Origin of the sequence: Mycobacterium sp. 94-17 (genome assembly GCF_035617725.1) — a bacterium.
Lineage (GTDB): Bacteria > Actinomycetota > Actinomycetes > Mycobacteriales > Mycobacteriaceae > Mycobacterium.
The window spans coordinates 38219-95036 of the sequence record NZ_JAPIYN010000022.1; the positions used below are offsets into that span (position 1 = coordinate 38219).

Below are 56818 nucleotides of genomic sequence, written 5' to 3' on the forward strand. Positions count from 1 at the left end.
GGCCATGTCGCCCTCGGACAGGTAGGCGTCGGAGGCGCCGATGCTGACCGCCCCGGCCGCGGCCTGGGAGATCCCGGCACCCGAACCGCTGCCCTGGGTCGAAATGGTGACGTTCTGATACTTCGCGTGATAGGCGGGACCCCACTCGCTGAACAGCGGGTATAGCAGCGTGCTGCCCGTCTCCGACAGCTCCGTTGTGGACGTTGCCGGCCCGGCGGCGGCGCTGCCGGCGGTCGATCCGGCAGTCATCGAACCGCCTGTGGCAGCCGAACCGCAGGCGGCGACACCGAGGGCCAGCGGTGCAGCGATCATCAGGCCCCGCAGCGCGCCCATACTGTTCACCCAGCGAGACCCTTTCCGGCTACGACCCGTCGTTGCGGCCGACCCGATGGGTGCCCGCCGCTTTCGACGAGGCATCACGAGGCCGGAACGGTGCGAAATAGCGGACGGTCTCCTCGTTTTGCGGCGACAGGAACAATTGCTCGGTCGGCCCTTCCTCGACCAGTCTTCCCTCGAAAAAGAAGGCGGTGCGGTCGCCGGTACGGGCGGCCTGGGCGAGATCGTGCGTGACCATGATCACCGTCAGCCGATCAGCGAGTGATCGAATGAGTCCCTCGATCTTTTCGGTCGTGGTCGGGTCCAGTGCGGAGGTGGGCTCGTCGAGCAGCAGCACCTCTGGGTCGACCGCAAGCGCGCGGGCCAGGCACAACAACTGCTGCTGACCGCCGGAGAGCCGGAACGGTGAATCCCCCAGCCGGTCCTTGACCGCGTCCCAGAGGCCGACCTCCGTGAGCCGGGCTTCGGCGACGTTTTTCAATTTCCTGCGGTGCGCCATTTTATGTGCGCGCACGCCCGCAACCACGTTATCCATGATCGACATCGGGAACGGATTGGGACGCTGAAACAGCATGCCGACCCTGCGGCGAAACTCCATCAGGTCGCGGCCGTAGAAGATGCTGCGCCCGTCCATCAGGACGTCGCCGCTGTGCCGGAAGCCGGTGACCTTGTCGTTCATCCGGTTCAGGGTGCGCAGGAAGGTGGTCTTGCCCGAGCCGGTTGGTCCCAGCAGGGTCGTGACGGACCGGACGGGAAAGTCGAGACTTACCTGTTCGAGCACGGTTTTGCGGCCGAATCCCAGGGTCAGATTCATCGCAGACATGCCCGCACCATCGCCTTCGGCAGCGGGAGCCGGAATTGCCGCCCAGAGCTGTTGTTCACGACCCATCGCCAACCGATGCTACGTGCTCGCGTCCCGACAACCATCCCCGCTCATTCACCTCTCAGCAACCGTCAAGGGTTTGTATATTCGCGATTGGTTAACTTTTATTGCCGGGCGAAGTGGCCGGTCGGCGCAGATCGCGCCTCACTCGCCTCCGTGGCTGCTCGGCCGCAGGCGGAGGCGAGACCCGAGGCGTTCGCCGTCGTCATGATCGAAGGAGTTTCGTGAGATTCGCTCGATCCGGTTTCGCACTGAGCATGACAGCGGCGGTCGCACTAGCGCTCGCGGCATGCGGCAACAACTCCGGCACCTCGTCGGGATCGGGTGCCGGCTCGGCGCCGGTGGACTGCGGCGGCAAGAAAGTGCTGGAAGACAGCGGTTCGACCGCGCAGCAAAACGCCATCGAGCAGTTCGTCTACGCCTACGTTCGCGCCTGCCCGGGTTACACGCTGGATTACAACGCAAACGGATCCGGCGCCGGCGTGACCGAGTTCGTCAACAACCAGACCGACCTCGCCGGTTCCGATGTCGCGCTGGACCCTTCCACCGGTCAGAACGACCGGGCGGCGCAGCGCTGTGGTTCGCCGGCCTGGGATCTGCCCACAGTATTCGGTCCGATCGCGGTGACGTACCACCTCGCCGGGGTGAACGGGCTGAACCTGGATGGGCCCACGGTCGCAAAGATCTTCAACGGCACCATCACCAACTGGGACGACCCGGCGTTGAAAGCCCTGAACTCCGGCCTCAACCTGCCCTCCACGCCCATCGCGGTGATCTTCCGCAGTGACAAGTCCGGTACGACCGCCAACTTCCAGAAATACCTCGACGGCGCATCCGATGGCGCGTGGGGCAAGGGCACCAGCGAGGTGTTCACCGGTGGCGTCGGGCAGGGCGCCAGCGGGAACAACGGCACATCGGCATTGCTGCAGAACACCCCGGGGTCTATCACCTACAACGAGTGGTCGTTTGCGGTGGGCAAGCAGCTGACCATGGCTTCGATCATCACCTCGGCGGGCCCGGACGCGGTGCCGATCACCGTCGATTCCGTCGGGAAGACGATTGCCGGGGCTACCTTCAAAGGGCAGGGCAACGACCTGGTTCTGGACACCTCGTCGTTCTACAAGCCGACACAGCGCGGCGCATACCCGATTGTGTTGGCGACTTATGAGATTGTCTGCTCGAAGTACCCGGATGCGACCACCGGCACGGCGGTGAAAGCATTCATGCAGGCCGCGATCGGGCCTGGCCAGGCTGGCCTGGACCAGTACGGTTCCATCCCGCTGCCCGGCTCGTTCACGGCCAAGCTGTCGAACGCGGTCAATGCGATTTCCTGACCGACCATAGGACGAGGAAGGAGGCTCGACGGTGAGCGATAGCGGGCCGGCCGCGCGGGTCGGGTCTTGGTTCGGCCCCTACCGGCTGGTGCGGCTGCTTCGCCAGGGCGGCATGGGCGAGGTCTACGAGGCCGAGGACACCCGCAAGCGCCGCATGGTGGCGCTGAAACTGATCTCGCAGCAGTTCACCGGCAACGCGGAGTTCCGTGCGCGCCTGCAGCGCGAGGCCGACATCGCGGGTCGGCTTACCGAACCCCATGTGGTGCCGATCCACGATTACGGCGAGATCGAAGGGCGCTTCTACGTGGAGATGCGCCTCGTCGACGGCGTCGATCTCGGCACGCTGTTACGCCGGGAGGGGCCGCTGCAGGCGCCCCGGGCGATCGCAATCATTCGCCAGGTTGCCGCCGCGCTGGACGCGGCACATGCAGCCGGTGTGACGCACCGCGACGTCACGCCGGGAAACATCCTGGTCACCGGCGGCGACTTCGCCTACCTGGCTGACTTCGGCATCGCGCAGGCCGCGACAGATCCGGGGCTGACCCAGGTCGGGACCGCGATCGGGACGTACTACTACATGGCCCCGGAACGATTCACCGACGACGCGATCACCCACAGCGTCGACATCTATTCGCTCGCATGTGTGTTGAGCGAGTGCTTGACCGGCGCGCCGCCGTACCGGGCCGACACCATCGAACGCCTCGTCGCCGCGCATCTGACGAAGACGGCCCCGCCGCCCAGCCAATTGCGCCCCGGCGCGTTTCCGCCCGCCTTGGATCAGGTGATCGCCAAGGGCATGGCCAAACATCCCGCGGACCGTTATCGCACCGCCGGCGAACTCGCCGCCGCCGCCAATGACACGCTGACCACATCCGAGCAGCGGAAGGCCAGCACGATTCTGCGCGAGGGGGAGAACGCCGTCCAGCGCGTGGAGGCATCGTCTTCGGCGGCTCAGCGACCGGAGCAATCTCCCACCCCATGGGCTGGCGCCGAGACCATGGCCGGTCCCATGGCGTCGGGGACAGGTGGCACCGGTCGGGGCGTGCACACCGGCCACAACCCGTCGCTGATTCGCCCCGCCCCAACGACATACGGCCATGCCTATGGGGCCGGGGCGGGCTTCGCGACGCCCGATGCACTGAGCGACGGCAAACGAAAGCAGTGGTTCATCGTCGGCGCCATCGCTCTGGTTGCCCTCGTCGCTTTCGTCGTGGCGGTTGCCGGTTACCTGTCCACGGACTCCTCGGGGTCGTCAAAACAGGTGAGTGGCCAAAGTGTGTTGCCCTTCAACGGCATTGACTTCCGCCTCTCCCCGGGCGGCGTCGCGCTGGACAGTGCAGGCAACGTCTATGTCACCAGCGAAGGCATGTACGGCCGGGTGGTGAAGCTCACGGCCGGTTCGAACGCCACGACGGTGCTGCCGTTCCACGGGCTCTACCAGCCACAGGGACTGGCCGTCGACGGGGCGGGCACGGTGTACGTCGCCGATTTCAACAACCGGGTGGTCAGCATGGCTGCCGGCTCCAACGACCAGAAGGAGCTGCCGTTCCAGGGTCTGAACTACCCCGAGGGTGTCGCAGTCGACGGCCAGGGCGCCGTGTACGTTGCCGACCGCGGCAACAGCAGGGTGGTCAAGTTAGCGGCGGGATCCCAGACCCAGACGGTGCTTGGGTTCGACGGGCTCAAGAATCCCGACGGAGTGGCCGTCGATCCCGCGGGCAACGTCTACGTCGCCGACACCGACAACAACAGGGTCGTGAAGCTCGAGGCCAGTTCAAATACCCCGTCGGAGTTGCCGTTTCAAAATATCTCTGTGCCGTGGGGCATCGCCGTGGACAACAGCGGCACCGTCTACGTCACCGAGCACGACAAGAGTGACGTGGTCAAATTCCCGGCGGGCTCGAACGTGCCGACCGTCCTGCCGTTCACCGGACTCAACACTCCGTTGGCGGTGGCGGTCGACAAGGACCAGGGTGTCTACGTCGCCGACCGCGGCAACGACCGGGTGGTCAAGCTGACGCCGTGAGGCCTACGGCGCGGGCTGCGGGGCGCCCAGATACTCCTCGGTGTGCTGGCCGAGGGCGGGCGGAGGTTCGGTGGCCCAGCCGGCCGACGCGGCATCGAAGCTCGAATAGCGTGCCGGAGTGCGGATTACGGTGACCCGGTCCACGCCCTCACCGACCGGCAGGGCGAGGTCGTTCTCGGCGAACAGTGCGGTGCCGACCACCTGCTTCCAGGTGTAGGCGTGGCAGGCCATCAGGCCGCCCTCCTGCAGCAGCCGGACCCATTCGTCCGCGGTCTTGGTGGCCAGGGCCTGCTCCAGCTCCTCGGTGAGCTCGAAATAGTTGAGCGCCCGCGCGCGCTGGTCGGCGAACCGCTCGTCGTCGCGCATGTCGGGCCGGCCGATGATCTCGCACAGCTTGTCCCAGTGTTTGGGCACGTACGCGCTGATCACCAGGTAGCCGTCGGCGGCCTTGAAGGCGTCCGAGGGTTGGGTGGCGAACCCGACACCCTTGCGCCGCTTGGGTTTTAGCGCGGCGTCGGGCTTGGGGGCCTCGGTCGGCTTGTTCAGGTGGATGGTCAGCTGACTGGCCTGCAGGCTGACCGCGACGTCGTACATGGCGACCCGCACCACGTCGGCGACGCCGTGGCGCTCGCGGTTGAGCAGCGCCGCCAGCACCGCCTGGGCCAGCACGTGACCGCTGGCGGCGTCGACGAGCTGGAACGGGATGATCTGGGGTTTGCCGGTGGGCGTGGGCATTCCGCTGGTCATGCCCGACTCGGCGGCGACCATCAGGTCGACCCCGGGTCTGCTGCCCTCCGGGCCGTTGCCGCCGTAGGCGGACAGCCGCGCGTAGACGAGTTTGGAGTTGCGGGACTGCAGCTCGCCGGGGCCCAGGCCCATGCGTTCCATCACCCCGGGCCGAAACCCTTCCAGCACAACGTCGGCCGTATCGACCAGCCGCAGGATCTGCTGCTTGGCCTCGTCGCTGCGCAGGTCGGCCATCACCGACTTCTTGCCCCGGTTGTGGGGGAGGAACAGGGTGGCCAGTGGCGGGCGCCCGGGCAGGACCGCGGTGATGTGCCGGGCGGCCTCGCCGACAGGCGCCTCGATCTTGATCACTTCGGCGCCCAGGTCGGCCAGCACCTGACCGGCCAGCGGCCCGGCGATGTTTTGGGTGAAGTCGAGGACCCGGAATCCGTCAAGTGGCTTGGCGGGCTTGCTGTTGGGCACGGTGTTCGCCTTCCTTTACCCGGGCTTGTGCAGCACCGCGGTGCAGTAGTAATTCTGCGCGAAAGGCGCATCCGGGTCGCTCGACTGCAGCGGCAGGCCGTTGTTGGCCAGCAGCTGGTTCAGCGGGGTCCGGACCGGCTGCCAGCCCCGGTGTTGCAAGTAGGTCGCCACGTCGTTGCGCTCGCCGGGGAAGCCCAGTTCACCGAGGGCGATGTCGAAGCCGCCCTGCCGCCACTTCTCGCTCGCGGCGTTGAGCGCGTCGCCGCTGACCCCCGTGTTCGCGAAGACCTCGGCCACCAACTGGCTGCCGTCGGCGGACAGCGCGGTGATGTTGTCCAGCAACCGATCCTGAGCGTCGGGCGGCAGGAAACTGATCAGGCCTTCGGCCACCCAGGCGGCGGGCCGCGCGGTATCGAAGCCGGCCTGCCGCAGCGCCGACGGCCAGTCGTGGCGCAGGTCGATCGCGACGTTGCATACGTCGGCGGTGGGCTCGGCGCCGAGTGCGGTGATGGTGGCGCCCTTGAACTCGAGGACCTGCGGCTGATCGATCTCGAACACCGTGGTGCCCGGCGCCCACGGCAGCCGGTAGGCGCGCGCGTCCAGGCCGGAGGCCAGGATGACCACCTGGTCGATGACCGGGTCTTTCCGGGCGCCCGCCTCCGCGAAGAACGCGTCGATGTAGCGGGTGCGGGCGGCCATCATGTCGGTCATGCGTTGCATGCCCCACGCGGCGCCCGGCTCGTCGACCTCGGCGGAGCTCAGCTCGCCGGCCGCCCACCGGGTGAAGAAGTCCACGCCGACGGCGCGCACCAGCGGCTCGGCGAACCGATCGTCGATCAGTCCGTCGCGGGTGGCCCGCGCCCGTCCGGCGGCCACCATCGTGGCGGTCGCGCCCACGCTGGTCGCCAGGTCCCAGGTGTCGTCGTCGGTGCGCGCCATGGTTAGCCACCATAACTACCCGCGCCGCGCGTCGCGGCGCGAGGTGTGACACAGATCGGTCACGGCCCGGCGTTGCGGTCGCCCGGCCCGCGATGGCGTCGCTAGCCTCGCCTCTCATGACCACGCCGGTTGCCGTTCAGCACGGGTGCGCGAGCGTCGCGGCGCACGACATCGGCTGGCGGCGCGGCGCCGGGCGGGCACGGCGGCTGGCCTGGATCAGCCTGGCGGTGGTGCTCGTCGAGGGTCTCGTCGGGCTGTGGCAGGGATTGTCGGTGTCCTCGGTCGCCCTGACCGGATGGGCCCTGGGCGGCGCGTCCGAGGCGCTGGCCAGTGCAATGGTGGTGTGGCGTTTCAGCGGGGCCCGGGCATTTTCGCCGACCGCCGAGCGGCGCGCGCAACGCGGTGTGGCCGTGTCGTTCTGGCTGATCGCCCCGTACATCGCGGCGGAGTCGATCCGTGAGCTAGCCGGTGGACGGCACGCCGAGACGTCGCTGATCGGCATCGGGCTGACCGCCCTCGCGCTGGTGCTCATGCCGGTGCTGGGACGGGCCAACCACCGGTTGGGCAGCCGGCTGGGCTCGGGCGCGACCGAGGCCGAAGGGATCCAGAACTACATGTGCGCCGCGCAGGCCGCCGCGGTGCTGATCGGCCTGGCGATGACGGCGCTGTGGTCGGGAGCGTGGTGGATCGATCCCGTGGCGGGGCTGGCCATCGCCGGTGTCGCGGTCTGGCAGGGTGTGCGGTCCTGGCGCGGGGAAGATTGCGGCTGCTGAGTTCGGCGGTGCAGACTTCCTCATGGTCTCCGATGAGCCGGCCAAACCGCCGCTGGTGTTGCTGCACGGCCTGAGCGCCTCCGGCGGTGCTTGGCAGGACGTCATCCCACGGCTTATGCCGTATCACCAGGTGTATGCACCGACGCTGCCCGGCCACCGAGGCGGGCCGCCGGTGCGGCGACCCCCGGTGACATCCGTGAATCTCGTCGACTGGGCGCAGCGCTATCTCGACGAGCAGGGACTGCAACGTCCGCATGTGGCCGGCCATTCGCTGGGCGGCAGGTGACGGGCTGCGGGCAAAGACGATGTCGCACGTGCAAGCGGGCGCGGGAATGGCGCGCCTCATCCGGCCGGTCGTGCCGCTCATGTTGAGGTCACCGACGGTCCGTCGGCATTTCTTCCAGACCCCGGCGTCGCACGGCGATCGGGTCAGCGCGCGGCGCGGTGTGGAGATCGTCGACGACTTCCTCGGCTGCGGTATTACTCGCGAAATCTTCTCCACCGACGACCAGCGGATTACGCCGTTCGACGCCCTGCCGTGTCCCATCACCGTGGCGTGGGCGGAGAACGACGTTGCCATCCCCGCCGCCGACTACGCGGCCAACGCTCGTGAGCGCCTTCCGGGCGCGACGTTTGTGACGCTGGCCGATACCGGGCACGACCCGATGATGGACGACCCGGGCCTTGTCGGCGACACCATCCTGAGCGTGACTCGACCGAATCCCTAACGGATCGAGTCCAATCGGTAGCGGATCAGCCGAGAACTGTTGGTCACCACCGCAACCGACGACGCGTTGTGCAGGATCGCGGCGAGCACGGGGGACAGCGCGCCGCCCGCGCCGACAATCAGCCCCGCGGCGTTGACGGCGATCGACATGCCGTAGTTCTCCCGGATCACGTCGACCGCGCGGGCGCCCAGGTCCCGCACGTCGAGCAGGCGATGCAGGTCGTCGTTGGCCAGCGCCACGTCGGCGGTCTCGACGGCGACGTCGGTGCCGGCCAGGCCCATCGCGATCCCGATGTCGGCGGCGGCCAGCGCGGGCGCGTCGTTGATGCCGTCGCCGACCATGGCGACGGTGTAGCCCTCGTCCTGCAGGTCGCGCACCGCCGCGAGCTTGTCCTCCGGCATCACCTCGGCGCGCCACTCGTCGATCCCGAGCTCGCGGGCCACCACCTCGGCGATGTCGGGGTGATCGCCGGTGAGCATCACGATCCGTCGAATGCCGTTGGTGCGCAACTTCTTCAGCACGTCGGAAGCCTCGGGACGCACCTCGTCGCGCAGGCTGATCAGCCCCACCAGCCTGCCGTCGACCGCGAGCAGCAGCGGCGTCTCGGCCTGGCGGCGCAGCCGGTCCACCCACTCCGACGCCTTCTTGGACACCCGCACCTTCTCCGCCCGCAGCAGCCCGGGGCTGCCCAGCAGCAGGGTCCGGCCGTCGGCCCAGGTCCGCATGCCCAGGCCCACCAGAACCTCGCACTCCTCGTGCGGCGGGATGGTGATGTGGCGTTCCTCGGTGGACCGGATCACCGCCTCGGCCAACGGGTGCCGGGAGTGGATCTCCGAGCTGGCCGCATACGCCAGCACCTGCTCTGGCTGCCAATCCTTATGCAGCGCGATGATATTGGTTACAACCGGACGCCCGACCGTCAGCGTGCCGGTCTTGTCGAAGACGATCGCGTCCACTTGGCCCGCCTGCTCGAGGTGCGAGCCGCCCTTGATCAGGATGCCGCGGCGCGCGCCGTTGCCGATTGCCGCGCTGATCGCGGTCGGGGTGGCCAGGCCCACCGCGCACGGGCAGGCGATCAGCAGCATGGTCATCGCGCGGCGGACGTCACCGGTGACCGCCAGCGTGATCGCCGAGACGATGAACGAGGTGGGAACGAAACGGCGAGAGAAGTTTTCGCCGACCGTCTGGATCGGCGCCCGGTCGTGCTGGGCCTCTTCGACCCGGGTGATGATGCGCCCGATAGTGGTCTGGTTGCCGACCGCGCGGGCGCGCACCACCAGGCGTCCGCGCACCACCACCGAGCCCGCGTGCACGTGCGCGCCCACCGCCACGCTGACGGGCAGGTTCTCGCCGGTGATCGCGGACTGGTCGACGATCGCCTCGCCGTCCACCACCTCGCCGTCGACCGGGATGGCGACGTGGTCGTGCACCACCACCTCGTCGCCGATCTGCACGGTGTCGATCGGCACCTGAACTTCTGTGGCGTCGGGCAGCCGGATCCATGCCGTGTCCTGGCTGCCGCGCAGCAGTTCGGAGATGGCGCGGCGGGTCCGGCGCAACGTCAGATCCTGAAGGTACTCACCGATATTGAGCAACCACAGCACGGTGAGTGCGACGACGTTCTCGCGCAGCACCAGGCTCGCGACCGTCGCGGCGGAGACCAGCGCGTCGGTGCCGGCCCTGCCGGAACGTAACGAGCGCAGTGCGCCGCGCAGGAAGGGATAGCCGGTGAAGACGGTGACACCGGTGGCCAGCAGCCGGCCGCTGGGGCCCAACAGCGGCGGTCGCGCGAACACGTAGCGGCGCACCCCGAGCAGGGCGAGCGCTGCGCCGCCGACGACCATGCGCAGCACGTCGGTGTTGCGGATCTCCTCCGAATGCGGCGCGCGGGTCGGGATGAGTTCGGCGGCGACGTGCAGCGCCTCGCCGATGGCGGCGAGCACCGCGGAGCGGTCGCAGCGCCGGGGCGAGTACCAGACGACGACCGATCCGGTGCGCGGGTAGGCGTGCACCACGCGCACGCCCGCACACTTGGCGACGGCCTCTTCGACCGCCACGGCGCGTCGGGAGTCGGCGCGCACCCAGTCGACGGTAACCCGCATTCGCCCGGCGGCGTCCGAAATGACTTGCAGCGCAGGGTCTCCGGTTCGAGCCTCGGCTGCGGTGTCGAGGACTGCGGCGACGTTCATGTCGGAACGGTCAGTGCTCGTGGTCGTGGGTGTCGGCGATCGACGGGGTGGGCGCCTCCTCGCCGATGCGCTCGCGGGCCTCGGCCATGACGTCGGCAAGCTTGAGGCGCGCCGACTCGGCGGCTTCCTCGGCCTTGCGGGTGCCACGGAGTCCGAGCTCGGCCCCCTTGACCGCGGTCTCGTGCAGCGGGGCCTTGGCCACGGCTTTGCGCACCACCTCGTAGGCTGTCACGCCCACCAAGCCGGTGACCACCGTGCCTGCCGCCTTCGCCAGGAGCCCGTACACCGCCATTGCCCAACCTTTCCGCCGTCGTTCGACCCGTGCCTGCCCGACGTTAACATTGATATATTGCGATATCAATATGAGTTGGCCCCGGGGCCCGGTGATCGTGCGGCCGAGAGGCGGCGCACCTGAGAGCGCGCCTCAGAGGACCCGGGTGACCTTTTCGGTCTCGATCCTGCGCGGCTGCAGGGCCGGGTCGGGGTTGGCCACCTGCACCAGCGACGCCCCCACGGCGAGCACCGCCAGCAGGCCGTCCACCAGATCGTCGGGTCCGGGCCATGACGAGCTGGACAGCACCCGCTCGCCCGATGTCAAACCCCTTGCCGTGGAAGAGGTTTCGCACTGCGCCAGCACTTCGTCGACCGATCTTCCGTCCAGTGCCGGACCGGGGTTCGGCTCGGGAACGATCTGGTCGCCGTGCACCCGCACCGCGGTGGCGTAGTCCGTCACGCCGATCGGCAGGTTCGGCGCCGGACGGCCGAACGGGTCCAGCGACACCACCGCGACTTCGCCCCCCGTCGCGCTCACGGCGGCGTCGGCGTCGTCGAGGCGCTCGGCGGTGCACAAGGCGACGTCCGAAGCCGGGCCCGCGAGCACGGCCTCGGCGCCGATCCACCACACCCCGAACAGCACCGCGGCGGTCTGCCAGTGCGCGGGCAACAGGATCGCCACCCGGCTGCCCGGCCCGGCGCCCAGCTCGTCGCGTAGCAGGTTGGCCGTCTTGGCGGCCCAGTTCGCCAGCGTCACGCCGGACAGCTCGATGCGCTCGCCGGTCGCGTCGTCGTAGTAGGTGATGCGCGGGCCGACCGGATCGGCCCGCAGCATCGGGTCGAGGATGGCCCCGCTCAGCGTGATCAGTTGATGCACTCCGGCTTGTCGGAGCCGGCGGTCAGGATCGGCGACGGCGCGGGAACCTTGGGGTCGGCCGACACTGCGCCCGCGGTCGACACCCGGGCGGGCATGATCGTCTCCGTGCCGGACAGGCCCGAGCCCGGACCGCTGTAGTCGTTCGCCAGCACCACCCGAACCGCACCGGGCACGAGTGTGGTGTCGGCGACCACCGGCAGCCCGCCCAATTCCTTGGCGACCTCCTTGGCCCCCACGTCGTCGCTCTTGGCGGCGCGCACCTGGCTGGCCTTGACGTGCTGACCATCGCTGTTGCCCACCGTACCGGTGGCAAAGCCCTTGGCGCTCAACACGTCTGATACGGCCGCGGCCAGGCCGTTGATGTCGGTGTCGTTGACCACGTTGGCGGTGGTCTTCGCGGGCGTGTACGCGATCTCCTCGGTCTTGCCCTGGTCCTGATCGTGCAGCAGGCCTGCCACCCAGTCGGCGACCTGATGCGGGTCCAGGCGCACCACGCTCTGCATGCCGTCGTCGCTCCAGCCGGCGCCGTCGAGCACCGGGATGGTGGCGAAGGCGACGTTGCCGCCTGCCAGCTTCTGCATCTGCTGCACGAAGTCCATCACGTCCCATCCGGCGGAGATCACCACCGAGCGCTGGACGGCGGCCTCCAGCCGCTTGACGGTCGAGGGGCTGGACAGCGTCTGGCCGGAGATGACGCGATGGGCCAGCGAGGCCATCACCACCTGCTGGCGCACCACCCGGTCCAGGTCGCCGCGCGGCAGCTCGTGGCGCTGCCGCACGAAGCTCAGCGCCTCGGGACCGCTGAGCCGTTGCGGGCCAGCCGGGAAGTCGGCGCCCGAAAGTGGTTCGAACACCGGCTCCTTGAGGCAGACGTCGACGCCGCCGAGGGCGTCGGTGATCAGCGAGAAGCCCAGGAGGCCGATCTCGGCGTAGTGGTCGACGGTGACACCGGTGAGGTCGGCGACGGTCTTGATCAGCGCCTCGCGGCCGGCTTCGGTGCCCTGGGCCGCCGCCTCGGTCGCGGAGGCGCCCGCCTTGACCAGGGCGGTGCGCTTGGCCTCGCGGGTCTGGCCGTAGACGCCGTTGATCTTGGTCTTGCCCAGCCCTGGGGCGGCGACGTAGGAGTCGCGCGGGATCGAGATCGCGGTGGCTGACTTCCCGTTGTTGGGGATGCGGATGAGGATGATCGTGTCGGTGTTGGTGGCTTCCTCGTCGCCGGCCTTGAGCGTGTCCAGCTCTTCTTGCGTCAGCGGGTTGCCGTGCGCGTCGGTGCGGCTGTCCAGCCCGACCAGCAGGATGTCGATCGCGCCGTCGTCGCCGCCCTTGCCCAGCGAGGGCGCGGACATGTGGAAGATGCCGTCTTCGAAGGAACGCACGTTGCTCCACGCGATCCCGGTGCTGAGGACGACCGCGAGCGCGAGCGCGGTGGCAATCACATGAACCACACGTTGCACAGGCATCCCACTACATTACTTGCGACACAGCAGCTTCACGGGTAGCCGGCCCCCGCGCGCCCCGGGCATGGGTGCTGCGCTTTCGGGGCGTGCCAGACTCGAACCATGTCTGTCAGGATCGTGATCGCCGGCGCCGGTGGGCAGCTGGGCGGCTATCTGACCTCGCTCACGGCACGTCAGGGCCGTGATGCAGTCGCGCTGACGTCGTCGCAGTGGGACATCACCGACGCCTCGGCGGCCGAGGGGATCGTGCGGCCCGGTGACGTGGTGATCAACTGCGCGGCCTACACCGACGTCGACGGCGCCGAGACCGACGAGGCGCGCGCGTTCGCCGTCAACGAGGCCGGACCCGGGCACATCGCCCGCGCCTGCGCGCGGGCCCGCGCGCACCTCATTCACGTCTCCACCGACTACGTGTTCAACGGGGACTTCGGCGGCGCGCCGCCGCGGCCGTACGAGCCCACGGATCAGACCGCGCCGCAAAGCGTGTACGCGCGCAGCAAGGTCGCGGGGGAGCGGGCCGCGCTCGCGGCGCTGCCCGAGGCCGTCATCGTCCGCACGGCCTGGGTCTACACCGGCGGCGCCGGCAAGGACTTCGTCGCCGTCATGCGCAGGCTGGCGGCCGGGGACAAACCGGTGGACGTGGTCGCCGACCAGACCGGGTCCCCAACCTACGTCGGCGACCTGGCCGCCGCACTGCTGCAGATCGCCGACGACCGCGTGCCCGGCCCGATCCTGCACGCCGCCAACGACGGCGCCTGCACGCGGTTCGAACAGGCCCGCGCCGTCTTCGAGGAATGCGGCGCCGACCCGGAGCGGGTGCGGGCCGTCACCACCGCGCAGTTCCCCCGCCCCGCACCCCGGCCGGCCTACTCCGCGCTGGCCGCAGGCCAGTCCGTCGCGGCGGGGATGCGGCCCCTGCGGCCTTGGCGCCCTGCGCTTGTCGCGGCGCTCGCCGCCTCTCAAACCAACGCGGCCAGCGATGCCGCGGCCGATCGACCGTTACCCTCTACGCGTGGCTGACGTCCTGCCGGTCGTGACGGTGACCTACTCGCCGGGTCCGCACCTGGAGCGCTTCCTGGCCTCGCTGTCGCTGGCCACGGAGCGCGAGGTGTGCGTGCTGCTGGCTGACAACGGCTCCACCGACGGCACCCCGGAGGCGGCCGTCGAGCGATATCCCAACGTGCGGCTGTTCCACACCGGGGCGAACCTCGGCTACGGGACCGCGGTGAATCGCGCCGTCGCACAACTCGACCGCGACGCCGAGTGGGTGATCGTCGCCAACCCCGACGTGCAGTGGGGCCCGGGCAGCATCGACGAGCTGCTGGACGCCGCACCGCGCTGGCCGCGGGCCGGCGCGCTGGGCCCGCTGGTCCGCGATCCCGACGGGTCGGTGTACCCGTCGGCAAGGCACCTGCCCAGCCTGATCCGCGGCGGCATGCACGCGGTCGTCGGACCGTTCTGGAAGAGCAACCCGTGGTCGGCCGCGTACCGCCAGGAGCGGCTGGAGCCCAGCGAGCGGCCGGTCGGCTGGCTCTCGGGCTCGTGCCTGCTGGTGCGCCGGACGGCGTTCGGCGAGATCGGCGGGTTCGACGAGCGCTACTTCATGTATATGGAAGACGTCGACCTGGGCGACCGCCTCGGCAAGGCCGGCTGGCTGTCGGTCTACGTGCCCACGGCGGAGGTCCTGCACCACAAGGGCCACTCCACCGGCGGCGACCCGGCCAACCACCTGGCCGCACACCACAAGAGCACATATATGTTTCTGGCCGACCGGCATTCCGGCTGGCTGCGCGCTCCGCTGCGCTGGACCCTGCGCGCCTCGCTGGCGGTGCGGTCCCGCCTGATGGTGCGCAGCGCGATGCGCGCGTCCGGGCGGCGGAGACTGGTAGAAGGGCGACGCTGAGTGGGAATTGCAGAAGTCGACGTGGTGATCCTGGTCGGGGGCAAGGGCACCCGGCTGCGGCCGCTGACGCTGTCGGCGCCCAAGCCGATGCTGCCCACCGCGGGGCTGCCGTTCCTCACCCACCTGCTGTCGCGGGTCGCCGCGGCCGGGCTCGAGCACGTCATCCTGAGCACGTCGTATCAGGCCGCGGTGTTCGAGGCCGAGTTCGGTGACGGCTCCAAGCTGGGCCTGCAGATCGAGTACGTCACCGAGGAACGCCCGCTGGGCACCGGCGGCGGCATCGCCAACGTCGCAGGCCGGCTGCGGCACGACACCGCGATGGTGTTCAACGGCGACGTGCTCTCCGGCGCCGACCTGCACCAGATGCTCGACTTCCACGCGGCCCAGGAGTCCGACGTCACCCTGCACCTGGTCCGCGTGGGCGACCCGCGGGCCTTCGGCTGCGTGACCACCGAGGAGGGCCGGGTGACCGCCTTCCTGGAGAAGACGCAGGACCCGCCGACCGACCAGATCAACGCCGGGTGCTACATCTTCTCGCGCCCGATGATCGACCGCATTCCGCGCGGCCGCGAGGTCTCGGTGGAGCGCGAGGTGTTCCCCGCGCTGCTGTCCGATCGCGGCGTGAAGGTCTGCGGCTACGTCGACGCCAGCTACTGGCGTGACATGGGCACGCCCGAGGACTTCGTCCGAGGCTCGGCGGATCTGGTGCGCGGCATCGCCCCGTCGCCGGCACTGCACGGCCACCGCGGCGAGCAGCTGGTGCACGACGGCGCGGCGGTGTCACCGGGTGCGGTGCTGGTCGGCGGCACGGTCGTGGGACGCGGCGCCGAGATCGGCCCCGGTGTCCGACTGGACGGCGCGGTGATCTTCGACGGCGTCAAGGTCGAGGCCGGCAGCGTGATCGAGCGCTCGATCATCGGCTTCGGCGCGCGCATCGGCCCGCGGGCGCTGATCCGCGACGGCGTGATCGGCGACGGCGCCGACATCGGGGCGCGCTGCGAGTTGCTGCGCGGCGCCCGGGTCTGGCCCGGCGTGTCGATTCCCGACGGCGGGATTCGGTACTCGTCCGACGTGTAGGCGCTCGAGTGTGCCGGCGCTCGAGTGTGCGGCGCCGAGTTCGCCGAGCGTCACGCCAGCGTGACGCGCGGCGCCGGCGGCCACGCTAGCGTGACGGTCGCGAGCAGCCGGTGCCTTAGGCGCCCGTCGCCCGGGCGACCAGATAGGCCAGCGCGTGATCCGTCCCGTCGGGCAGGGCGCCGGTGGGCCACCACCGCAAGTCCTCGGACTCCTCGCTGATCGCGATCTGCGCGCCGGGTGGCGCGTGCGCGACGAACTGCAGATCCAGATGCCGCGTCGGCACGCCCAGCGAACAGGTCACCGGATGCACGTGCACCGCGACCAACCGCGGGTCCAGGCGCAGCCCGTCGATGCCGGACTCCTCGGTGGCCTCGCGCAGCGCCGCAGCGACGACGCTGTCGTCGTCATCGTCGCAATGGCCGCCCAGCTGCACCCACCGGCGCAGCCGGCGATGCAGGGTCAGCAGCACCCGCTCGCCGGAGTGGTCGAGCACCAGCGCCGACGCGGTGACGTGGCCGGGCACGCACTCGCGCAGGCACGCGTCGTCGCGGGCGAGCACGAAGGCCAGCACGGCGTGCCGCAACGAATCCTGCGCCGGGCCGGGGGCCTCCCAGTCGGACAGCACCGCGATCGCCGAGGACCGAACGCTCATCGGGACCCCCGCCGTCTCCGCCGCTCCCGCAACGACATCCAGGCCGCGCGGCAGTCCGCCACCGTTTCGGCAGGCAACCCGAGGCCGTCGATCAGCACGCGGCGGTCGACGATGTCGAGCGCCTTCTCGAGTTCGTCGGCCTTCAGCAGCAGGTCCACGTCGCAGGCGAGTTCGGCATCGGCGTGCGCCGGTGGGGGAATGGGCAGCTGCTCGGCTTCGCGCGGCTCCAGTTCCAGCACGCCCCCGCCGTAACTGCGGCCCATGATCTCGGCGAAGGCGAACGTCACGCTGTTGTGGAACGCCGCGGCCAGCGCTGCCGGCTCCATACCGCCGGCCAGACGCACCCGGTGCACGGTGTCGGTGCTGGTGGCCGCGGCGGCGTTGACGGTCAGCCGCGGCGCGCGGTGGACCTGGCGCAGCAGGAACAGGTCGGGCACCCACAGCGACGGCGTGGCCCACCAGGGCGTGCGGATCGAGCACTTGTAGCCGCGGTGCACCCCGGCGGCCTCGCCCGCGCGGATGTGGGCCCGCACCGCCGGATCGGCGGGTTCGTGCGGCGCGTCGAGCAGCCAGGTGCGGTGCCCCGCGACGAGATCGCTTGCCCGGCAATCGGCGTCGTAGATGAGCCCGGACAGCTGGGCGCTGCGCGAGACGAGCGGGACGCAGTGCGGCCGCAGGCCCAGTTCGCCGGCCTGGGTGTCGGTGAGGGTGAAGAAGGCGTTGCGCCCGGTCACGATGCCGACGTCGACCTCGGCGACCGACCCGAGCCGGGTCAGGGCGCCCGAACCCTTGAGGCCGCGCAACAGCCGGACCGCGGCCGGGTCCAGGAAGTATTTGGTCCACTTCTCGTCGTCGTGCAAGAGCGCGGGGGCCGATTCGACGTCCAGGTCGGCGCGGGCGAGGGCGGCGGCGTCGGGCAGGTGGACGGTGCGGATGCGCGCGGGACCGGCGCCCACCACACCGCAGAACAGCACGACCTCCTGCAGGATGCCGTCGAACACCAGGCGCTCGAAGGTCAGCAGGGTGATCTCGCGGAAACGGGTGAGCAGGAAGTCGCGCAGCTGGGCGGCGTAGCCGACCTGCAGCAGCTCGGCCGGAAGCACCAGCCCCACCCGTCCGCCGTCGCGCACCAGCACGGTGCTCGCCACCACGAACGGAACCCAGGCGTTGGTCAGCCGGGTGGGCCGCAAACCCGCGCTGCGCGTCAGGTCCAGTGCCGGATCGCGCTGGGGCGACGGCCAGTTGCCGAACCGGATGTAGGGCGGGTTGCCTGCGGCCCCGTCCCAGCCGCCGGGCTCGGCGGTGGCGAGCCAAGCGAACAGGCTCCCGTCGTCGACGGGAGCGAACCGTCGGGCTTTGGCCGCCTCGTCGGCGATCAGCTCGACGCCCCGGACCTGGTCGCTGAGCCCGGCGAGCTCGCGCAGGATCGCGCCGTCGCCGCAGGAGGGCTCGACGATCCTGGGGCCCGCCGCGCGCACCCAGGCGGCCAGGAAGCGGGCCACCGGGGCGGGGGTGTAGTAGCCGCCGCGGACCTTGGCGGCCGAGGCGACCGCCTTGCCCGCGAAGTTCATGCGCTCAGTATTACCTGCGGATCAGCAGCTCGCCGGGGTCTGCCGGATCGCGCGGCCCGGCCGGGTCCGCGGCATAGCCGATCGCGATGGCGCCCAACGGCGCCCAGTCGCCGGGCAGCCCGAGCTCGGCGCGCACCAGGTCGGCGGCGAAGATCGTCGACCCGATCCAGCAGCTGCCCAGCCCGCGCACCGCCAGGGCGACCAGCAGGGCTTGCACGGCCGCGCCGACCGCCACGGTGAACATGGTGTGCTCGGCGTCGGTGCGGGCGGCGTCGGGGTAGGAGTGGGCGCCGTCGGGCACCAGGAACGGGATGACGACTTCCGGCGCGTCGTAAAGGATCTGGCCGCGCGCCACCCGGCGGTCTATGGAGTCGGCGGGCCGGTCGTCGCCGGCGAGGTCGGCGCGCCACTTGTCCTTCATGCGGTCCAGCAGCCGGGTGCGGGTGGCCGGGGTGCGTAGCCAGACGAACCGGACCGGGCGGGTGTGGTGCGGGGCCGGTGCGGTCAGCGCTTCGGCGACGGCGGCCTCCACCAGATCCGCCGGCACCGGCTCGCCGCTGAACCGGCGTACCGATCGGCGCAGCAGCTGCGCCTGGCGGCGGCCCATCTCGACGGCCTCGGCGGTGCCGAGCCAGAACAGGTCGTCGGTGCCCGCCCGCAGCAACTGTCGCGCGGTCGAGCCGTCGTCGGTCACCGACAGGCCGCGCACCACCGCCACGGGCATCGCGGTCAGCTTGCCCTTGACCAGATCGGCGGCCGCGGCGATCTCGTCGGCGACCGCCACCTCGGTGACCAGCAGCTCGTTGCCGTGCTTGTCGACGGCCCCCGAATAGCCGTGCAGCACGGCCAGACCCGCCGCGCCCACGGCTGCGTCGGTCTGGCCGTTGCGCCAGGCGCGCCCCATCGTGTCGGTGACGACCACGGCGACCTCGACGCCGAGCCGGTCGCGCAGCGCCGCCCGCAGCGCTGCGGCGCTGCCGTCGGGATCGACCGGCAGCAGCGCCAGCTCGTCGCGCCCGACGTTGGATCCGTCCACGCCCGCGGCGGCCTGCACCAGCCCGATCCGGTTCTCGGTGATCAGGGTCCGGCCCTTGCGGGCGAGCACCCGGACGGCTTCGTCGTCGACCAGCTTGCGCCTCAGCCGGTCGCGCTCCTCGGGATCGCGCGGCGCCGGCACCAGGCGGCCCTCGCACTTGGACACCACCTTGCTGGTGACCACCACGACGTCGCCGTCGCGCAGCCATGGTGCCGCCGCGGCGACGGCCGCGCCCAGGTCGTCGCCGGGCCGGAACTCGGGCAGCCCGGCGACGGGCAGGATTTCGAGGGCGGCGGCGCTGCCGTGCTCGTGGCCGGTGGGACTCACAGCCTCACCCCCGCCAGCTCCAGCCCGGCACCGACCATCTCGGCCGTCGCCGTCGGGTCGGTCATCACCAGCGGCACCGGGCGCACCGCGACGCCGTCGATGTCCGCCGAGTCGCCCTCATGCACCAGCCAGCCGTCCAGGATGCCGGTGCCCCGGCGCGCGCCGTAGTGGCGGCCGACCGCCTCGGCGGTCGACTCGACGCCGATCACCGACAGGCAGGCATCGGCCATGCCGCGCAATGGCTTTCCACCGATGATCGGCGAGTAGCCGACGATCGGCGCGTGCGCGGCACGCAGCGCGCCACGCACGCCGGGGATGGCCAGGATGGCGCCGACGCTCACGACCGGGTTGGACGGCGCCAGCAGGATGACGTCGGCGTCCGCGATGGCCGCCGTGGCATCGGTTGTGGCGGTCGCCTTTTCGGCGCCGACGAAGGCGAAGCTGTGCGTGGGCACCTGGGCCCGGTAGCGCACCCACCACTCCTGGAAGTGGATGGCGCGCCGGCTGCCGTCGTCGGGATCGGTTATCACCACGTGGGTCTCGCACCGGTCGTCGCTGGCGGGCAGCAGCCGCGCGCCGGGCTGCCAGCGGTCGCACAGCGCGGTGGTGATCTGCGACAGGGGGTAGCCGGCGTTGAGCATCTGGGTGCGCACCAGGTGGGTGCCCAGGTCACGGTCGCCGAGTCCGAACCAGTCCGGCTGCACCCCGTAGCGCGCCAATTCCTCTTTCGCGTGCCAGGTTTCGTCGCGGTGCCCCCACCCTCGCTCCGGATCTACACCTCCACCTAAGGTGTACATGCAGGTGTCCAAATCGGGGCAGACCCGCAGTCCGTGAATCCAGGCGTCATCGCCAACGTTGACGATCGCCGTCAGCTCGTGACTGCCGGGCCCGGTGTCCGGGCGCCGTCGCGATTGAAACTGACCGAGCCCGAACAGCTGTTGAACCCCCAGCAGGAAGCGGGCGCCGCCAACCCCACCGACCAGAACGGTGACCTTCACAGTGCACGACAGTACTGCCCGCGGACGACGCCGCCGCGGGCCCGTTGGGGGTGGCTGAAAGTTGCGGTTTGCCACCGCTTGTGGGCCACCGGCGGGAAGGGCCGGCGGGCCCGCGTGATGGCCGCGTGATGGCCGCGCGATGGCACTGTGATCGACACGCCGACGGCTCAAGACAACAGAAACGCCGAAAATTGATCACGAGATGGTATGGAAATGCGCCGTAATGCTTGACCGGACAGGTTCACCCGTGTCTAATCACATCAGTGTCATTTCCCGGTTGGCCGGCCGACTCCGGTGTCGCAGACCGAGATTCGATCACTTGTTCGAATTGTCTGTACATCAGAACAGTGGGAAATCAATCACTCTCTCTCCATCAAGCTGAGGAGGCGGACGACCGTATGTCATACGAAACAATTCGAGGTGCCATGGCGAGCACGCCGCACACCGACATCGACCCGGCACTGGACCGCCCCGCTCGGCCGCATCTGACCGTGGTCCCTGATGCCCCAATCGCATTCGAGCCCGAGCCCTTTCCGGAGCCGGCCGCCGACCAGTGGCAGGACCGGGCGCTGTGCGCCCAGACCGACCCGGAGGCCTTCTTCCCGGAAAAGGGTGGCTCTACCCGCGAGGCCAAGAAGATCTGCCTGGGTTGCGAGGTGCGGCACGAGTGCCTCGAGTACGCCCTCGAGCACGATGAGCGCTTCGGCATCTGGGGCGGATTGTCCGAACGCGAACGCCGGCGCCTCAAGCGCGGCATCATCTGACGCACACCGATCGCAACGCACGCCGGGCGGTCAACGCTTGACGCGCAACGGAAGTCAGTCGTCGTCGATCGTCGGGTCGATGACCGACGGCTCAACATCGAGATAGATCGCGACCTGGGCCACCAGGATTTCGTGGAGCAGGTCGCCGAGTTCCAGGGTATCTTTGGCCCGCCGCTCAATTGGCTTGCGGAACAACACAATTCGTGCCCGCGTGGAGTTGCCGCGGACGTCGACGCCGGCCGGGATCAACCGCGCCAGCGGAATCGGCCCATCCGCGATCACCTCGGGCGGCCACTGCACACTCTCGGGATCCTTGGCCGAGATGCGCGGAATCTCGTCGACCGCCACGTCGAGGTCGGCCAGCCGCTCCTGCCAGCCCCGCTCGATGGGCTCGTAGGCCTCCAGCACCGCCATGTCGAACCGCTCGGCGCGGCTGCGCCACCCCGGAACGGTCGGCGGCAACAGCGGGCCGCGCATATCGCGGCCCCTACGGAAGAGTCGATGGGTCGCGGCTCGGCGTGAGGCCGATCCGTCGGAAAACCGATCTCTTCGCGGGGAGCTGCGCGAATCGCCCACGCGCCGATGGTAACGGTTGCACATCGAGGGCCGCGGCGTTGCGCGTGTCCGGCGCTTCGGCGGCGTTTGCGCGCGATAGCCTTTCGGCGTGAACGTTCCCCGTCGCTGTTGCCGGCCCGGGTGCCCGCACTACGCCGTGGCGACCCTGACGTTCGTCTATTCGGACTCGACGGCAGTCGTCGGTCCGTTGGCGACCGCGCGGGAACCGCATTCCTGGGATCTGTGCGTCAACCACGCCGGCCGGATCACCGCGCCCCGCGGGTGGGAGCTGGTGCGCCATGCCGGACCCCTTGTCTCTGAGCCCGCCCACCCCGACGAGGACGACCTGGTCGCCCTGGCCGATGCCGTGCGCGAGGGCGGCAAACATCGCGTGCCCTACGCCGCCGGCGCCGCGACGCCGGTGAGCGGCTTCGCCGATACGCACGTTGCGCACGGCGGGGCCCAGGCGACCGCGCCCAGCAGCCACCTGCTGGCACCGCCCGAGCATCGCTCGGGGCGGCGCCGCGGACATCTGCGGGTGTTGCCCGATCCCGCTGACTAGTGGTGCAGGTAGTTCGCACCGCGGCGGCTCCGGTTCTGAATGCCCGATAGGCTGACGGCCAAGAGTTCACGTCGTCAGGAGTTCCGCATGTCCCGGCCCGCCGCGACCGTCCACCGTGTCGTCAAGGCGTACGACGTGCGGGGGCTGGTCGGCGAAGAGCTCGACCCGCCGCTGGTCACCGATCTCGGCGCGGCCTTCGCCAAACTGATGCGCGCCGAAGGCGCCCGCCAGGTCGTGATCGGCCACGACATGCGCGACAGCTCGCCCACGCTGTCCGCCGCGTTCGCCGCCGGGGTGACCGGCCAGGGACTGGACGTGGTGCGCATCGGCCTGGCGTCCACCGACCAGCTCTACTTCGCCTCCGGGTTGCTGGACTGCCCCGGCGCGATGTTCACCGCGAGCCACAACCCGGCGGCCTACAACGGCATCAAGCTGTGCCGGGCGGGGGCCAAACCGGTCGGCGCCGAGACCGGGCTGCGCCTCGTCGCCGACGACGTGATCGCGGGCGTCGGCGACTACCACGGCGAACCCGGAACCGTGAGCGATCGCGACGTGCTGGCCGACTACGGGACGTTCCTGCGGTCGCTGGTGGACACCTCCGGGCTGCGCCCGCTGCGGGTGGCCGTGGACGCCGGCAACGGCATGGCCGGTCTGACCACCCCCGCCGCGCTCGGCCCGATCGACTCGATCACGTTGGAGCCGTTGTATTTCGAGCTGGACGGCTCGTTTCCCCATCACGAGGCCAACCCGCTCGACCCCGCCAACCTGGTGGACCTGCAGGCCCATGTGCGCAAGACCGGCGCCGACATCGGGCTGGCCTTCGACGGCGACGCCGATCGCTGCTTCGTGGTCGACGAGCGCGGCGACCTCGTGTCGCCGTCGACGGTGACCAGCCTGGTGGCCGCGCGCGAGCTGAGCCGGGAGATCGGCGCGACCATCATCCACAACGTGATCACCTCGCGTGCGGTGCCCGAACTGGTCGCCGAGCGCGGCGGCACACCGCTGCGGTCCCGGGTGGGCCACTCCTATATCAAGGCGTTGATGGCCGACACCGGCGCGATTTTCGGTGGCGAGCATTCGGCGCACTACTACTTCCGCGACTTCTGGGGCGCCGACTCCGGGATGCTGGCGGCACTGTACGTGCTGGCCGCCCTCGGCGAGCAGGACCGGCCGCTGTCGGAGATCACCGCGGACTACCAGCGCTACGAATCGTCCGGCGAGATCAACTTCACCGTCGCCGACGCCGGCCACTGCACTGAAGCGGTGCTCAAGTCGTTCGGCAGCCGGATCCACTCCCTCGACCACGTGGACGGCGTGACGGCGGACCTGGGCGACGGCAGCTGGTTCAACCTGCGCAGCTCCAACACCGAGCCGTTGCTGCGGCTGAACGTGGAGGCGCGCACGGCCGAGGACGTGGCCGCGGTGGTCGCCCAGATCAGCACGGAAATCAGCGCGGCCTCGGTCGCCGCGGCGGGCGTGAAGGCCGAGCCGTGAACGCCACCCGGGCAATCGATTTGGAGGACACCGAGGGCCTGCTGGCCGCCGACCGCGACGGCCTGCTGCGCGCCGCGTCGTCGGCAGGCGCCCAGGTGCGCGCGGTCGCGGCCGCGGTCGAGGAGGGCGCGCTGCAGGCGGTGCGCGCCGACGACCGTCCGCGCAGCGTCATCTGGGTGGCCGGGCGCGGTACCGCCGAGACGGCCGGGACGCTGTTGGCCGCCACGCTGGGGGCGACGGCCTCGCAGCCGTTCACGCTGACCGGCGAGGCGCCGCCGTGGGTGGGCCCGCTCGATGTGCTGATCATCGCCGGCGACGACCCCGGTGATCCCGCGCTCGTCGCCGCCGCCGCGACCGGCGTGCGTCGCGGCGCCCGGGTGGTGGTGGCGGTGCCGTACGAGGGCCCGCTGCGCGATTCCACCGCGGGGCGCGTGGCGGTGCTGTCGCCCCGGCTGCGGGTGCCCGACGAATTCGGCGTGTGCCGGTTTCTGGCCGCGGGGCTGGCCGTGCTGCACGCCGTCGACCCGCGGCCGAGCATCGACCTGGCGTTGCTGGCCGACGAGCTGGACGCCGAGGCGCTGCGCAACAGCGCCACCCGCGAGCTGTTCACCAACCCGGCCAAGACCTTGGCCGCGCGGATTGCCGAGAGCCAGGTGGCGCTGGCCGGCGACGGCGCCGCCACCCTGGCGCTGGCCCGGCACGGCAGCTCGGTGCTGCTGCGGATCGCGCATCAGGTCACCGTGGCGACCTCGCTGGCCGACGCCGTCGTCGCCCTGCGTTCGTTGGCCGGCGCCGGTTTCGGGGATCGCGACGCCGCCCTGTTCCACGACGAAGAGATCGACGGGCCGCGTCCGCAGCGGCTGCGGGTGCTGGCGCTCGCGCTGGCCGACGAGCGCACGGTGGTGGCCGCCCGGCTCGCCGGATTCGACGACGTCGACCTGGTTGCGGCCGGGGACGTGCCCGAGGGCCTGGACCTCGCCGCCGATGCGGCCGGTGCCGGGCGCCCGGAACAGCAACTGGCAGTATTGGCCGTCCGGCTGGAAATGGCGGCGGTTTATCTGCGACTGGTGCGGGGATAGATACACACAGTGGAACTGCTTCGCGGGGCCTTGAGAACGTACGCCTGGGGGTCGCGTACGGCCATCGCCGAATTCACCGATCGCCCGGTGCCGGCGGCGCATCCGGAGGCCGAGCTCTGGTTCGGGGCGCACCCGGGCGATCCGGCGTGGCTGGAGACGGACAGCGGCGAAGTCACGTTGCTCGAGGCGTTGGTCGACGACCCCGAGGGCCAACTCGGCCCGGCGTCGCGGTCGCGCTTCGGCGACGTCCTGCCCTTCCTGGTCAAGGTGCTGGCCGCCGACGAGCCGCTGTCCCTGCAGGCCCACCCGAGCGCCGCGCAGGCGGCCGAGGGCTACCTGCGCGAGGAGCGGGTCGGCATCCCGCTGAACTCGCCGGTGCGCAACTACCGAGACACGTCGCACAAGCCCGAGCTGCTGGTGGCGCTGCACCCGTTCGAGGCGCTGGCCGGATTCCGTCAGGCCTCGCGCACCGTCGAGCTGTTGCGGGCCCTGGCCGTCTCCGACCTCGACCCGTTCATCGAGCTGCTGAACGACCAGTCCGACGCCGACGGGCTACGCGCGCTGTTCACCACGTGGATCACCGCGCCGCAGCCCGACATCGACGTGCTGGTGACCGCCGTGCTGGACGGCGCCATCGCGTACCTCAGCTCGGGCGCGACCGAGTTCGCGGCCGAGGCCAAGACGGTGCTCGAGCTCGGCGAACGCTATCCCGGTGACGCCGGCGTGCTGGCGGCGCTGCTGCTCAACCGCGTCAGCCTGGCCCCGGGCGAGGCCATCTTCGTCTCCGCCGGCAACCTGCACACCTACCTGCGCGGGTTCGCGGTCGAGGTGATGGCCAACTCGGACAACGTGTTACGCGGCGGCCTGACCCCCAAGCACGTCGACGTGCCCGAGCTGCTGCGCGTGCTGGACTTCACGCCCACCACCGAGGAGCAGCTGCGGCCGCCGATCCGCCGCGAGGGGCTCGGGCTGATCTACGAGACGCCGACCGACGAGTTCGCGGTCGCGCTGCTTGCGCTCGACGCCGAATACGTCGGGCACGAGGTGGACGCGACGTGCAGCCACGACGGACCGCAGATCCTGTTGTGCAGCCAGGGCTGCACGACGGTGCACGGCAAGTCCGGCTCGCTGACGCTCAAGCGGGGGATGGCCGCCTGGGTGGCGGCCGACGACGCCCCGATCCGGCTGGTCGCGCACGAACCCACCAAGCTGTTCAGGGCGACGGTGGGGCTGTGAGCATCGCCCGCCGCTCGTTGCCGGCCTGACGCCGTCCGCGGAGCCATAGCCGCAGGTTGTGCGCCATCGCGCGGCCGATGATCCGCGGCGGCGGAACCATGTAGAGGCTGTCGAGCAGCGAGAAGCGCCGCAGGAACCATTCCGCGAGTACGGGTTCGGTCTCGGCGGCGCCCAGGAATTGGTCGAACAGCGCCCCCGACGGCCGCCACCACCAGGGGATGCGCCCCTTGGTGCCCGCGTGGTGGAAGGTGACGTCGCCGATCCCGTTCATCGTCCACACCGGGAAAGTGCTCTTGGCGGTCGCCCGGCTCAGCGCCGCGGCAACCTGGTCGTCGGGCAGTCGCAGCGCGCGGCGCAGATGCCCCGCCTGCAGCGAGGTCATCGTCATGCCCTGGCCGAAGGTGGGATTGAAGCTGGCCACCGCGTCGCCGAAGGGGAGGATTCCGGCCGGCAGCCGCTTCAGCTTATCGTAGCGGCGCCACTTGCTGGCCGGGAACGCGTGAAACGCGGGTTCGCCCAGCGGCTCGGCCCGGGTCAGCGCCGTGTTGACGTGGGCCGGTAGCAGCCGCTGTGCCAGCTCGAGCATCTCGGGAAAGGCCCGGGGCGGCTTGGCGTTTGCCACGCCGAAGGTGGTGAGCACCCAGCTGCCGTCCTCGTAGCAAAGCATGCCCAGTCCCAGCGACATGTCGTGCGAGGCACCCGCGACCACCACCTTCTCCGCGATCAGCCCTTCGGGGATGCGGAACCGCTGGGTGGCGTAGTGGATGCCGATGTCCATCTCCTGTTCGACCGGACGGGCGAATCCCCAGTCGGCCAGCCACACCGGCAGCCGGGTGCCGCGGCCCGCGGCGTCGACGACCAGGTCCGCTCCCACGAATTCCGGGTCCTCGCGCTCGGCTTCGGCCGGGTCGAGCAGCACCCCGGTCACCCGCTGTCGCCCGCGGTCGAACCGCGGCTCGGCCACCGAGCGCCGCGCCACGGTGACGTTGTCGAGGCCGCGCACCCGGTGGCGCAACTGCCATTCGAGGTGGGGCCGGCTGGGCACGTAAGCGGTGAACTCGTCGCGCAGGGTGTGCCCGGTGCCCAGAACGTGGCCCGCGGCACCCAGGTGAATGCAGTCGGGCCGGTTCTGCAGCTTGGGCACGCCGGCGGCCACCATGTCGTCCAGCAGGCCGGGAAAGAGGGACTCGAACTCGTTCGCGCCGCGCGCCATCAACATGTGCAGGTGCCGATCCTGTGGCACGGTCGCGCGGTTCGCCGGGCGATCCGGCAACTCGTCGCGTTCGTATACCGTCACCCGCGAATAAAATTCCGAAAGCACCCGCGCCGCGCAAAGTCCGGCGATGCTCCCCCCGATGACCACGGCATGATCCCTGGCCGTTGCTCTGCTATCCGGCATTTGCGGGGAGTACCCAGTACTGTGACGGACCAATGGCTCCCAGCGCTGGGAAAGGGCGAATGCATGGCCAATCGATGGCGGACCAAGTCGATCGAGCAATCAATCGCCGACACCGACGAGCCGGACACCAAGCTGCGCAAGGACCTGACCTGGCGGGACCTGGTGGTGTTCGGCGTGGCGGTGGTGATCGGCGCCGGCATCTTCACGGTCACCGCGTCGACCACCGGCGACATCACCGGGCCGGCCATCTGGGTGTCGTTCGTGATCGCGGCGGGCACCTGCGCGCTGGCCGCGCTGTGCTACGCGGAATTCGCCTCGATGCTGCCGGTGGCAGGCAGCGCCTACACCTTCTCTTATGCCACCTTCGGTGAGTTCCTGGCCTGGATCATCGGCTGGAACCTGCTGCTGGAACTGGCGATCGGGGCCGCCGTGGTGGCCAAGGGCTGGTCGAGCTATCTGGGCACGGTGTTCGGGTTCGCCGGCGGCACGGCGAAATTCGGCTCGACGCAGGTCGACTGGGGGTCGTTGGTGATCGTCGCGGGGGTGGCGACGCTGATCGCGCTGGGCACCAAACTGTCGTCGCGGTTCTCCGCGGTGGTCACCGCGATCAAGGTGTCGGTGGTGCTCTTCGTCGTGGTGGTCGGCGCCTTCTATATCAAGCGCACCAACTACTCGCCGTTCATCCCGCAGCCGGAAGCCGCCAGCACGGCCAGGGGCATCGACCAGTCCGTGCTCTCGCTGCTGACCGGCGCGGGCAGCAGCCACTACGGCTGGTACGGCGTGCTGGCCGGGGCGTCCATCGTATTTTTCGCGTTCATCGGGTTCGACATCGTCGCCACCATGGCCGAGGAGACCAAGAATCCGCAGCGCGACGTGCCGCGAGGGATCCTCGCGTCGCTGGGCATCGTCACCCTGCTCTACGTCGCCGTCGCCATCGTGCTGTCCGGCATGGTCTCCTACACCCAGCTCAAGACGGTCGGGAACCACGGGCAGGCGAACCTGGCCACCGCGTTCACCGCGAACGGCATCCACTGGGCGAGCAAGATCATCTCCATCGGCGCGCTGGCCGGGCTGACCACCGTGGTGATGGTGCTGATGCTCGGCCAGTGCCGGGTGCTGTTCGCGATGGCGCGCGACGGGCTGTTGCCGCGGTCGTTGGCCAAGACCGGCACGCGGGGCACCCCGGTGCGCATCACCGTGCTGGTCGCCCTGGTGGTGGCCGTGACCGCGTCGGTGTTTCCCATCACCAAGCTCGAGGAGATGGTGAACGTCGGAACCCTGTTCGCGTTCGTCCTGGTCTCGGCCGGCGTGATGGTCCTGCGCCGGACCCGGCCGGACCTGGAGCGCGGATTCAAGGCGCCGTGGGTGCCGGTCCTCCCGATCGCCTCGATCGCCGCGTGCCTGTGGCTGATGCTCAACCTCACCGCGCTCACCTGGGTCCGGTTCGGGGTGTGGCTGGTGGTGGGCACGGCGATCTACGCGGGTTACGGCTATTGGCACTCGGTGCAGGGCCGGCGCCGGGAGGAGGGGACCGCCGAGCGCGGTGACGTGGTCGAGGCGGGGCCGCACAGCGCGGTGCCCTAACCGTCGACCTTCTTTACAAAACTATGCCTTTTGTCTAGACAGAAGACGTAGACGTTGATAATGTCCAACCTCAACGTGGTGTGACACACAAGGAGGTTTGGCATATGACCACATTCGAATCGCAAGTCGGCCGGCAATCGGAGCCGGTGGCCTGGCGGGACAAGAAGCGTCGCCTGTGGCTGATGGGGCTGATAGCGCCGACGGCGTTGTTCGTGATGCTGCCGCTCATCTGGGGCCTGAACCGGCTCGGCTGGCCCGGCGCCGCCCAGGTGCCGCTGTGGATCGGCCCGATCCTGCTCTACGTGCTGCTGCCGGCGCTCGACCTGTTCTTCGGCCCGGACGGGCAGAACCCGCCCGACGAGGTGATGGAGCGACTGGAGAACGACAAGTACTACCGCTACTGCACCTACCTCTACATTCCGTTCCAATACCTCAGCGTGGTGTTGGGCGCCTACCTCTTCACCGCCTCCAACCTGCACTGGCTGGGCTTCGAGGGCGGGCTGAGCTGGGCGGGCAAACTCGGCCTTGCGCTCTCGGTCGGGGTGCTCGGCGGCGTGGGCATCAACACCGCGCACGAGATGGGGCACAAGAGGGAGTCGCTCGAGCGTTGGCTATCCAAGATCACCCTGGCGCAGACCTGCTACGGGCACTTCTACATCGAGCACAACCGCGGCCACCACGTGCGGGTGTCCACCCCGGAGGATCCGGCGTCGGCCCGCTTCGGCGAGACGTTCTGGGAGTTCTTGCCGCGCAGCGTGTTCGGTGCCCTGCGTTCGGCGGTCGGACTCGAGGCGCAGCGGATCCGCCGGCAGGGGCGCAGCCCGTGGAACCCGAAGACCTACCCGTCCAACGACGTCCTCAATGCCTGGTTCATGTCGGCGGTGCTGTTCGCCGCGCTGATCGCGGCCTTCGGGGTGAGCGTGATCCCGTTCCTGGTCATCCAGGCCGTCTTCGGCTTCAGCCTGCTCGAGGCCGTCAACTACCTCGAGCACTACGGGCTGCTCAGGCAGAAGACCGGCAGCGGCCGCTACGAGCGCTGCGCGCCGGTGCACAGCTGGAACTCCGATCACATCGTGACCAACCTGTTCCTCTATCACCTGCAGCGGCACAGCGACCACCACGCCAACCCCACCCGCCGCTACCAGACGCTGCGCAGTATGGCCGGTGCGCCCAACCTGCCCAGCGGATATGCGTCGATGATCTCGCTGACGTACGTCCCGCCGCTGTGGCGCAGGGTGATGGACCACCGGGTGCTCGAGCACTACGACGGCGACATCACCCGCGTCAATCTGCAGCCCCGCCTGCGCGAGAAGCTGCTGACCCGCTACGGCGCTCCCGAGGCGGCCCGGGCATGACCAGCTACCGCTGCCCCGGCTGCCACTACACCTACGACGAAGCGAAAGGCGAACCGCGGGAAGGCTTTCGGCCGGGCACGCCCTTCGGCGACATCCCCGACGACTGGTGCTGCCCCGACTGTGCGGTGCGCGAGAAGGTCGATTTCGAAAAGACGGACAACTGGACAGGAGTGAATCAATGAGTGACTACAAGCTCTTCATCTGCGTGCAGTGCGGATTCGAGTACGACGAGGCCAAGGGCTGGCCGGACGAGGGCATCGCCCCCGGCACCCGCTGGGACGACATCCCGGAGGACTGGAGCTGCCCGGACTGCGGCGCCGCGAAGACCGACTTCGAGATGGTGGAGATCGCCCGCTCGTGATCGACGCCGCGGAAGGGCCCGCCACGCTGGAAAGGACCGCTGCACACGCGCGAGCCGCTATTGTCGCGCCTGTGAAGCGGATGCCCTACGCCGAAGCGTCGCGGGCCCTGCTGCGTGACTCCGTGCTCGACGCGATGCGCGACCTGCTGGAAACCCGCGACTGGTCGGCGATCACGCTGTCCGACGTGGCCCGCGCCGCTGGCATCAGCCGGCAGACCATCTACAACGAGTTCGGCTCGCGGCAAGGCCTGGCGCAGGGTTACGCCCTGCGCCTGGCCGACCGGCTGGTCGACGCCGTCAACGCCGCGCTTCAGGCCAACGTCGGCAACATCTATCAGGCGTTCCTGCAGGGCTTCCGCGACCTGTTCACCGAGCTGTCGGCGGACCCGCTGGTGATCTCGCTGCTCACCGGCGTGGCCAAGCCGGACCTGTTGCAGATCATCACCACCGACAGTGCCCCCATCATCAACCGGGCCTCCGAACGGCTGACCACGGCGCTGACGCAGAGCTGGGTAGCCACCAGCGACGAGGATGCCGGCGTGCTGGCGCGGGCCATCGTGCGGCTGGCGCTGAGCTATGCGTCGATGCCGCCCGAGGCGGATCACGACGTGGCGGCGGATCTGGCGCGGTTGCTGACGCCGTTCGCCGAGCGTCACGGCGTCATCAACCTTCCCTGAGCCGTTCCCTGCTCCGAGGTGCGCGCCGGCCCGCGACTACAGTGGCGCAAGAACATACCTAAGCTAAATACCGCTTGGATCCGAGCGAGCCGACAAAGGAAGAACACACGTTATGACGACGACCGAGAACGCACTCACCCCCGACGTCCGAAACGGCATCGATTTCAAGGTCGCCGATCTGTCGTTGGCGGATTACGGTCGCCGGGACATCGAGCTCTCGGAGCAGGAGATGCCTGGTCTGATGTCGCTGCGCCGGGAGTACCACGACGTGCAGCCGCTCAAGGGCGCGCGGATCTCGGGCTCGCTGCACATGACCGTGCAGACCGCGGTGCTGATCGAGACCCTGGTGGCGCTGGGTGCGCAGGTGCGCTGGGCATCGTGCAACATCTTCTCCACCCAGGACCACGCCGCCGCGGCGGTCGTCGTCGGCCCGCACGGCACCCCGGAGGAGCCCAAGGGCGTTCCGGTGTACGCGTGGAAGGGCGAGACGCTCGAGGAGTACTGGTGGGCGGCCGAGCAGGTGCTGACCTGGCCGGACGAGCCGGCGAACATGATCCTGGACGACGGTGGGGATGCCACGATGCTGGTGCTGCGCGGCGCGCAGTACGAGAAGGCCGGCGTGGTGCCGCCCGACGAGGACGACGACTCGGCCGAGCACCGGGTGTTCTTGAACCTGCTGCGCAAGCGGTTCGAGACCGATAAGGAGAAGTGGACCAAGATCGCCGCGTCGATCAAGGGTGTGTCCGAGGAGACCACCACCGGGGTGCTGCGGCTCTACCAGTTCGCCGCGGCGGGGGATCTCGCTTTCCCGGCGATCAACGTCAACGACTCGGTGACCAAGAGCAAGTTCGACAACAAGTACGGCTGCCGGCACTCGCTGATCGACGGCATCAACCGCGGTACCGACGTGCTGATCGGCGGCAAGAAGGTGCTGATCTGCGGCTACGGCGACGTCGGTAAGGGTTCGGCGGAGTCGGTGGCCGGCCAGGGCGCCCGCGTCACGGTCACCGAGATCGACCCGATCAATGCGCTGCAGGCGCTGATGGAGGGCTTCGACGTCAAGACCGTCGAGGACGTCATCGGTGAGGCCGACATCATCATCACCACCACCGGCAACAAGGACATCATCACCCTCGAGCACATGAAGGCGATGAAGGACAAGGCGATCCTGGGCAACATCGGCCACTTCGACAACGAGATCCAGATCGCCCGGCTGGAGAAGTCCGGCGCGACCAAGACCAACATCCGCCCGCAGGTCGACCTGTGGACCTTCCCCGACACCGGCAAGTCGATCATCGTGCTCTCCGAGGGCCGGTTGCTGAACCTGGGCAACGCGACGGGGCACCCGTCGTTCGTGATGAGCAACAGCTTCTCCAACCAGGTCATCGCGCAGATCGAGCTGTGGACCAAGAACGACGAGTACGACAACGAGGTCTACCGGCTGCCCAAGCACCTCGACGAGAAGGTGGCCCGCATCCACGTCGAAGCGCTCGGCGGCCAGCTGACCAAGCTCACCAAGGAGCAGGCCGAATACATCGGCGTCGACGTCGACGGCCCCTACAAGGCCGACCACTACCGCTACTGAGCTGCTTGGTTTTCCCGAGCTGCTTGGTTTTCCCGCCGCTTGGTTTCCCGCCGAATGTCACGCCAGCGTGGCGCTCGTTGTTGAGCGTCACGCCAGCGTGACCTACCGCTAGGCTCGCGCCGTGCTCATCGCGATCGAGGGTGTCGACGGTGCCGGCAAGCGCACGCTGGCCACCGGGTTGCGGGCCGCGCTCGAGGCCGCCGGAAAGTCGGTGGCCGCGCTGGCGTTCCCGCGCTACGGGCAGTCGGTGACGGCCGACATCGCGGCCGAGGCGCTCCACGGCGAGCACGGCGACCTGGCGGCGTCGGTGTATGCGATGGCCACGCTGTTCGCCCTCGACCGCGCCGCCGCGATCGGCGAGATCGCCGCGCTCGACCGCGGCCACGACGTGGTGATCCTGGATCGGTACGTCGCCTCGAACGCGGCCTACAGCGCGGCGCGCCTGCACCAGGACTCCGCCGGCGAGGTGGTCGCGTGGGTGCGCGAGCTCGAGTATCGGCGGTTCGGGGTGCCCGCCCCGGACTGGCAACTGCTGCTCGACGTTCCCGCCGAGTTGGCCGGGCAGCGGGCCCGCAGCCGCGCCGACACCGAGCCGGGCCGCGCCCGCGACGTTTACGAACGCGACGACGGGCTGCAGCGCCGCACCGGTGCGGTGTACGCCGGACTGGCCGCGGCGGGGTGGGGTGGCCGCTGGCGCAGCGTCGACGCGAACGTCGATCCGGGGCGGTTGGCGGCGTCTCTGATGGACGAATAGCAACGTTTTGGGAACTATTTGCCCTTATCGAGAAAGAAACGCCCGTGTGGTGCGCCAATTTTGTCCCGATCTGGTGACACCATGGACGGCATGAGGCAAAGGATTCTGGTCGTCGATGACGACGCTTCGCTCGCCGAGATGCTCACCATCGTGCTTCGTGGGGAGGGTTTCGACACTGCGGTCATCGGTGACGGCACCCAGGCCCTGACTGCGGTGCGCGAACTGCGCCCCGATCTGGTGTTGTTGGACCTGATGCTGCCCGGCATGAACGGCATCGACGTGTGCCGGGTGCTGCGTGCGGACTCCGGCGTGCCGATCGTGATGCTGACCGCCAAAACCGACACCGTCGACGTGGTCCTGGGTCTCGAGTCGGGTGCCGACGACTACATCATGAAGCCGTTCAAGCCGAAGGAGCTGGTGGCCCGGGTGCGGGCGCGGCTGCGGCGCAACGACGACGAGCCGGCCGAGATGCTGTCCATCGCCGACGTGGAGATCGACGTGCCCGCGCACAAGGTCACCCGCAACGGCGAGCAGATCTCGCTGACACCGCTGGAATTCGACCTGCTGGTGGCGTTGGCGCGCAAACCGCGGCAGGTGTTTACTCGTGATGTGCTGCTCGAACAGGTGTGGGGCTATCGTCACCCGGCGGATACCCGGTTGGTGAATGTGCACGTCCAGCGTCTGCGGGCCAAGGTTGAGAAAGACCCTGAGAACCCGACCGTGGTGTTGACCGTTCGAGGAGTTGGGTACAAGGCCGGACCTCCGTGACCGGTAGGGACACGTGATCTGGGGCTCCCGGCGACGCACGCGGAGCCGCTGGGGGCGCTCCGGCCCCATGACTCGTGGCATGGGTGCGGTCAGTCGGGCCGTGGCGATTGCCTGGCGGCGGTCGCTGCAGCTGCGGGTGGTGGCCCTGACTCTGGGGCTGTCGCTCGCGGTCATCTTGGCGCTGGGCTTCGTTTTGACCAGCCAGGTCACCAATCGCGTGCTCGACGTCAAGGTCAAGGCGGCCATCGAGCAGATTGAGCGGGCGCGCACCACCGTGGCCGGCATCGTCAACGGCGAAGAGGCGCGCTCGCTGGACAGCAGCCTGCAGCTGGCACGCAACACGCTGACGTCCAAGACGGATCCGGCCTCGGGCGCGGGGATGGCGGGCGCCTTCGACGCGGTCCTGATGGTGCCGGGCGACGGCCCCCGACCGGCGGCCACGGCCGGCCCAGTGGACCAGGTCCCCAATTCCCTGCGCGGCTTCGTCAAGGCCGGGCAGGCGTCCTACCAGTACGCCGAGGTGCACACCGACGGGTTCTCCGGACCGGCGCTGATCGTCGGCACGCCGGCGTCGTCTCAGGTGGCCAACCTGGAGCTGTACCTGATCTTCCCGCTGAAGAACGAGCAGTCCACCATCCAGCTGGTGCGCGGCACCATGATCACCGGCGGCGCGGTGCTGCTGGTGCTGCTGGCCGGGATCGCGCTGCTGGTGTCGCGGCAGGTGGTGGTGCCGGTGCGCTCCGCGTCGCGCATCGCCGAACGATTCGCCGAGGGGCACCTGTCCGAACGCATGCCGGTGCGCGGCGAGGACGACATGGCGCGGCTGGCCATGTCGTTCAACGACATGGCCGAGAGCCTGTCGCGGCAGATCACCCAGCTGGAGGAGTTCGGTAACCTGCAGCGCCGCTTCACCTCCGACGTGAGTCATGAGCTGCGCACCCCGCTGACCACGGTGCGCATGGCCGCCGACCTGATCTACGACCACAGCGCCGACCTGGACCCGACGCTCGCGCGCTCCACCGAGCTGATGGTCAACGAGCTGGACCGGTTCGAGTCGCTGCTCAACGACCTCCTCGAGATCTCGCGGCACGACGCCGGTGTCGCGGAGCTGTCCGTCGAGGCCGTCGACCTGCGCACCACCGTGCAGAGCGCGCTGGGCAACGTCGGGCATCTGGCCGAGGACGCCGGCATCGAGCTGAAGGTGGACCTGCCGACCGAAGAGGTGATCGCCGAGGTCGACACCCGCCGGGTGGAGCGCATCCTGCGCAACCTGATCGCCAACGCCATCGACCACGCCGAGCACAAGCCGGTCAAGATCCGGATGGCCGCCGACGAGGACACGGTCGCCGTCACCGTCCGCGACTACGGGATCGGGCTGCGGCCGGGCGAGGAGAAGCTGGTGTTCAGCCGGTTCTGGCGGGCCGACCCCTCGCGGGTGCGCCGCTCCGGCGGCACCGGGCTGGGCCTGGCGATCAGCATCGAGGACGCGCGCCTGCACCAAGGCCGGCTGGAGGCGTGGGGTGAGCCGGGGGTCGGCTCGTGCTTCCGGCTGACGCTGCCGCTGGTGCGCGGCCACAAGGTCACCACCAGTCCGCTGCCCATGAAGCCGATCCCGCAGGCCGCCCCGGGTGGGCCGGAGCGCAAGGAACGGCCCCAGCGCCAGCGTGAGCACGCGGAGAGGACCCCGTGATGAGGCGGCTGTTGGGCCTGGTGGTGCTGGCCATGCTGCTCGCCGGCTGCGCCGGGGTGCCCAGCTCGTCGGCGCCCCAGGCCATCGGCACCGTCGAGCGACCGGCGCCGTCGAACCTGCCCAAGCCGACCCCGGGCATGGACCCCGATGTGCTGCTGCGCGAATTCCTCAAGGCCACAGCCGATCCCGCGAACCGGCACCTGGCCGCGCGGCAGTTCCTCACCCAGTCGGCGTCCAACGCCTGGGACGACGCCGGTAGCGCGCTGCTGATCGACCACGTCGTGTTCGTCGAAACCCGTGCGGCCGAACGGGTTTCGGCGACCATGCGGGCCGACATCCTGGGCTCCCTGTCCGACATGGGCGTGTTCGAAACCGCCGAGGGCGTGCTGCCCGACCCCGGCCCGATCGAACTGGTCAAGACGTCCGGCGGCTGGCGCATCGACCGGCTGCCCAACGGGGTCTTTCTGGACTGGCAGCAGTTCCAGTCCACCTACAAGCGCAACACGCTGTACTTCGCCGACCCGACCGGCAAGACGGTGGTGCCCGACCCGCGCTATGTCGCGGTGCCCGACCACGACCAGCTGGCCACCGAGCTGATCTCCAAGCTGATCGGCGGGCCGCGCCCGGAGATGGCGCACACGGTGCGCAACCTGCTGGCCCCGCCGCTGCGGCTGCGCGGGCCGGTGACCCGGGCCGACGGCGGCAAGAACGGTATCGGGCGCGGCTACGGCGGCGCGCGCGTCGACCTGGAGAAGCTGTCCACCACCGATCCGCACAGCCGGCAATTGCTTGCGGCGCAAATCATTTGGACACTGGCCCGGGCCGACATCCGGGGCCCGTACGTGATCAGCGCCGACGGCGCGCCGCTGGACGACCGGTTCCGCGACGGGTGGACCACCTCCGACGTCGCGGCCACCGATCCGGGCGCGGCCGACGGCGCGGGCGCCGGGCTGCATGCCCTGGTGAACGGCTCGCTGGTGTCGCTGGACGGCCAGCACACCGCCGTGGTGCCCGGGGCGTTCGGGCGGATGGGCGACCAGACCGGGGCCGCGCTGTCGCGCAGCGGCAGGCAGGTGGCGTCGGTGGTGACGCTGCACCGCGGCGCCCCGGACATGGCCGCGTCCCTGTGGATCGGTGATCTCGGCGCCGAAGCGGTGCAGTCGGCCGACGGGCACAGCCTGTCGCGGCCGACCTGGTCGCTGGACGACGTGGTCTGGGTGGTGGTCGACGGCAACAACGTGCTGCGGGCGATTCAAGAGCCGGCCTCCGGGCAGCCCGCCCGCCTTCCGGTGGATTCGGTGGCGGTGGCCAACCGATTCCCGGGCCCGATCACCGACCTGCAGCTGTCCCGCGACAGCACCCGCGCCGCGATGGTGATCGCCGGCCAGGTGATCCTCGCCAGCGTCGAGCAGACCCAGGCCGGGCAGTACGCCCTGACCTATCCGCGCCGGCTCGGCTTCGGGTTGGGCAACTCGGTGGTGTCGCTGTCGTGGCGTACCGGTGACGACATCGTGGTGACCCGCACCGACGCCGGGCATCCGGTGTCGTACGTGAACATCGACGGGGTGAACTCCGATGCGCCGCCGCACGGTTTGCAGATGCCGGTGACCACGGTGGCCGCCAACCCGTCGACGGCGTACGTCGCGGGACCGGAAGGGGTGCTGCAGTATTCGCCGTCGGCCGACGGTCAGCAGGGCTGGTCGGATGTGGCCGGCCTGACGGTGCCGGGCGCGGCCCCGGTACTGGCGGGTTAGCGCCCCGGACTTGTCGGTCCGGCCGGTCACACTGGCGCCATGCTCGACCTGTTCCTGCCCGCCGAATGCGGCGGCTGCGGCGCGCCGTCGACCAGCTGGTGCGCCGCGTGCGCCGGCGAGCTGTCGGTGGCTGCCGACCAGCCGCACGTGGTGAACCCGCGCATCGACCCGGGGGTCCCGGTGTTCGCGCTCGGGCGCTACGCCAACGCCCGTCGGCACGCGATCCTGGCGCTCAAGGAGCGGGGCCGCGCCGACCTCGTCGACCCGCTGGCGCGTGCGTTGGCCGTCGGCGTGCACCGCCTGTTGTGGTGGGGGATCGTGCCGACCCCGCTGACCGTGGTGCCCGCACCGACCCGGCGCAGCGCCGCGCGCCGGCGCGGCGGTGACCCGGTCGCCCGGCTGGCGCGCGCCGCGGTGGCACGGCATCCGGACATCGCCGTCGCGCCGGTGTTGCGGCTCAAGGCGCTGACCCGCGACTCGATGGGCCTGGGTACCTCCGCGCGCGAGCGCAACATCACCGGCCGCGTGGTGCTGCGGGGGCCACCGCCGCGCACCGAGGTCATCATCGTCGACGACGTCGTCACCACCGGGGCGACGGCGCGCGAGTCGGCGCGGATCCTGCACTCCGCCGGGGTCCGGGTCGCCGCGGTGCTGGCGCTCGCGGCCGCCTGAATCGGCGGCGCCTGTGCCGAATCCGTGAACTCGCCATGAGGTTGTCAAGAACTCGCAACAGCTCGACTAAATCAGTGGCATCGGCAGGCGAACAGGGGCTAACGTCGAGAACAACGAAGCACGACTCATCGGTCTGACTCACTGGCCAGGATGTGCCAGGTGAGGCCCACACGCGGAGAGGGGTGAGTAATCGACACCTTGCTCCGGCGGGCAGCCTGCGGCGGTAGCCAGTCTCGAACCGCTCCCACCTCGTCGGCGCATCAAGCAGCCGGGCACGCAGGGCGCGTGTGATGAAGAGAGAAACGAGTTGTCACGTATGTCAAGGCTATCCGCGGATTTCGGTCAGATTCTGGACCAACCCCCCGTCGCCGACGGGCAAGCCCCACCGACAACCACCGCCGACGTTGTGTTCAAGGGTCGCAACGTAGAAATCCCCGATCATTACCGTCTGTACGTCTCGCAAAAACTCGCCCGCCTCGAGCGGTTCGATCGCTCCATCTACCTTTTCGACGTCGAGCTCAAGCACGCGCCCAACCGGCGTCAGCGCAAGTCTTGTCAGCGCGTGGAGATCACCGCCAGGGGCCGCGGCCCGGTGACGCGGTCGGAGGCCTGCGCCGACAGTTTCTATGCGGCGTTCGAGTCGGCGGTCGACAAGCTGGAGAACCGGCTGCGCCGCGTCAACGACCGTCGCAAGGTGCACTACGGGGACAAGACCCCGGTGTCCCTGGCCGCCGCCACCGCGGTGCCGCCCGCCGCCCCGCCGCAACCTTCGCCGGGCGAGGACGGTGCGCCGGTCGACGGCGCCGAGCCCGACCACGCGCCCGGCCGGATCGTGCGCACCAAGGAACACCCGGCCACGCCGATGACGGTCGACGACGCACTCTATGAGATGGAGCTCGTCGGGCACGATTTCTTCTTGTTCCACGACAAGCAGACCGAACGACCCTCCGTGGTCTACCGTCGGCACGGCTACGACTACGGCCTGATCCGACTGGCCTGATCCGACTGGCCTGATCCGACCGGCCTGATCGGGTCCTGCCGCAGCACCCGCCAGACCGGGAGCGTCGCGCGTGCGTTCGCCGGCGGGGCGGCCACCGGGACGTCGTCGCCTACCATGGGAGTCGCTCAATGCAAGACTCCTGCCAATAGGGGAAACATCCCAAAAGGGGACAATCACCGTGCTGTCGAAGTTGCTGCGCCTTGGCGAAGGTCGCATGCTCAAGCGTCTCAAGCGGGTGTCTGACTACGTCAACACCTTGTCCGACGAGGTCGAGAAGCTCACCGACGCCGAGTTGCGGGCCAAGACCGACGAGTTCAAGAAGCGGCACGCCGACGGCGAGAGCCTCGACGATCTGCTGCCCGAGGCGTTCGCGGTGGCCCGGGAGGCGGCCTGGCGGGTGCTCGACCAGCGCCCCTTCGACGTGCAGGTGATGGGCGCGGCGGCGCTGCACTTCGGCAACGTCGCCGAGATGAAGACCGGTGAGGGCAAGACGCTGACCTCGGTGCTGCCCGCCTACCTCAACGGCATCGGCGGCAAGGGCGTGCACGTCGTCACCGTCAACGACTACCTGGCCAAACGTGACAGCGAGTGGATGGGCCGCGTGCACCGCTTCCTCGGCCTGGACGTCGGCGTGATCCTGGCCCAGATGACGCCCGACGAGCGCCGGGTGGCCTACAACGCCGACATCACCTACGGCACCAACAACGAGTTCGGGTTCGACTACCTGCGCGACAACATGGCGCATTCGCTCGACGACCTGGTACAGCGCGGGCACAACTTCGCCATCGTCGACGAGGTCGACTCCATCCTCATCGACGAGGCCCGGACCCCGCTGATCATCTCCGGCCCGGCCGACGGCGCCTCGAACTGGTACACCGAGTTCGCCCGGCTGGCCCCGCTGATGGAGAAGGACACCCACTACGAGGTGGACCTGCGCAAGCGCACCGTGGGCGTGCACGAGCTGGGCGTGGAGTTCGTCGAGGACCAGCTCGGCATCGACAACCTCTACGAGGCCGCCAACTCGCCGCTGGTCAGCTACCTCAACAACGCCCTGAAAGCCAAGGAGCTGTTCAACCGCGACAAGGACTACATCGTGCGCGACGGCGAGGTCCTGATCGTCGACGAGTTCACCGGACGCGTCCTGTACGGCCGCCGCTACAACGAGGGCATGCACCAGGCCATCGAGGCCAAGGAGCACGTCGAGATCAAGGCCGAGAACCAGACGCTGGCCACCATCACGCTGCAGAACTACTTCCGGCTCTACGACAAGCTCGCCGGCATGACCGGTACCGCGCAGACCGAGGCGGCCGAGCTGCACGAGATCTACAAGCTGGGCGTGGTGCCCATCCCGACCAACAAGCCGATGGTCCGCGCCGACCAGTCCGACCTGATCTACAAGACGGAGGAAGCCAAGTACATCGCCGTCGTCGACGACGTGGTCGAGCGCTACGAAAAGGGCCAGCCGGTGCTGATCGGTACCACCAGCGTCGAGCGCTCGGAGTACCTGTCGCGGCAGTTCGCCAAGCGCCGCGTGCCGCACAACGTGCTGAACGCGAAGTTCCACGAGCAGGAGGCGACCATCGTCGCCGTGGCTGGCCGCCGCGGCGGCATCACTGTGGCCACCAACATGGCCGGCCGCGGTACCGACATCGTGCTGGGCGGCAACGCCGACTTCCTCACCGACCAGCGGCTGCGTGAGCGCGGCCTCGACCCGGTGGAGACGCCCGAGGAGTACGACGCGGCCTGGCACGAGGAACTGCCGAAGGTCAAGGAGGAGGTCAGCGCCGAGGCCGCCGAGGTGATCGAGGCGGGCGGGCTGTACGTGCTGGGCACCGAGCGCCACGAGTCGCGCCGCATCGACAACCAGTTGCGTGGCCGTTCCGGCCGGCAGGGGGACCCGGGCGAGTCGCGGTTCTACCTGTCGTTGGGCGACGAGCTCATGCGCCGGTTCAACGGTGCCGCGCTCGAGGCGATGCTGAACCGGTTGAACCTGCCCGACGACGTGCCGATCGAGGCCAAGATGGTCACCCGCGCGATCAAGAGCGCGCAGACCCAGGTGGAGCAGCAGAACTTCGAGGTCCGCAAGAACGTCCTGAAGTACGACGAGGTGATGAACCAGCAGCGCAAGGTGATCTACGCCGAGCGCCGCCGCATCCTGGAGGGCGAGAATCTCAAGGAGCAGGCGCTGGACATGGTCCGCGACGTGGTCACCGCCTACGTCAACGGCGCGACCGCCGAGGGCTACGCCGAGGACTGGGACCTGGAAGCCCTGTGGACGGCGCTGAAGACGCTTTACCCGGTGGGCATCGATCATGCGACGCTGACCCACCATGACGCGGACTCCGAGCGCGACGACCTCACTCGTGAGGAATTACTCGAGATGCTGCTCAAAGACGCCGAAAATTCTTACGGCACAAGAGAATCCGAACTTGAGGGCATCGCAGGCGAGGGTGCGATGCGCCAGCTGGAGCGCAACGTGCTGCTCAACGTCATCGACCGCAAATGGCGCGAGCATCTCTACGAGATGGACTATCTCAAGGAGGGCATCGGGCTGCGCGCGATGGCGCAGCGCGATCCGCTGGTGGAATACCAGCGCGAGGGCTACGACATGTTCATGGCGATGCTCGACGGCATGAAGGAGGAGTCGGTCGGATTCCTGTTCAATGTCACCGTCGAGGCGGTACCCAGCCCGCAAGTCGCTCCGGTCGAAGCGCCGGAGGGGCTGGCGGAATTCGCCACCGCCGCGGCCGGCGGCGCCGAAGGAGGCGCTGGTAGCACCGCGACGGCCGTGCGCGACGATACGCCAACCCAGTTGCGCGCCAAAGGGATCGACAGCGAGGCGCCCGCCATGACCTATTCCGGCCCGTCGGAGGACGGCTCGGCGGCGGTGCAGCGCAACGGCGGCGACGGCAAGACACCGGCCGGGGTGCCCGGGGGCGCCAGCCGGCGTGAGCGCCGCGCCGCGGCCCGGCAGCAGGGCCGCGGCACCAAGCCGCCCAAGTCGGTCAAGCGGCGCTAGCGGGGCCCGGGCCGCACGCTCGGCACCGGCCGGCAATCCGGCCGACGTTTCTCGGCGTGGCAGCAACGTCCATGCCCTAGGCTTATCAGGCATCGGCTTGTGTGTGGCTACACTGACGCCGCGCCGGTGAGGGTCGGGAAAGGGGCGAGCTCCATGCCCTTCGACGGAGCTGTGTCGCGGACTGACGTGTTGGCGGCGCTCTCACTGGCGATCGACCTTGGGCTCGGGCAGCCGATGGATCACATGCTGCGGTCGGCGGCGATGGGCTCGAGGCTGGCGACGCGCCTCGGACTCGATGAGCGCGAGTGCGGGACCGTTTTCTATACGGCGCTGGTGATGTGGATCGGCTGTCACGCCGACTCGCACGAGTATGCGCGGTGGTTCGGCGACGACATCGCGGTGCGACATGACAGCCACTACATCGACTGGGCCGGCGCGCCATACCGCCGATTTCTGATGAGCAATCTGGGCCGTGGGGCGCGGTTGCCCAAACGAGCTCAGCTGGCGGCCAAGGTGTTCTGGGACGCGCGCGGGAATCTCGGTGCGCTGGTGCACTCGCATTGCCTGTCGGCCGCGCTGCTCGCCGAGGAGATCGGGCTGGGCGCCGACGTGTGTCAAGCCCTGCCGTATGCGTACGAGCGATGGGACGGCAGCGGCCTGCCGGCAGGGGCGGCCGGAAACCAGATACCCGTGGCGATGCGGGTGGCGCAGATCTGCGACATCGCCGAAGTGCACCATCGCGCCTACGGCGCGAGCGCCGCCATCGCGGAAATTCGCCGTCGCAGCGGCAGGCAGTTCGACCCGGACATGGTCGCAGCGTTCACGGCAGCCGCCGATGACCTGCTGCGCGAGCACGAAGACGTGTGGTCGACCGCCGCCGGCTTGGCGCCAGATCCGGGCGAGGCGCTGAGCGGTCCGGCGCTGGACCGGCTCCTGTGCGCGATGGGTGACTTCGTGGATCTGAAATGTCCTTTCACTCTTGGTCATTCGCGCGCCGTCGCGCAGCTCGCGGAGAACGCCGGCGAGTGCGCCGGGCTACCGCAAGACGACATCGATATCCTGCGTCGCGCCGGCTACGTTCACGATCTCGGTCGCATCGGGGTATCGAACCGGGTGTGGGAAAAGCCCGGCGAACTGACCCATGCCGAACGCGAGCGCGTGCATCTGCATCCCTATCTGACAGGCCGGATTCTGGCCCGGGTCGGTGGACTGAAGGCCGTCCGGGAGGCCGCGGTGAACCATCACGAACGGTTGGACGGCTCGGGGTATCCCAACGGTCTGCGCGGTGATGACCTGTCTGTACGCGACCGTCTGCTCGCTGCCGCCGAAAGCTATTGCTCCGCAACGGAACCGCGACCTCATCGCGATGCGCGGGACCCAGGCGCCGCGGCCGGGAAACTGCGAGACGAAGCGGTTCGCAACCGCCTGGACGGCGACGCCGTTGAAGCGGTATTGCAGGCCGCGGGCCACCGGCCGTCGCGCAGAGCCGCCAGGCCGGCGGGGTTGACTCGGCGCGAGGCGGAGGTGTTGCTCCATGTCGCGCGAGGGCTCTCCAATAAGGAGATCGCCTCGGCGCTCTGGATTTCGGAGAAGACGGTACGTAACCACGTCGAGCACATCTACGCCAAGATCGGGGTCTCGAACCGGATCGGGGCCAGCTTGTACGCGACCCGGCACGGCCTGACCGGCGGCGCACCGAGCTGAGGTACGACCTCCGGGCCGCGATGCATGGGGTGAATGCCCCATGTGCTCGCCGGGAATCGAGGCGAACATTTCTACATGACTAGCAATGCCACGCGCCCAGCGGCCGCGGTCGTCCCGTCGCAATGGCAACCGGTGCCCTCGTCGGGACTTTGGGATCGGGTGCTCACCGACGGCCACGCCTCCCTGGTCAGGGCGCGGCACGCCTTTCGCTACCTGCCCTCGGCGCCGCGATGCAAGCTGTGCAACAACCCCTTTGGCGGCCCCGTCGGTCGGCTCTTCGCCGTCGTCGGCTTCCGCCGTTCCCGCAAGAATCCCAACCTGTGCATGCGATGCTGCGATGCGCTGCCGAAAGGGGGAGCGGAGGTCGACATCGCGGTGCTGTTCGCCGATGTTCGCGGCTCCACCGCGCTGGGCCACTGTCGGGCCGCCGCGGACTTCGCCGCATTGCTCAACCGGTTCTACTGTGCCGCAACGCAGACACTGCTGCGCCATGACGCGGTGATCGACAAACTCATCGGCGACGAGGTGATGGCCTTTTTCGTCCAGGGCATCAGCGGACCCCGGTATCGTCAACGTGCTGTGCAGGCGGGAGTCGACCTGCTCGAAGCGGTTGGGTACGGCACTCCCGGTGGACCTTGGCTCGACGTCGGCGTCGCCGTGCACGCGGGCGTCGCATACGTGGGTAACGTCGGCGGGGCCGTCGTCGATTTCACTGCACTCGGTCGCCCGGTCAACGCGGCGGCCCGGATGCAACAACACGCCAGTGGTGGCGAGCTGTTGATCGCCGGTGGGGTCGCCGACGAGATGACGGCCAACATGGCGCGGCGCACGCTCGACCTGCGCGGACACGACGAGCCGATCAACGTCTTCGTCCACAAATCCTGAGCCTTTCAGCGGGAATCCAATCCTGTTGTGTCCCTGGGCGTGGCCGTCATCGTGTGGATGCGCCGGGCCGGGACCGCCGGTCCAGCAACCAGGCGGTGGCCAGTGTGAGGACGACTGCCAACACGGCGAGCGCGGTGAGATTCACTGCGTTTCCTCCCTGGAAGGTCTCCCGGTAGGCGGCCATGGCCGGCACCGTGCTGGTGTAGCGGTCGAGCCGCAGCTCGCGGCCCAACGCGTCGAAGGCGTGGCGACCGGATAGGACCAGGCTCATCAGGCGCCCGGGCGCGGCCATCTGGTCGACGGGGACGATGGCGCCGCCGAACAGGACCTGAGGGAAGCACAGCATGGGCAGGGCGAGGGCCGCCTGCGCGGCGTTGGAGACGGCGGCGGACGCGAAAAGGCCGAGGGCCAGCGCCGAGATCGCTTCGAGCACGGTGGTTCCGAACAGCAGGGCGTAGACGTGCCACCCGAGTGCGGGGAGCCGACCGAGCGCGCGCAGCACCACCAGCAGCACCGCGCTCACTCCCGCGAGAACCGGAAGCAGCGCCGTCACCTTCGACGCCACATATGCGCCCACCCTGAGCCCGGCCAGGCGTTCGCGTCGGAACACGGCCATCTCGCCGACGATCTGCAGCAGACCGTACGTGAGCCCGAAGAAGAAGCCGTCGAAGGCAATCCAGTACACGATCTGGGCCGGGCCGACACCGGCAGCGTCACCCGGATTGAACGCGCCCCGCCTGAACAGCGTCGCCATCATCGCGGTCACCAGCACCGGTGAGCCGAGCAGGATGGCGAGGGTCAGCCGATTGCGGAAGAGGACGTCGACGTTGCGCCGGGTGAGCAGCCACCATTGCCGGAACCCGCCCGTGCGATTGACGCCGGATCGGGCAGCCGAGACAGCTTGTTGCGTAGAGGGTTTCGGGGGCACCTGAGTCTTCGCGAATCGCTGCGCCCAGATGCGTGGAGTGTGCTCCCCAGCCAGGCGGTCGTAGACCTCGGTGAGGTTGTGCACGCCAAAGTAGCGCCGGGCCTCGCCGGGACTGCCGGTGAAGGCGAGGTGGCCGTCGCGGGCCAGGAACACCACCCGGTCGCACTGGTCGATGCCGGCCGGCTCGTGGGTGGTGAGGACGATGGTGACACCGCGTTGGCTGAGCCGGCGCAGCAGGCGCATCACCTCGGCGGCGGTCGAGGGGTCGAGCCCGGACGTCGGCTCGTCGAGGAAGAAAATGCGCGGTCTGGTCAGCAGCTCCACGGCCAAGCTGGCCCGTTTGCGCTGGCCGCCGGACAACGCACGCACCGGCACGTCAGCCCGGTCGGCCAAGTCGAGGTCGACCATGGTCTCCTCGACGATCCGCTCCGCTTCGGCGACCGATGTGCGCGCGGGAAGCCGCAGCAGCGCCGCGTAGCGCAGCGTACGGCGCAGGGGCAGCTCGAGGTGAATGATGTCGTCCTGGGGAACGAAGCCGACTTTCGCATCGGCGCCGCCACGACGAGCGACGCCGTCGTGGCGCACTTCTCCGGCGGACGGCGGTTGCAGTCCGGCGAGGATCTCCAGCAACGTCGTCTTTCCCGCTCCGCTACCGCCGGCTATGGCGACCAATTCGCCAGGTTCCACCGCGAGCGACAGTGGGTGCAGGATCTGCCGGCCGCCGGCCTGTCGGCCCACGTCGCATGCCTCGATGCGGCCGCCCCGCGTTGATTCGGCCGCGCGCAGCTCGACCGTCGCTGCGCGGCAAGTCAATTCGGTCATGATGTGATCTCCGTGCTTCCTCGAAGGGGCCGCGAGAGGGCTCCAATGTGTGTTGTCACGGCGATCATCGGCTGAGCGTGGCCACCGCCGCATGGGGCGTTTGCCCCAAATGGCCGGGCCGGTGCGGACTAGTCAGAATTAACTAGGGGCCCGGGCCGAAATTGAGGCAAATGACCTATATGCGAACCCGGTTGAGCAGCCCACAATCGGCTGATGAAGCGCTACCTGACGGTCGGCTACGGCGCCGCCGCTTATCTGCTATTTCTTGCCTCGTTTCTGTACCTCATCGCGTTCATCGGCAACTTCTGGGTGCCGCGGACGGTCGATCACGGGCTGTCGGCGTCCGTTGGCCAGGCGGTGCCGGTCAATATCGTGTTGCTTGGTCTGTTCGGCCTGCAACACAGCGTCATGGCACGCCCGGCGTTCAAGAGCTGGTGGTCACGATTCGTGCCTGCACCGATAGAGCGCAGCACCTACGTGCTGCTGTCCAGCGCCGTGCTGGGGTTGCTCTACTGGCAATGGCGAACGATGCCGGCCGTCATCTGGGAAGTGCAGCCGCCGGCCGGGCGTCTGGCGCTGTGGACGTTGTTCTGGCTCGGCTGGGCGATCGCGCTCGCCTCGACCTTCATGATCAGCCACGTCGACCTGTTCGGCCTTCGTCAGGTCTATCTGGCGTGGTGCGGAAAACCGTACACCAACATAGCTTTTCACATCCGGATGCTCTACCGGCTGGTGCGCCACCCGCTCATGCTCGGTATGCTCATCGCCTTCTGGACGGCCCCTACCATGACGGCCGGGCACCTGCTGTTCGCCATCGTGATGACGGGTTACATCCTGTTGGCCACGCGGATCGAGGAGCACGACCTGGTGGAGGCACTGGGCGATGACTATCGCAACTACAGCCGCGAGGTACCGAGGCTGCTGCCGCTAGGACGCCGGCCGCGCCGGGCCCCCGGCCAACCGGCGCCGCTGCATTAGCTTTCGAGCAGCGCGGCGATGCGCTCCAGTGTCGCGGCCATGCCCTGCTCGGTCTGCTGGGGCATGGAGCCGCTGGTGATCATCCACTTCTGCTTGTCGCGCGACACGTCCCAGGTTTCGCGCACCAAGGTCCCGGCGGAGCCGTCGGGCGCGGCGGTGAGCTCGTACCGCCAGATGCGGCCGCCGACCAGTCCGCCCATCCCGAAGGTCTGCCACGCAATGCGGCGATCCGGTTCGTACTCGATGACGGTGTTGGTGGTGCGGTAGGGGAGGAACAGCGTCTCCTTGCGGCCGCGCATCGCCATCGAGAATTTCGAACCCGTCGTCAGCGGGATCGATTTGTCCGACGCGTGGTTCACCGACCCCGAGCCATCGAAGCTGGCGTGCTTGCCGGCATCGGCCAGCAGCGCGAAGATCGCGCCGGGCGGCGCCTTGATGACACGTTCGACGCTGACGGTGTTTCCATCCATCCGCTTACAGTAGCGCCGGGCGACCTGTCAGGATGGGTGGTATGGATGTCAAGGAGGTGTTGCTCCCCGGGGTCGGTCTGCGCTACGAATTCACCGATCACAAGGGTGACCGCATCGGCATCATCGCCCGGCGTGGCGGCGATTTCGACGTCGTCGTATACAGGCGCGAGGATCCGGACGAGGCCCGGCCGCTGCTTCATCTCAGCGACCATGAGGCCGAGGCGGTGGCCCAGATCCTGGGGGCGCCCCGGATCGCCGAGCGGTTCACCGAGCTGGCCCGCGAAATCCCCGGGGTCGAGACGGGCCAGGTGCACATCCTGGCCGACAGCCCCTTCGTGGACCACCCGCTGGGTGACACTCGTGCCCGCACCCGTACCGGGGCGTCGATCGTCGCGATCGTGCGCAACGAGGAGGTGCTCGCCTCACCCGGTCCCGCCGAAATGCTGCACGCGAAGGACGTTCTGATCGTGGTCGGCACCGAAGACGGCATCGCGGGCGTCGAGAAAATTATCGACAAGGGTTGAGCCGGTGCAGATTTCGGGGACGCTGTTGTTGCAACTCGGCGCCCTCCTGGCCATCCTGGCCGTACTGGGCGCTGCCGCACGACGATTCGCGTTGTCGCCCATTCCGGTGTACCTGATGGCGGGCCTGGCACTGGGCAACGGCGGCATTCTGCCGATGGCCGCCGGCGGGCAGTTCATCACCACCAGCGCACCCATCGGCGTGGTGCTGCTGCTGCTGACCCTGGGCTGCGAGTTCTCGGCGGCCGAATTCTCCAGCAGCATGCGCCACCACCTGCCGTCGGCGGGCGTCGACATCGTGCTCAACGCGGCGCCCGGCGCGATCGCGGGCTGGCTACTGGGCCTGGACGGGGTGGCCATCCTGTGCCTGGCCGGCGTCACATACATCTCCTCGTCGGGCGTCATCGCACGGCTGCTGGAGGACTTGAAGCGGCTCGGTAACCGCGAGACGCCCGCGGTGCTGTCGGTGCTGGTGCTCGAAGACTTCGCGATGGCCGCCTATCTGCCGCTGTTCGCGGTCCTGGCTTCGGGCGGCGGCTGGCTGCACGCCATCGGCGGCATGGCCGCGGCGGTGGGTGTTCTGGTGGCGGCGTTCGCCGTGTCTTACCGGTGGGGCCACCACGTGGAGCGGTTGGTGGAGCACCCCGATTCCGAGCAGCTCATGCTGCGGGTGCTGGGCATCACCCTGATCGTGGCGGCCATGGCCGAGTCCCTGCATGCCTCGGCGGCGGTCGGCGCGTTCCTGGTGGGCCTCACCCTGACGGGCGAGACCGCCGAGCGGGCCCGCCAGGTGCTGGGCCCGCTGCGCGACCTGTTCGCCGCCATCTTCTTCCTGGCGATCGGCTACGCGGTGGACCCGCAGGAGTTGGTGCCGATGCTGTTGCCGGCCCTGATCCTGGCCGCGGTGACCGCGGCGACCAAGGTGGCCACCGGGATGTTCGCCGCCCGGCACGACGGCGTGGCGCGGCGCGGGCAGCTGCGCGCGGGCACCGCGCTGATCGCGCGCGGCGAGTTCTCGTTGATCATCATCGGATTGGCCGGCAAGTCGCTGCCCGCCGTCGCGGCGCTGGCGACGTCATACGTCTTCATCATGGCGATCGTGGGACCCGTCCTGGCCCGCTACACCGGCGGCCCGCGGACGGCGGGCGCCGCACCGGCGGCCTGACCGGATGCCCGCCGTCACCCGATGTGCAGGGCCACCACCATCCAGCGGGTTTTGCCCGCGGCGCTGACTTGCTCGACGCGGCAGGCGATGGCATGCATCCGGTTCCCGCGGCTGTAGGAACCGGAAACCTCGGCCGCGGAGTCCGGCTCACGGTGACCGGCCGGCTGCAGCCGCATGCGGCGCAACACCGCGGCCCCTCGATGCCGCCCGGGAGCCGAACGTCCCACCGCGGCAACCGAATCCACCAGGCTGGGTGCCAGCAGCGGATTCAGCTGGGCGGCGGGACGGCGGCGGTCGATGACTTCGAGCACCCGCCGCAGCGCGGCGTCGGCGAAGGCGGCCGCCTGACGCAGCCGCGGGGACATGGCCGAGCCCGGATCCGCTGCCGGTGCCCTGCTGGCCTCCCCGGTGTAGGAGCGTGACGGCGCGTGGCCGCCGCGGCGGTGCAGCGGCATGCGGGCGGGTTGGCGGCACTGCGGGGCGGCGTGGCGCACGTCATGGGCCGGCGGCTCGTAATCGACGACAGGTATGACGGTGAAAGCGTCGGACGGATCGGCGACAGGACTAATGTTCAACGCGCACTCTCCAACTCTTCGGCCGGACCTTCGAGCCTGCTGGAGAGGGGCAGACGGTGGTTGATCAGTGGTCATCATGGCACAACTCGACCGCGCGTGTACCCACGGTGACCGGTGCGCGGTTATCCGATTAACGTGGGCAAGACATCGGTCCCACCCACCGCCCCCTGGGAGCGCACGGGCGACGAACTGACCAGGAGGACAGCGCCGCATGGTGAGACGCTTGTCCCCGGCCGACGCGTCGTTCTATCGGCTGGAGAACACCGCGACCCCGATGTACGTCGGGTCGCTGTCGATCCTGCGCCGTCCCCGCAGCGGGTTGAGCTACGAGACACTGCTGGCCACCGTCGAGCAGCGGCTGCCGCAGATACCGCGCTACCGGCAGAAGGTGCGCGACGTGCCGGTCAGCCCGGCTCGTCCGGTGTGGCTGGACGACAACGACTTCGACATCACCTACCACGTGCGCCGCTCCGCGTTGCCTTCCCCGGGCAGTGACGAGCAGCTGCACGAGCTGATCGCGCGGCTGGCCGCGCGGCCGCTGGACAAGACGCGCCCGCTCTGGGAGATGTATCTGGTCGAGGGCTTGTCCAAGAACCGGTTGGCCCTCTACACGAAGTCGCATCAGGCGCTGATCAACGGCATGTCGGCGCTCGAGATCAACCACGTCATCAGCGATCGCACGAAACGCCCGCCGCCGTTCCCGGAGGACATCTGGGTGCCGGAGCGCGACCCCGGCAACACCCGCCTGATGTTGGGCGCCATCGGCGAATGGGTGACGGGTCCGGGGACCCAGCTGCAGGCCGTCAGCTCGATGATCGGTGGTCTGGTGACCAACCACACCGAGCTGCTCGACGCCGGCCGCCGAGCCGCGGACCTGGTGCGCGCCGTGGCCCGGGGGACCGCGCCGAGCAGCCCGCTCAACGCCACCGTGTCGCGGCATCGGCGTTTCACCGTGGCGCGGGGCAGCCTCGAGGACTACCGCACCGTGCGCGCGCGCTACGACTGCGACGTCAACGACGTGGTGCTCGCCGTCATCGCCGGCGCGCTGGGCAGCTGGCTGATGTCGCGCGGGGTGGCGGTGTCGCCGACCGCGACCGTGCGCGCGATGGCGCCGCTGCCGGTGTACGACGACGGCGATCTCGACGCGAGCGGTCCCGGTCAGGCGATCAGCCAGGTGATGCCCTTCCTCGTCGACCTGCCGGTGGGGGAGCCCAACGCCGTGGTGCGGCTCTCGCAGATAGCGCATGAGACGGAGTCGAACCCGACGGCCGCCCATCTGGTGGATGCCCGGACCATCGTCACCCTGTCAGGTTTTGCCCCGCCGACGCTGCACGCCATGGGTATCCGGGAGGCGACCAGTTTCCCGAGCTTTTCCAAGCGCACCTTCAACTTGCTGATCACCAACGCGCCCGGTGCCCAGTCGCAAATGTACATCGCCGGCACCAAATTGCTGGAGACCTACGCAGTGCCGCCGCTGCTGCAAAACCAGGCGCTGGCCATCGGCGTGACGTCCTACAACGGCGAGCTGTACTACGGAATCAACGCCGACCGCGAGGCGATGAGCGATGTGCAGCTGCTGCCCGGGCTGCTGAACCAAGCCCTCGAAGAACTGCTCGAGGCTTCCCGGTCCTAGTCGGCAATGAAAACCCCTGCGTGGGGCTATCATTCGTTGCTGTGGGCACCCCGAAAAATGGCGGCGCGCCGGCGAAGCCGAAAAAGAAGAAGTCGGCTCGGCAGGGCGTGCCGAAGATTTCCGACGCCGTCTACGAAGACGAATTGTTCAGGCTGCAAACGGAATTGGTGAAACTGCAGGAGTGGGTGCGGCACTCGGGGGCGCGGCTGGTGGTGTTGTTCGAGGGCCGCGACGCCGCGGGCAAGGGTGGCGCCATCAAGCGGTTCACCGAGTACCTGAGCCCTCGGATCGCGCAGGTGGCCGCGCTGCCGGTGCCCTCGGATCGTGAACGCGGCCAGTGGTATTTCCAGCGCTACATCGCGCACTTGCCCACCAAGGGCGAGATCGTGCTGTTCGACCGGTCCTGGTACAACCGGGCCGGCATCGAGAAGGTCATGGGGTTCTGCACGCCTCAGGAGCACGCGCTGTTCCTGCGGCAGACGCCGATCTTCGAGCAGATGCTGATCGACGACGGGATTCTGCTGCGCAAGTACTGGTTTTCGGTGTCGGAGGCCGAGCAGCTGCGCCGCTTCAAAGCGCGGCTCAGTGACCCGGTCCGGCAATGGAAGCTCTCTCCGATGGACCTGGAGTCGGTCTACCGGTGGGAGGACTATTCACGCGCCAAGGACGAGATGATGGTGCACACCGATATCCCGGAGAGTCCGTGGTATGTGGTGGAATCCGAGATCAAGAAGCACGCGCGACTGAACATGATCGCCCACCTGTTGTCCACCGTGCCCTATGAGGATGTGGAAACGCCCAAGGTCAAGCTACCGGAGCGTCCGGTGGTGAGTGAGAACTACCAGCGCCCGCCGCGGGAGCTGTCGACGTATGTCGACGACTACGCGGCCACGCTGATCTAACCGTGGCGATCGCAAGAGCGGCGCGGCCGGTCGCGGCGGGTCGCCACCATCGAGCCGCAACATGACTGTCGTCTACATCCCCGCCACGCTGCCCATGTTGGCCCGGCTCGTCGCCGACGGCTCGTTGTCGGCGGTCAATGGCACCGCGTTCGCGTTGACGCCGAGGCTGCGGGAGGCCTACGCCGAGGGTGACGACGACGAGCTGGCCGACGTGGCGCTGCGCGAGGCGGCGCTGGCGTCGCTGCGGCTGCTGGCCGCGCGGGGGACGGAGGGGGTCGGCGCGTCGTCGGAGTCTCCGCGGCCCCGGCGCGCGGTGCTGGCCGCCGAGGTCGACGACGTCACGTACCGCCCCGACCTCGACGACGCCGTGGTCAGACTGGCCGGGTCGGTGCCGATCGGCGACGTGATAGCCGCCTACGTCGACAACGCCGGGGCTGAACCGGCGGTGGCGAAGGCCATCGAGGCCGTCGACGCCGCCGACCTGGGCGACGAGGACGCCGAACTGATCGTCGGCGACGCGCAGGACCACGATCTGGCCTGGTATGCCAACCAGGAGCTGCCATTCCTGCTGGAGCTCATGTGAGGTGATTCGGGTCGCAGCGCTGGCTACGACACCGTAGGTTACGGTACCGTAGGTTTCGTGGAACGCACAGAATCGATCACAATGTGAGCACACACCAGATGCCGCATCGTGAGCAGGAGCTTCCCCTGGGCAGACGTAACCCCTCGATCAAGGGCAACGTTGTCGAGACCACGCGTCCCGTCGTCGCCGGTGCGGACCGCCATCCTGGTTGGCATGCGCTGCGCACGCTCGCCGCGCGCATCACGACGCCGCTGTTGCCCGACGACTACCTGCATCTGGCCAACCCGCTCTGGTCGGCGCGCGAACTGCGGGGCCGGGTCTTGCAGGTGCGCCGCGAGACGGAAGACTCCGCGACCCTGGTGATCAAGCCGGGCTGGGGCTTCAACTTCGACTACCAGCCGGGCCAGTACATCGGTATCGGACTGCTGATGGACGGGCGCTGGCGCTGGCGGTCGTATTCGCTCACCTCGGCCCCGTCCGGCGCGGGCTCGCGCCCGAAATCCGGTTCGGCGCGCACCGTGACCATCACCGTGAAGGCGATGCCGGAGGGATTTCTGTCGTCGCACCTGGTGGCCGGTGTGGAGCCGGGCACCGTCGTCCGGTTGGCCGCGCCGCAGGGCAACTTTGTGCTGCCGGATCCGGCGCCCGCGTCGATCCTGTTCCTCACCGCCGGATCCGGGATCACGCCCGTGATGTCGATGCTGCGAACGCTGTTGCGCCGCAACCAAATTGGCGACATCGTTCACCTGCACTCGGCACCCACCCGGGCCGACGTCATGTTCGCGGCTGAGTTGGCCGCGCTGGCGGACGAGCAGCCCGGCTATCGGATGCTGTTGCGCGAGACCCGCACCCAGGGCCGGCTCGACCTGTCCGCGCTGGCGCGTGACGTGCCGGACTGGCGCGAGCGCCAGACCTGGGCGTGCGGTCCGGAAGGCATGCTCGCCGAGGCGGCGCGGGCATGGTCGGCCGCGGGCGTCGGCGAACGCTTGCACCTCGAGCGGTTCGCGGTGTCCAAGGCCGCGCCCGCCGGCGCCGGCGGCACGGTCACCTTCGCCCGAAGCGGACGCAGCGCCGACGCCGACGCGGCGACCTCGCTGATGGATGCGGGCGAGGGCGCCGGGGTGCTGATGCCCTTCGGGTGTCGCATGGGGATCTGTCAGTCGTGCGTGGTCGGCCTGGTGGAGGGACACGTCCGTGACCTGCGCACGGGCCAGGAGCACGATCCCGGGACGCGGGTGCAGACCTGCGTGTCGGCCGCCTCCGGCGATTGCGTTCTGGACATCTAGACATCTAATTCGACATCTAAAGGGACATTTAAAGGCTACTCACAGGTAACCTACGGATTCGTAGGTTACGATAGCGTAGGTCTGCGGCATGTTGCGTACCGAAGATGCCGACCGAAACGTACAACCGTAGGGAGATGACGATGGCGATCACAGACGTCGACGTATTCGCCCATCTGACGGACGCCGACATCGAGAACCTGGCCCGCGAGCTCGACGCCATCCGCCAGGACGTGGAGGACTCCCGCGGCGAGCGGGACGCCCGCTACATCCGGCGCACCATCGCGGCCCAGCGCGCGCTGGAGGTGAGCGGGCGGCTGCTGCTAGCCGCGAGTTCGCGGCGCTCGGCCTGGTGGGCGGGGGCGGTGACCCTGGGCGTGGCCAAGATCGTCGAGAACATGGAGATCGGCCACAACGTCATGCACGGCCAGTGGGACTGGATGAACGACCCCGAGATCCACTCCTCCACCTGGGAGTGGGACATGAGCGGGTCGTCCAAGCACTGGCGCTACACCCACAACTTCGTGCACCACAAATACACCAACATCCTCGGGATGGACGACGACGTCGGCTACGGCCTGCTGCGCGTCACCCGCGACCAGCGCTGGAAGCGCTTCAACGTCTTCAACCTGGTGTACAACACGCTGCTCGCGCTGCTCTTCGAGTGGGGGGTCGGCCTGCAGCATGTGGAGCTGGGCAAGATCGTCAAGAAGCGGATGGACCACGACGAAGCCCGCGAGCGGACCGATGAGTTCCTGGCCAAGGCCGGCCGACAGGTATTCAAGGACTATGTCGCGTTCCCGGCGTTGACCTCGCTGTCACCCGGGGCGACGTATACGTCCACGCTGAAGGCCAACGCCCTTGCCAACGTGATCCGCAACGTGTGGGCCAACGCGGTGATCTTCTGCGGCCACTTCCCGGACGGCGCGGAGAAATTCACCAAGACCGACATGATCGGCGAGACCAAGGGGCAGTGGTATCTGCGCCAGATGCTGGGCAGCGCCAACTTCGAGGCCGGCCCGGCGCTGCGATTCATGAGCGGCAACCTGTGCCACCAGATCGAGCACCACCTGTATCCGGACCTGCCGAGCAACCGGCTGCACGAGATTTCGGTGCGGGTGCGCCAGGTCTGCGACAAGTACGACTTGCCTTACACCACAGGTTCTTTCCTGTTCCAGTACGCCAAGACGTGGCGCACACTGGCCAAGCTCTCGCTGCCGAACAAGTACCTGCGCGACGACGCCGACAACGCGCCGGAGACGCGCAGCGAGCGGATGTTCGCCGAACTCGAGCCCGGTTTCTCGGGCTTCGATCCGGCCACCGGCCGCCGCCGCGGTCTGAAGTCTGCGATCGCCGCCGTGAGGGGTTGGCGGCGCGGCAGACGGGCGGCCGCGGCGCCACGCGCCGATGAAGGGCTGGCCGCTTAACCGCTTGGCACCCGCCCGGCCAGTCTGCACAATCCCCGCGCCGAAT

Annotated in this window: 53 protein-coding genes; 36 read left to right on the top strand and 17 right to left on the bottom strand. The window is 69.2% G+C overall.

Annotation, left to right across the window (positions count from 1 at the left end; all coding sequences use genetic code 11):
• Together OQ789_RS21395 and OQ789_RS21400 are read right to left on the bottom strand one after the other, a co-directional pair.
• On the bottom strand, positions 1-333 hold a 333-nt coding region (locus tag OQ789_RS21395), incomplete at its 3' end, for a substrate-binding domain-containing protein (protein ID WP_324688234.1).
• 28 nt (positions 334-361) lie between these two features.
• Complete coding sequence (locus OQ789_RS21400; RefSeq protein ID WP_420716169.1) at positions 362-1225, bottom strand: ATP-binding cassette domain-containing protein; 864 nt, start codon at positions 1223-1225, stop codon at positions 362-364.
• A gap of 218 nt (positions 1226-1443) precedes the next feature.
• Between OQ789_RS21400 and pstS the strand changes: the two genes are divergently transcribed.
• Both pstS and OQ789_RS21410 read left to right on the top strand, forming a co-directional pair.
• Positions 1444-2553 carry a phosphate ABC transporter substrate-binding protein PstS gene (gene pstS / locus OQ789_RS21405; protein WP_324688168.1) on the top strand — a complete coding sequence of 370 codons (1110 nt, stop codon included), beginning with the start codon at positions 1444-1446 and terminating at the stop codon, positions 2551-2553.
• Positions 2554-2584: 31 nt separating this feature from the next.
• Positions 2585-4579, top strand: a complete 1995-nt coding sequence (locus OQ789_RS21410) for a serine/threonine-protein kinase PknD (RefSeq protein ID WP_324688169.1) — start codon at positions 2585-2587, stop codon at positions 4577-4579.
• Positions 4580-4582: 3 nt separating this feature from the next.
• On the opposite strand, the gene OQ789_RS21415 is transcribed toward OQ789_RS21410, so the two are convergent.
• Complete coding sequence (locus tag OQ789_RS21415) at positions 4583-5788, bottom strand: CoA transferase (RefSeq protein ID WP_324688170.1); 1206 nt, start codon at positions 5786-5788, stop codon at positions 4583-4585.
• A gap of 15 nt (positions 5789-5803) precedes the next feature.
• Complete coding sequence (locus OQ789_RS21420) at positions 5804-6727, bottom strand: class I SAM-dependent methyltransferase (protein WP_324688171.1); 924 nt, start codon at positions 6725-6727, stop codon at positions 5804-5806.
• Between the two features lie 116 nt (positions 6728-6843).
• On the opposite strand from OQ789_RS21420, the gene OQ789_RS21425 reads away from it, so the two are divergent.
• From OQ789_RS21425 to OQ789_RS21435, 3 genes are read left to right on the top strand one after another with little or no spacing between them, the layout of a single operon-like run.
• The gene (locus tag OQ789_RS21425) at positions 6844-7500 is read left to right on the top strand and encodes a cation transporter (RefSeq protein WP_324688172.1); all 657 of its coding nucleotides are present in this window, start codon (positions 6844-6846) and stop codon (positions 7498-7500) included.
• Positions 7501-7522: 22 nt separating this feature from the next.
• Positions 7523-7786, top strand: a complete 264-nt coding sequence (locus OQ789_RS21430) for an alpha/beta fold hydrolase (protein ID WP_324688173.1) — start codon at positions 7523-7525, stop codon at positions 7784-7786.
• Complete coding sequence (locus tag OQ789_RS21435) at positions 7755-8228, top strand: alpha/beta hydrolase (RefSeq protein WP_324688174.1); 474 nt, start codon at positions 7755-7757, stop codon at positions 8226-8228. Before OQ789_RS21430 ends, OQ789_RS21435 begins: the two co-directional genes overlap by 32 nt.
• On the opposite strand, the gene ctpC is transcribed toward OQ789_RS21435, so the two are convergent.
• From ctpC to OQ789_RS21455, 4 genes are all read right to left on the bottom strand, one after another.
• Positions 8225-10417 (bottom strand): manganese-exporting P-type ATPase CtpC, encoded by a 2193-nt coding sequence (gene ctpC / locus OQ789_RS21440; RefSeq protein WP_324688175.1) that lies wholly within the window; start codon positions 10415-10417, stop codon positions 8225-8227. The genes OQ789_RS21435 and ctpC overlap by 4 nt on opposite strands.
• A gap of 10 nt (positions 10418-10427) precedes the next feature.
• Positions 10428-10709 carry a DUF1490 family protein gene (locus OQ789_RS21445; RefSeq protein ID WP_009978763.1) on the bottom strand — a complete coding sequence of 94 codons (282 nt, stop codon included), beginning with the start codon at positions 10707-10709 and terminating at the stop codon, positions 10428-10430.
• A gap of 132 nt (positions 10710-10841) precedes the next feature.
• Positions 10842-11567 (bottom strand): TIGR03089 family protein, encoded by a 726-nt coding sequence (locus OQ789_RS21450; RefSeq protein ID WP_324688176.1) that lies wholly within the window; start codon positions 11565-11567, stop codon positions 10842-10844.
• On the bottom strand, positions 11555-13027 hold the full coding sequence (locus OQ789_RS21455) for an LCP family protein (RefSeq protein WP_324688177.1): 1473 nt from the start codon (positions 13025-13027) through the stop codon (positions 11555-11557). Before OQ789_RS21455 ends, OQ789_RS21450 begins: the two co-directional genes overlap by 13 nt.
• A 99-nt stretch (positions 13028-13126) precedes the next feature.
• On the opposite strand from OQ789_RS21455, the gene rfbD reads away from it, so the two are divergent.
• From rfbD to OQ789_RS21470, 3 genes are read left to right on the top strand one after another with little or no spacing between them, the layout of a single operon-like run.
• Positions 13127-14044: a dTDP-4-dehydrorhamnose reductase gene (rfbD, locus tag OQ789_RS21460; protein WP_324688179.1), complete on the top strand. Its 918-nt coding sequence runs from the start codon at positions 13127-13129 to the stop codon at positions 14042-14044.
• Positions 14004-14927 (top strand): glycosyltransferase family 2 protein, encoded by a 924-nt coding sequence (locus OQ789_RS21465; RefSeq protein ID WP_324688180.1) that lies wholly within the window; start codon positions 14004-14006, stop codon positions 14925-14927. The genes rfbD and OQ789_RS21465 overlap by 41 nt, the downstream gene beginning before the upstream one ends.
• A complete protein-coding gene (locus OQ789_RS21470) occupies positions 14928-16004 on the top strand; it encodes an NDP-sugar synthase (protein ID WP_324688181.1) in 1077 nt (358 codons plus the stop codon).
• A 115-nt stretch (positions 16005-16119) separates the two neighbouring features.
• Here OQ789_RS21470 and OQ789_RS21475 read toward each other — a convergent pair whose 3' ends face one another.
• The 4 genes from OQ789_RS21475 to cofD are packed head-to-tail and all read right to left on the bottom strand — an operon-like array spanning position 16120 to position 20588.
• Entirely contained in the window at positions 16120-16656 is a 537-nt protein-coding gene (locus tag OQ789_RS21475) for an NUDIX domain-containing protein (RefSeq protein ID WP_324688182.1), read from the bottom strand.
• Positions 16653-18227, bottom strand: coding sequence for a class I SAM-dependent methyltransferase (locus OQ789_RS21480; protein ID WP_324688183.1), 1575 nt, complete (start codon positions 18225-18227; stop codon positions 16653-16655). The genes OQ789_RS21475 and OQ789_RS21480 overlap by 4 nt, the downstream gene beginning before the upstream one ends.
• Before the next feature lie 10 nt (positions 18228-18237).
• Positions 18238-19590: a coenzyme F420-0:L-glutamate ligase gene (locus tag OQ789_RS21485; RefSeq protein ID WP_324688184.1), complete on the bottom strand. Its 1353-nt coding sequence runs from the start codon at positions 19588-19590 to the stop codon at positions 18238-18240.
• Positions 19587-20588, bottom strand: coding sequence for a 2-phospho-L-lactate transferase (gene cofD, locus OQ789_RS21490; RefSeq protein ID WP_324688185.1), 1002 nt, complete (start codon positions 20586-20588; stop codon positions 19587-19589). Before cofD ends, OQ789_RS21485 begins: the two co-directional genes overlap by 4 nt.
• Before the next feature lie 425 nt (positions 20589-21013).
• On the opposite strand from cofD, the gene OQ789_RS21495 reads away from it, so the two are divergent.
• Positions 21014-21352 (top strand): WhiB family transcriptional regulator, encoded by a 339-nt coding sequence (locus OQ789_RS21495; protein ID WP_324688187.1) that lies wholly within the window; start codon positions 21014-21016, stop codon positions 21350-21352.
• Between the two features lie 54 nt (positions 21353-21406).
• Here the strand turns inward: OQ789_RS21495 and OQ789_RS21500 are convergent, their stop codons facing one another.
• Positions 21407-21829 (bottom strand): metallopeptidase family protein, encoded by a 423-nt coding sequence (locus tag OQ789_RS21500; RefSeq protein WP_324688189.1) that lies wholly within the window; start codon positions 21827-21829, stop codon positions 21407-21409.
• A 187-nt stretch (positions 21830-22016) separates the two neighbouring features.
• Between OQ789_RS21500 and OQ789_RS21505 the strand changes: the two genes are divergently transcribed.
• The 4 genes from OQ789_RS21505 (at position 22017) to manA (ending at position 26278) form a co-directional block, all read left to right on the top strand.
• A complete protein-coding gene (locus tag OQ789_RS21505) occupies positions 22017-22469 on the top strand; it encodes a DUF3499 domain-containing protein (RefSeq protein ID WP_324688190.1) in 453 nt (150 codons plus the stop codon).
• An 87-nt stretch (positions 22470-22556) separates the two neighbouring features.
• Positions 22557-23963, top strand: a complete 1407-nt coding sequence (locus OQ789_RS21510) for a phosphomannomutase/phosphoglucomutase (protein ID WP_324688191.1) — start codon at positions 22557-22559, stop codon at positions 23961-23963.
• The gene (locus OQ789_RS21515; protein WP_324688192.1) at positions 23960-25042 is read left to right on the top strand and encodes a TobH protein; all 1083 of its coding nucleotides are present in this window, start codon (positions 23960-23962) and stop codon (positions 25040-25042) included. Before OQ789_RS21510 ends, OQ789_RS21515 begins: the two co-directional genes overlap by 4 nt.
• 9 nt (positions 25043-25051) lie before the next feature.
• Complete coding sequence (manA, locus tag OQ789_RS21520; protein WP_324688193.1) at positions 25052-26278, top strand: mannose-6-phosphate isomerase, class I; 1227 nt, start codon at positions 25052-25054, stop codon at positions 26276-26278.
• Here manA and OQ789_RS21525 read toward each other — a convergent pair.
• Entirely contained in the window at positions 26256-27641 is a 1386-nt protein-coding gene (locus OQ789_RS21525) for an oxidoreductase (protein ID WP_324688194.1), read from the bottom strand. The two genes, manA and OQ789_RS21525, sit on opposite strands and share 23 nt — an antisense overlap.
• A gap of 99 nt (positions 27642-27740) precedes the next feature.
• Between OQ789_RS21525 and OQ789_RS21530 the strand changes: the two genes are divergently transcribed.
• The 15 genes from OQ789_RS21530 to OQ789_RS21600 all read left to right on the top strand — a co-directional run bounded on the left by OQ789_RS21530 (position 27741) and on the right by OQ789_RS21600 (position 45485).
• On the top strand, positions 27741-29261 hold the full coding sequence (locus OQ789_RS21530) for an amino acid permease (RefSeq protein ID WP_324688195.1): 1521 nt from the start codon (positions 27741-27743) through the stop codon (positions 29259-29261).
• A gap of 104 nt (positions 29262-29365) precedes the next feature.
• Positions 29366-30616 carry an alkane 1-monooxygenase gene (locus OQ789_RS21535; protein WP_324688196.1) on the top strand — a complete coding sequence of 417 codons (1251 nt, stop codon included), beginning with the start codon at positions 29366-29368 and terminating at the stop codon, positions 30614-30616.
• Positions 30613-30798: a rubredoxin gene (locus OQ789_RS21540; RefSeq protein WP_324688198.1), complete on the top strand. Its 186-nt coding sequence runs from the start codon at positions 30613-30615 to the stop codon at positions 30796-30798. The genes OQ789_RS21535 and OQ789_RS21540 overlap by 4 nt, the downstream gene beginning before the upstream one ends.
• Positions 30795-30977: a rubredoxin gene (locus tag OQ789_RS21545; protein WP_324688199.1), complete on the top strand. Its 183-nt coding sequence runs from the start codon at positions 30795-30797 to the stop codon at positions 30975-30977. The genes OQ789_RS21540 and OQ789_RS21545 overlap by 4 nt, the downstream gene beginning before the upstream one ends.
• Positions 30978-31057: 80 nt before the next feature.
• The gene (locus OQ789_RS21550; RefSeq protein ID WP_324688236.1) at positions 31058-31654 is read left to right on the top strand and encodes a TetR family transcriptional regulator; all 597 of its coding nucleotides are present in this window, start codon (positions 31058-31060) and stop codon (positions 31652-31654) included.
• A gap of 112 nt (positions 31655-31766) precedes the next feature.
• Positions 31767-33239: an adenosylhomocysteinase gene (ahcY, locus tag OQ789_RS21555; RefSeq protein WP_324688200.1), complete on the top strand. Its 1473-nt coding sequence runs from the start codon at positions 31767-31769 to the stop codon at positions 33237-33239.
• A gap of 121 nt (positions 33240-33360) precedes the next feature.
• The gene (locus tag OQ789_RS21560; RefSeq protein WP_324688202.1) at positions 33361-33993 is read left to right on the top strand and encodes a dTMP kinase; all 633 of its coding nucleotides are present in this window, start codon (positions 33361-33363) and stop codon (positions 33991-33993) included.
• Between the two features lie 81 nt (positions 33994-34074).
• Entirely contained in the window at positions 34075-34761 is a 687-nt protein-coding gene (mtrA, locus tag OQ789_RS21565; RefSeq protein ID WP_324688204.1) for a two-component system response regulator MtrA, read from the top strand.
• Positions 34762-34774: 13 nt separating this feature from the next.
• Positions 34775-36451, top strand: coding sequence for an MtrAB system histidine kinase MtrB (gene mtrB / locus OQ789_RS21570; RefSeq protein ID WP_324688205.1), 1677 nt, complete (start codon positions 34775-34777; stop codon positions 36449-36451).
• The gene (gene lpqB, locus OQ789_RS21575) at positions 36451-38205 is read left to right on the top strand and encodes an MtrAB system accessory lipoprotein LpqB (RefSeq protein ID WP_324688206.1); all 1755 of its coding nucleotides are present in this window, start codon (positions 36451-36453) and stop codon (positions 38203-38205) included. The genes mtrB and lpqB overlap by 1 nt, the downstream gene beginning before the upstream one ends.
• Positions 38206-38244: 39 nt before the next feature.
• A complete protein-coding gene (locus tag OQ789_RS21580) occupies positions 38245-38877 on the top strand; it encodes a ComF family protein (RefSeq protein WP_324688207.1) in 633 nt (210 codons plus the stop codon).
• A gap of 316 nt (positions 38878-39193) precedes the next feature.
• Positions 39194-39877: a ribosome hibernation-promoting factor, HPF/YfiA family gene (gene hpf / locus OQ789_RS21585; RefSeq protein WP_324688208.1), complete on the top strand. Its 684-nt coding sequence runs from the start codon at positions 39194-39196 to the stop codon at positions 39875-39877.
• A 178-nt stretch (positions 39878-40055) separates the two neighbouring features.
• Complete coding sequence (gene secA, locus OQ789_RS21590; RefSeq protein ID WP_324688210.1) at positions 40056-42896, top strand: preprotein translocase subunit SecA; 2841 nt, start codon at positions 40056-40058, stop codon at positions 42894-42896.
• Between the two features lie 153 nt (positions 42897-43049).
• Entirely contained in the window at positions 43050-44600 is a 1551-nt protein-coding gene (locus tag OQ789_RS21595) for an HD domain-containing phosphohydrolase (protein ID WP_324688211.1), read from the top strand.
• 75 nt (positions 44601-44675) lie between these two features.
• Complete coding sequence (locus OQ789_RS21600) at positions 44676-45485, top strand: adenylate/guanylate cyclase domain-containing protein (RefSeq protein ID WP_324688212.1); 810 nt, start codon at positions 44676-44678, stop codon at positions 45483-45485.
• 46 nt (positions 45486-45531) lie between these two features.
• Here OQ789_RS21600 and OQ789_RS21605 read toward each other — a convergent pair whose 3' ends face one another.
• Positions 45532-47235, bottom strand: coding sequence for an ATP-binding cassette domain-containing protein (locus tag OQ789_RS21605; RefSeq protein ID WP_324688213.1), 1704 nt, complete (start codon positions 47233-47235; stop codon positions 45532-45534).
• Between the two features lie 213 nt (positions 47236-47448).
• Here OQ789_RS21605 and mddA point away from each other — a divergent pair, with 213 nt between their 5' ends.
• Positions 47449-48213 (top strand): methanethiol S-methyltransferase, encoded by a 765-nt coding sequence (mddA, locus tag OQ789_RS21610; RefSeq protein WP_324688214.1) that lies wholly within the window; start codon positions 47449-47451, stop codon positions 48211-48213.
• Here the strand turns inward: mddA and OQ789_RS21615 are convergent.
• Positions 48210-48683 carry an SRPBCC family protein gene (locus tag OQ789_RS21615; protein WP_324688215.1) on the bottom strand — a complete coding sequence of 158 codons (474 nt, stop codon included), beginning with the start codon at positions 48681-48683 and terminating at the stop codon, positions 48210-48212. The genes mddA and OQ789_RS21615 overlap by 4 nt on opposite strands.
• A gap of 41 nt (positions 48684-48724) precedes the next feature.
• Between OQ789_RS21615 and OQ789_RS21620 the strand changes: the two genes are divergently transcribed.
• Together OQ789_RS21620 and OQ789_RS21625 are read left to right on the top strand one after the other, a co-directional pair.
• On the top strand, positions 48725-49207 hold the full coding sequence (locus tag OQ789_RS21620) for a cation:proton antiporter regulatory subunit (RefSeq protein ID WP_324688216.1): 483 nt from the start codon (positions 48725-48727) through the stop codon (positions 49205-49207).
• Positions 49208-49211: 4 nt separating this feature from the next.
• Positions 49212-50369: a cation:proton antiporter gene (locus OQ789_RS21625; protein WP_324688217.1), complete on the top strand. Its 1158-nt coding sequence runs from the start codon at positions 49212-49214 to the stop codon at positions 50367-50369.
• Between the two features lie 14 nt (positions 50370-50383).
• On the opposite strand, the gene OQ789_RS21630 is transcribed toward OQ789_RS21625, so the two are convergent.
• Positions 50384-50944 (bottom strand): Rv3235 family protein, encoded by a 561-nt coding sequence (locus tag OQ789_RS21630; RefSeq protein ID WP_324688218.1) that lies wholly within the window; start codon positions 50942-50944, stop codon positions 50384-50386.
• A 211-nt stretch (positions 50945-51155) separates the two neighbouring features.
• Between OQ789_RS21630 and OQ789_RS21635 the strand changes: the two genes are divergently transcribed.
• The 5 genes from OQ789_RS21635 to OQ789_RS21655 all read left to right on the top strand — a co-directional run bounded on the left by OQ789_RS21635 (position 51156) and on the right by OQ789_RS21655 (position 56772).
• Positions 51156-52577, top strand: coding sequence for a wax ester/triacylglycerol synthase family O-acyltransferase (locus tag OQ789_RS21635; RefSeq protein WP_324688219.1), 1422 nt, complete (start codon positions 51156-51158; stop codon positions 52575-52577).
• A 41-nt stretch (positions 52578-52618) separates the two neighbouring features.
• Positions 52619-53479 (top strand): polyphosphate kinase 2, encoded by an 861-nt coding sequence (gene ppk2 / locus OQ789_RS21640; protein ID WP_324688220.1) that lies wholly within the window; start codon positions 52619-52621, stop codon positions 53477-53479.
• Positions 53480-53540: 61 nt separating this feature from the next.
• A complete protein-coding gene (locus OQ789_RS21645; protein WP_324688221.1) occupies positions 53541-54062 on the top strand; it encodes a DUF6912 family protein in 522 nt (173 codons plus the stop codon).
• A 98-nt stretch (positions 54063-54160) separates the two neighbouring features.
• On the top strand, positions 54161-55348 hold the full coding sequence (locus OQ789_RS21650) for a ferredoxin reductase (RefSeq protein WP_420716171.1): 1188 nt from the start codon (positions 54161-54163) through the stop codon (positions 55346-55348).
• A gap of 140 nt (positions 55349-55488) precedes the next feature.
• Positions 55489-56772 (top strand): fatty acid desaturase, encoded by a 1284-nt coding sequence (locus OQ789_RS21655; protein ID WP_324688222.1) that lies wholly within the window; start codon positions 55489-55491, stop codon positions 56770-56772.
• The last annotated feature ends 46 nt before the right edge of the window (positions 56773-56818 follow it).

What these genes read in the sequence shown, in the direction of transcription:
- OQ789_RS21645 (WP_324688221.1), top strand. Translation starts at nt 53,541, where the DNA reads ATGACTGTCGTCTACATCCCCGCCACGCTGCCCATGTTGGCCCGGCTC.
- hpf (WP_324688208.1), top strand. Translation starts at nt 39,194, where the DNA reads ATGTCAAGGCTATCCGCGGATTTCGGTCAGATTCTGGACCAACCCCCC.
- OQ789_RS21500 (WP_324688189.1), bottom strand. Translation starts at nt 21,829, where the DNA reads ATGCGCGGCCCGCTGTTGCCGCCGACCGTTCCGGGGTGGCGCAGCCGC.
- OQ789_RS21510 (WP_324688191.1), top strand. Translation starts at nt 22,557, where the DNA reads ATGTCCCGGCCCGCCGCGACCGTCCACCGTGTCGTCAAGGCGTACGAC.
- OQ789_RS21495 (WP_324688187.1), top strand. Translation starts at nt 21,014, where the DNA reads ATGGCGAGCACGCCGCACACCGACATCGACCCGGCACTGGACCGCCCC.
- OQ789_RS21535 (WP_324688196.1), top strand. Translation starts at nt 29,366, where the DNA reads ATGACCACATTCGAATCGCAAGTCGGCCGGCAATCGGAGCCGGTGGCC.
- OQ789_RS21580 (WP_324688207.1), top strand. Translation starts at nt 38,245, where the DNA reads ATGCTCGACCTGTTCCTGCCCGCCGAATGCGGCGGCTGCGGCGCGCCG.
- OQ789_RS21655 (WP_324688222.1), top strand. Translation starts at nt 55,489, where the DNA reads ATGGCGATCACAGACGTCGACGTATTCGCCCATCTGACGGACGCCGAC.
- OQ789_RS21550 (WP_324688236.1), top strand. Translation starts at nt 31,058, where the DNA reads ATGCCCTACGCCGAAGCGTCGCGGGCCCTGCTGCGTGACTCCGTGCTC.
- OQ789_RS21650 (WP_420716171.1), top strand. Translation starts at nt 54,161, where the DNA reads ATGCCGCATCGTGAGCAGGAGCTTCCCCTGGGCAGACGTAACCCCTCG.
- OQ789_RS21430 (WP_324688173.1), top strand. Translation starts at nt 7,523, where the DNA reads ATGGTCTCCGATGAGCCGGCCAAACCGCCGCTGGTGTTGCTGCACGGC.
- OQ789_RS21455 (WP_324688177.1), bottom strand. Translation starts at nt 13,027, where the DNA reads ATGCCTGTGCAACGTGTGGTTCATGTGATTGCCACCGCGCTCGCGCTC.
- mtrA (WP_324688204.1), top strand. Translation starts at nt 34,075, where the DNA reads ATGGACGGCATGAGGCAAAGGATTCTGGTCGTCGATGACGACGCTTCG.
- OQ789_RS21615 (WP_324688215.1), bottom strand. Translation starts at nt 48,683, where the DNA reads ATGGATGGAAACACCGTCAGCGTCGAACGTGTCATCAAGGCGCCGCCC.
- OQ789_RS21445 (WP_009978763.1), bottom strand. Translation starts at nt 10,709, where the DNA reads ATGGCGGTGTACGGGCTCCTGGCGAAGGCGGCAGGCACGGTGGTCACC.
- OQ789_RS21545 (WP_324688199.1), top strand. Translation starts at nt 30,795, where the DNA reads ATGAGTGACTACAAGCTCTTCATCTGCGTGCAGTGCGGATTCGAGTAC.
- OQ789_RS21400 (WP_420716169.1), bottom strand. Translation starts at nt 1,225, where the DNA reads ATGGGTCGTGAACAACAGCTCTGGGCGGCAATTCCGGCTCCCGCTGCC.
- mddA (WP_324688214.1), top strand. Translation starts at nt 47,449, where the DNA reads ATGAAGCGCTACCTGACGGTCGGCTACGGCGCCGCCGCTTATCTGCTA.
- OQ789_RS21595 (WP_324688211.1), top strand. Translation starts at nt 43,050, where the DNA reads ATGCCCTTCGACGGAGCTGTGTCGCGGACTGACGTGTTGGCGGCGCTC.
- OQ789_RS21465 (WP_324688180.1), top strand. Translation starts at nt 14,004, where the DNA reads ATGCCGCGGCCGATCGACCGTTACCCTCTACGCGTGGCTGACGTCCTG.
- OQ789_RS21635 (WP_324688219.1), top strand. Translation starts at nt 51,156, where the DNA reads ATGGTGAGACGCTTGTCCCCGGCCGACGCGTCGTTCTATCGGCTGGAG.
- ahcY (WP_324688200.1), top strand. Translation starts at nt 31,767, where the DNA reads ATGACGACGACCGAGAACGCACTCACCCCCGACGTCCGAAACGGCATC.
- OQ789_RS21600 (WP_324688212.1), top strand. Translation starts at nt 44,676, where the DNA reads ATGACTAGCAATGCCACGCGCCCAGCGGCCGCGGTCGTCCCGTCGCAA.
- OQ789_RS21480 (WP_324688183.1), bottom strand. Translation starts at nt 18,227, where the DNA reads ATGAACTTCGCGGGCAAGGCGGTCGCCTCGGCCGCCAAGGTCCGCGGC.
- rfbD (WP_324688179.1), top strand. Translation starts at nt 13,127, where the DNA reads ATGTCTGTCAGGATCGTGATCGCCGGCGCCGGTGGGCAGCTGGGCGGC.
- OQ789_RS21435 (WP_324688174.1), top strand. Translation starts at nt 7,755, where the DNA reads ATGTGGCCGGCCATTCGCTGGGCGGCAGGTGACGGGCTGCGGGCAAAG.
- OQ789_RS21530 (WP_324688195.1), top strand. Translation starts at nt 27,741, where the DNA reads ATGGCCAATCGATGGCGGACCAAGTCGATCGAGCAATCAATCGCCGAC.
- OQ789_RS21605 (WP_324688213.1), bottom strand. Translation starts at nt 47,235, where the DNA reads ATGACCGAATTGACTTGCCGCGCAGCGACGGTCGAGCTGCGCGCGGCC.
- OQ789_RS21620 (WP_324688216.1), top strand. Translation starts at nt 48,725, where the DNA reads ATGGATGTCAAGGAGGTGTTGCTCCCCGGGGTCGGTCTGCGCTACGAA.
- ctpC (WP_324688175.1), bottom strand. Translation starts at nt 10,417, where the DNA reads ATGAACGTCGCCGCAGTCCTCGACACCGCAGCCGAGGCTCGAACCGGA.
- OQ789_RS21475 (WP_324688182.1), bottom strand. Translation starts at nt 16,656, where the DNA reads ATGAGCGTTCGGTCCTCGGCGATCGCGGTGCTGTCCGACTGGGAGGCC.
- lpqB (WP_324688206.1), top strand. Translation starts at nt 36,451, where the DNA reads ATGAGGCGGCTGTTGGGCCTGGTGGTGCTGGCCATGCTGCTCGCCGGC.
- OQ789_RS21420 (WP_324688171.1), bottom strand. Translation starts at nt 6,727, where the DNA reads ATGGCGCGCACCGACGACGACACCTGGGACCTGGCGACCAGCGTGGGC.
- OQ789_RS21540 (WP_324688198.1), top strand. Translation starts at nt 30,613, where the DNA reads ATGACCAGCTACCGCTGCCCCGGCTGCCACTACACCTACGACGAAGCG.
- OQ789_RS21425 (WP_324688172.1), top strand. Translation starts at nt 6,844, where the DNA reads ATGACCACGCCGGTTGCCGTTCAGCACGGGTGCGCGAGCGTCGCGGCG.